The organism is Alcaligenes sp. RM2, from assembly GCF_052931795.1.
In genome coordinates this window covers 689,831-747,501 of the sequence record NZ_JBRFIO010000001.1, presented here as the reverse complement: position 1 = coordinate 747,501, position 57,671 = coordinate 689,831, and the positions used below count along the sequence as shown (strand labels likewise).

Annotated in this window: 52 protein-coding genes and 1 tRNA gene (2 of these 53 running past the window's edge); 20 read left to right on the top strand and 33 right to left on the bottom strand. The window is 56.5% G+C overall.

What is annotated here, in order from left to right:
* The 7 genes from hemC to metE form a co-directional block, all read right to left on the bottom strand.
* Positions 1 to 272, bottom strand: partial view of a hydroxymethylbilane synthase gene (gene hemC / locus ACU6HM_RS03405; RefSeq protein WP_446763343.1) — the start only. It extends 691 nt beyond the left edge of the window; 272 of the gene's 963 nt are visible here — the first part of the coding sequence; the start codon lies at positions 270 to 272; its stop codon lies beyond the left edge, outside the window.
* A complete protein-coding gene (locus ACU6HM_RS03400; protein ID WP_003799533.1) occupies positions 269 to 394 on the bottom strand; it encodes a hypothetical protein in 126 nt (41 codons plus the stop codon). Before ACU6HM_RS03400 ends, hemC begins: the two co-directional genes overlap by 4 nt.
* A 4-nt stretch (positions 395 to 398) precedes the next feature.
* Positions 399 to 1,103 carry a TerC family protein gene (locus ACU6HM_RS03395; protein ID WP_009461786.1) on the bottom strand — a complete coding sequence of 235 codons (705 nt, stop codon included), beginning with the start codon at positions 1,101 to 1,103 and terminating at the stop codon, positions 399 to 401.
* Between the two features lie 301 nt (positions 1,104 to 1,404).
* Complete coding sequence (sucD, locus tag ACU6HM_RS03390) at positions 1,405 to 2,286, bottom strand: succinate--CoA ligase subunit alpha (RefSeq protein ID WP_009461784.1); 882 nt, start codon at positions 2,284 to 2,286, stop codon at positions 1,405 to 1,407.
* A 21-nt stretch (positions 2,287 to 2,307) separates the two neighbouring features.
* Positions 2,308 to 3,468: an ADP-forming succinate--CoA ligase subunit beta gene (gene sucC / locus ACU6HM_RS03385; protein ID WP_009461782.1), complete on the bottom strand. Its 1,161-nt coding sequence runs from the start codon at positions 3,466 to 3,468 to the stop codon at positions 2,308 to 2,310.
* Positions 3,469 to 3,552: 84 nt separating this feature from the next.
* Positions 3,553 to 4,131, bottom strand: coding sequence for a DUF2889 domain-containing protein (locus ACU6HM_RS03380; RefSeq protein ID WP_035272843.1), 579 nt, complete (start codon positions 4,129 to 4,131; stop codon positions 3,553 to 3,555).
* A 272-nt stretch (positions 4,132 to 4,403) separates the two neighbouring features.
* The gene (metE, locus tag ACU6HM_RS03375; protein ID WP_446763342.1) at positions 4,404 to 6,698 is read right to left on the bottom strand and encodes a 5-methyltetrahydropteroyltriglutamate--homocysteine S-methyltransferase; all 2,295 of its coding nucleotides are present in this window, start codon (positions 6,696 to 6,698) and stop codon (positions 4,404 to 4,406) included.
* Positions 6,699 to 6,815: 117 nt separating this feature from the next.
* On the opposite strand from metE, the gene ACU6HM_RS03370 reads away from it, so the two are divergent.
* On the top strand, positions 6,816 to 7,736 hold the full coding sequence (locus ACU6HM_RS03370) for a LysR family transcriptional regulator (protein ID WP_026483398.1): 921 nt from the start codon (positions 6,816 to 6,818) through the stop codon (positions 7,734 to 7,736).
* A 163-nt stretch (positions 7,737 to 7,899) separates the two neighbouring features.
* Here the strand turns inward: ACU6HM_RS03370 and recX are convergent, their stop codons facing one another.
* Positions 7,900 to 8,394, bottom strand: a complete 495-nt coding sequence (gene recX, locus ACU6HM_RS03365; protein WP_274984778.1) for a recombination regulator RecX — start codon at positions 8,392 to 8,394, stop codon at positions 7,900 to 7,902.
* A gap of 137 nt (positions 8,395 to 8,531) precedes the next feature.
* On the bottom strand, positions 8,532 to 9,614 hold the full coding sequence (gene recA / locus ACU6HM_RS03360) for a recombinase RecA (protein WP_021446515.1): 1,083 nt from the start codon (positions 9,612 to 9,614) through the stop codon (positions 8,532 to 8,534).
* Positions 9,615 to 9,820: 206 nt separating this feature from the next.
* Between recA and ACU6HM_RS03355 the strand changes: the two genes are divergently transcribed.
* The 4 genes from ACU6HM_RS03355 (at position 9,821) to ACU6HM_RS03340 (ending at position 14,720) form a co-directional block, all read left to right on the top strand.
* Positions 9,821 to 10,510 (top strand): response regulator transcription factor, encoded by a 690-nt coding sequence (locus ACU6HM_RS03355; RefSeq protein ID WP_003799515.1) that lies wholly within the window; start codon positions 9,821 to 9,823, stop codon positions 10,508 to 10,510.
* Positions 10,511 to 10,520: 10 nt separating this feature from the next.
* On the top strand, positions 10,521 to 11,978 hold the full coding sequence (locus ACU6HM_RS03350) for a sensor histidine kinase N-terminal domain-containing protein (RefSeq protein ID WP_446763341.1): 1,458 nt from the start codon (positions 10,521 to 10,523) through the stop codon (positions 11,976 to 11,978).
* A gap of 4 nt (positions 11,979 to 11,982) precedes the next feature.
* Entirely contained in the window at positions 11,983 to 13,656 is a 1,674-nt protein-coding gene (locus tag ACU6HM_RS03345; protein ID WP_035272847.1) for an MFS transporter, read from the top strand.
* Positions 13,657 to 13,823: 167 nt separating this feature from the next.
* A complete protein-coding gene (locus tag ACU6HM_RS03340; RefSeq protein ID WP_009461768.1) occupies positions 13,824 to 14,720 on the top strand; it encodes a recombination-associated protein RdgC in 897 nt (298 codons plus the stop codon).
* 36 nt (positions 14,721 to 14,756) lie between these two features.
* Here the strand turns inward: ACU6HM_RS03340 and ACU6HM_RS03335 are convergent, their stop codons facing one another.
* Entirely contained in the window at positions 14,757 to 15,809 is a 1,053-nt protein-coding gene (locus ACU6HM_RS03335) for an AraC family transcriptional regulator (RefSeq protein WP_009461767.1), read from the bottom strand.
* 114 nt (positions 15,810 to 15,923) lie between these two features.
* Between ACU6HM_RS03335 and ACU6HM_RS03330 the strand changes: the two genes are divergently transcribed.
* From ACU6HM_RS03330 to ACU6HM_RS03310, 5 genes are all read left to right on the top strand, one after another.
* Positions 15,924 to 17,531, top strand: a complete 1,608-nt coding sequence (locus ACU6HM_RS03330; protein ID WP_250755817.1) for a long-chain-fatty-acid--CoA ligase — start codon at positions 15,924 to 15,926, stop codon at positions 17,529 to 17,531.
* Between the two features lie 44 nt (positions 17,532 to 17,575).
* Entirely contained in the window at positions 17,576 to 18,370 is a 795-nt protein-coding gene (locus tag ACU6HM_RS03325; RefSeq protein WP_009461766.1) for a crotonase/enoyl-CoA hydratase family protein, read from the top strand.
* A gap of 51 nt (positions 18,371 to 18,421) precedes the next feature.
* On the top strand, positions 18,422 to 18,739 hold the full coding sequence (locus ACU6HM_RS03320; protein WP_009461765.1) for a DUF485 domain-containing protein: 318 nt from the start codon (positions 18,422 to 18,424) through the stop codon (positions 18,737 to 18,739).
* Positions 18,736 to 20,304, top strand: coding sequence for a cation/acetate symporter ActP (actP, locus tag ACU6HM_RS03315; RefSeq protein WP_009461764.1), 1,569 nt, complete (start codon positions 18,736 to 18,738; stop codon positions 20,302 to 20,304). The genes ACU6HM_RS03320 and actP overlap by 4 nt, the downstream gene beginning before the upstream one ends.
* A 79-nt stretch (positions 20,305 to 20,383) precedes the next feature.
* Positions 20,384 to 21,904, top strand: a complete 1,521-nt coding sequence (locus ACU6HM_RS03310) for a CoA-acylating methylmalonate-semialdehyde dehydrogenase (protein WP_060185191.1) — start codon at positions 20,384 to 20,386, stop codon at positions 21,902 to 21,904.
* An 84-nt stretch (positions 21,905 to 21,988) separates the two neighbouring features.
* Here the strand turns inward: ACU6HM_RS03310 and ACU6HM_RS03305 are convergent, their stop codons facing one another.
* From ACU6HM_RS03305 to ACU6HM_RS03285, 5 genes are all read right to left on the bottom strand, one after another.
* Positions 21,989 to 23,284, bottom strand: a complete 1,296-nt coding sequence (locus ACU6HM_RS03305) for an aspartate carbamoyltransferase (protein WP_026483408.1) — start codon at positions 23,282 to 23,284, stop codon at positions 21,989 to 21,991.
* A 161-nt stretch (positions 23,285 to 23,445) separates the two neighbouring features.
* A complete protein-coding gene (locus ACU6HM_RS03300; protein ID WP_181900162.1) occupies positions 23,446 to 23,901 on the bottom strand; it encodes a hypothetical protein in 456 nt (151 codons plus the stop codon).
* Positions 23,902 to 24,014: 113 nt separating this feature from the next.
* Positions 24,015 to 24,602: a hypothetical protein gene (locus ACU6HM_RS03295; RefSeq protein WP_009461761.1), complete on the bottom strand. Its 588-nt coding sequence runs from the start codon at positions 24,600 to 24,602 to the stop codon at positions 24,015 to 24,017.
* A 74-nt stretch (positions 24,603 to 24,676) separates the two neighbouring features.
* On the bottom strand, positions 24,677 to 26,839 hold the full coding sequence (pbpC, locus tag ACU6HM_RS03290) for a penicillin-binding protein 1C (protein WP_247966722.1): 2,163 nt from the start codon (positions 26,837 to 26,839) through the stop codon (positions 24,677 to 24,679).
* A complete protein-coding gene (locus ACU6HM_RS03285; protein ID WP_446763340.1) occupies positions 26,823 to 32,732 on the bottom strand; it encodes an alpha-2-macroglobulin family protein in 5,910 nt (1,969 codons plus the stop codon). Before ACU6HM_RS03285 ends, pbpC begins: the two co-directional genes overlap by 17 nt.
* Before the next feature lie 343 nt (positions 32,733 to 33,075).
* Here ACU6HM_RS03285 and ACU6HM_RS03280 point away from each other — a divergent pair, with 343 nt between their 5' ends.
* Positions 33,076 to 33,612, top strand: a complete 537-nt coding sequence (locus ACU6HM_RS03280; protein ID WP_009461759.1) for a hypothetical protein — start codon at positions 33,076 to 33,078, stop codon at positions 33,610 to 33,612.
* A gap of 14 nt (positions 33,613 to 33,626) precedes the next feature.
* On the opposite strand, the gene ACU6HM_RS03275 is transcribed toward ACU6HM_RS03280, so the two are convergent.
* Together ACU6HM_RS03275 and hemN are read right to left on the bottom strand one after the other, a co-directional pair.
* Positions 33,627 to 34,775 carry an NAD(P)H-dependent flavin oxidoreductase gene (locus ACU6HM_RS03275; RefSeq protein ID WP_021446508.1) on the bottom strand — a complete coding sequence of 383 codons (1,149 nt, stop codon included), beginning with the start codon at positions 34,773 to 34,775 and terminating at the stop codon, positions 33,627 to 33,629.
* 122 nt (positions 34,776 to 34,897) lie between these two features.
* Positions 34,898 to 36,319 carry an oxygen-independent coproporphyrinogen III oxidase gene (gene hemN / locus ACU6HM_RS03270; RefSeq protein WP_021446507.1) on the bottom strand — a complete coding sequence of 474 codons (1,422 nt, stop codon included), beginning with the start codon at positions 36,317 to 36,319 and terminating at the stop codon, positions 34,898 to 34,900.
* Between the two features lie 196 nt (positions 36,320 to 36,515).
* On the opposite strand from hemN, the gene ACU6HM_RS03265 reads away from it, so the two are divergent.
* From ACU6HM_RS03265 to ACU6HM_RS03235, 7 genes are all read left to right on the top strand, one after another.
* Positions 36,516 to 39,443 (top strand): monovalent cation/H+ antiporter subunit A, encoded by a 2,928-nt coding sequence (locus tag ACU6HM_RS03265; RefSeq protein ID WP_446763339.1) that lies wholly within the window; start codon positions 36,516 to 36,518, stop codon positions 39,441 to 39,443.
* Positions 39,443 to 39,784 (top strand): Na+/H+ antiporter subunit C, encoded by a 342-nt coding sequence (locus tag ACU6HM_RS03260; protein WP_009461754.1) that lies wholly within the window; start codon positions 39,443 to 39,445, stop codon positions 39,782 to 39,784. Before ACU6HM_RS03265 ends, ACU6HM_RS03260 begins: the two co-directional genes overlap by 1 nt.
* A gap of 44 nt (positions 39,785 to 39,828) precedes the next feature.
* On the top strand, positions 39,829 to 41,409 hold the full coding sequence (locus ACU6HM_RS03255) for a monovalent cation/H+ antiporter subunit D (protein WP_446763560.1): 1,581 nt from the start codon (positions 39,829 to 39,831) through the stop codon (positions 41,407 to 41,409).
* 5 nt (positions 41,410 to 41,414) lie between these two features.
* Positions 41,415 to 41,900, top strand: coding sequence for a Na+/H+ antiporter subunit E (locus tag ACU6HM_RS03250; RefSeq protein ID WP_052159474.1), 486 nt, complete (start codon positions 41,415 to 41,417; stop codon positions 41,898 to 41,900).
* Positions 41,897 to 42,178, top strand: coding sequence for a K+/H+ antiporter subunit F (locus ACU6HM_RS03245; RefSeq protein WP_009461751.1), 282 nt, complete (start codon positions 41,897 to 41,899; stop codon positions 42,176 to 42,178). Before ACU6HM_RS03250 ends, ACU6HM_RS03245 begins: the two co-directional genes overlap by 4 nt.
* Positions 42,175 to 42,591, top strand: coding sequence for a monovalent cation/H(+) antiporter subunit G (gene mnhG / locus ACU6HM_RS03240; protein ID WP_021446503.1), 417 nt, complete (start codon positions 42,175 to 42,177; stop codon positions 42,589 to 42,591). The genes ACU6HM_RS03245 and mnhG overlap by 4 nt, the downstream gene beginning before the upstream one ends.
* Positions 42,592 to 42,788: 197 nt before the next feature.
* The gene (locus tag ACU6HM_RS03235; RefSeq protein WP_257722687.1) at positions 42,789 to 43,166 is read left to right on the top strand and encodes a hypothetical protein; all 378 of its coding nucleotides are present in this window, start codon (positions 42,789 to 42,791) and stop codon (positions 43,164 to 43,166) included.
* Between the two features lie 117 nt (positions 43,167 to 43,283).
* Here ACU6HM_RS03235 and ACU6HM_RS03230 read toward each other — a convergent pair whose 3' ends face one another.
* The 16 genes from ACU6HM_RS03230 to ACU6HM_RS03155 form a co-directional block, all read right to left on the bottom strand.
* Complete coding sequence (locus ACU6HM_RS03230; RefSeq protein WP_446763559.1) at positions 43,284 to 45,119, bottom strand: potassium transporter Kup; 1,836 nt, start codon at positions 45,117 to 45,119, stop codon at positions 43,284 to 43,286.
* Between the two features lie 54 nt (positions 45,120 to 45,173).
* Entirely contained in the window at positions 45,174 to 46,313 is a 1,140-nt protein-coding gene (locus ACU6HM_RS03225) for a sensor histidine kinase (RefSeq protein ID WP_009461745.1), read from the bottom strand.
* 39 nt (positions 46,314 to 46,352) lie between these two features.
* Positions 46,353 to 47,033: a response regulator gene (locus tag ACU6HM_RS03220; RefSeq protein ID WP_009461744.1), complete on the bottom strand. Its 681-nt coding sequence runs from the start codon at positions 47,031 to 47,033 to the stop codon at positions 46,353 to 46,355.
* 87 nt (positions 47,034 to 47,120) lie between these two features.
* Positions 47,121 to 47,621, bottom strand: coding sequence for an ExbD/TolR family protein (locus ACU6HM_RS03215; RefSeq protein WP_250755824.1), 501 nt, complete (start codon positions 47,619 to 47,621; stop codon positions 47,121 to 47,123).
* 2 nt (positions 47,622 to 47,623) lie between these two features.
* Entirely contained in the window at positions 47,624 to 48,481 is an 858-nt protein-coding gene (locus tag ACU6HM_RS03210; RefSeq protein WP_009461741.1) for a MotA/TolQ/ExbB proton channel family protein, read from the bottom strand.
* A gap of 9 nt (positions 48,482 to 48,490) precedes the next feature.
* Positions 48,491 to 49,294, bottom strand: coding sequence for an energy transducer TonB (locus ACU6HM_RS03205; RefSeq protein ID WP_446763558.1), 804 nt, complete (start codon positions 49,292 to 49,294; stop codon positions 48,491 to 48,493).
* 221 nt (positions 49,295 to 49,515) lie between these two features.
* On the bottom strand, positions 49,516 to 50,613 hold the full coding sequence (locus ACU6HM_RS03200) for a sulfate/molybdate ABC transporter ATP-binding protein (protein ID WP_009461727.1): 1,098 nt from the start codon (positions 50,611 to 50,613) through the stop codon (positions 49,516 to 49,518).
* A gap of 18 nt (positions 50,614 to 50,631) precedes the next feature.
* A complete protein-coding gene (gene cysW / locus ACU6HM_RS03195) occupies positions 50,632 to 51,519 on the bottom strand; it encodes a sulfate ABC transporter permease subunit CysW (RefSeq protein WP_250755825.1) in 888 nt (295 codons plus the stop codon).
* On the bottom strand, positions 51,516 to 52,430 hold the full coding sequence (cysT, locus tag ACU6HM_RS03190) for a sulfate ABC transporter permease subunit CysT (protein WP_009461725.1): 915 nt from the start codon (positions 52,428 to 52,430) through the stop codon (positions 51,516 to 51,518). The genes cysW and cysT overlap by 4 nt, the downstream gene beginning before the upstream one ends.
* 25 nt (positions 52,431 to 52,455) lie before the next feature.
* Positions 52,456 to 53,475, bottom strand: a complete 1,020-nt coding sequence (locus tag ACU6HM_RS03185) for a sulfate ABC transporter substrate-binding protein (RefSeq protein WP_021446499.1) — start codon at positions 53,473 to 53,475, stop codon at positions 52,456 to 52,458.
* 151 nt (positions 53,476 to 53,626) lie between these two features.
* Positions 53,627 to 54,214 carry a class I SAM-dependent methyltransferase gene (locus ACU6HM_RS03180; RefSeq protein WP_446763338.1) on the bottom strand — a complete coding sequence of 196 codons (588 nt, stop codon included), beginning with the start codon at positions 54,212 to 54,214 and terminating at the stop codon, positions 53,627 to 53,629.
* A gap of 31 nt (positions 54,215 to 54,245) precedes the next feature.
* Positions 54,246 to 54,518, bottom strand: a complete 273-nt coding sequence (locus ACU6HM_RS03175; protein ID WP_254499054.1) for a hypothetical protein — start codon at positions 54,516 to 54,518, stop codon at positions 54,246 to 54,248.
* A 244-nt stretch (positions 54,519 to 54,762) separates the two neighbouring features.
* A complete protein-coding gene (locus ACU6HM_RS03170; protein WP_022983143.1) occupies positions 54,763 to 54,930 on the bottom strand; it encodes a hypothetical protein in 168 nt (55 codons plus the stop codon).
* Positions 54,931 to 55,117: 187 nt separating this feature from the next.
* Positions 55,118 to 55,327 carry a cold-shock protein gene (locus ACU6HM_RS03165; RefSeq protein ID WP_009461560.1) on the bottom strand — a complete coding sequence of 70 codons (210 nt, stop codon included), beginning with the start codon at positions 55,325 to 55,327 and terminating at the stop codon, positions 55,118 to 55,120.
* 342 nt (positions 55,328 to 55,669) lie between these two features.
* Positions 55,670 to 55,745, bottom strand: a tRNA-Val gene (locus ACU6HM_RS03160).
* A gap of 91 nt (positions 55,746 to 55,836) precedes the next feature.
* Positions 55,837 to 56,109, bottom strand: coding sequence for an HU family DNA-binding protein (locus ACU6HM_RS03155; protein ID WP_003799450.1), 273 nt, complete (start codon positions 56,107 to 56,109; stop codon positions 55,837 to 55,839).
* A 574-nt stretch (positions 56,110 to 56,683) separates the two neighbouring features.
* Between ACU6HM_RS03155 and cobA the strand changes: the two genes are divergently transcribed.
* Both cobA and ACU6HM_RS03145 read left to right on the top strand, forming a co-directional pair.
* Positions 56,684 to 57,466 (top strand): uroporphyrinogen-III C-methyltransferase, encoded by a 783-nt coding sequence (cobA, locus tag ACU6HM_RS03150; protein ID WP_446763337.1) that lies wholly within the window; start codon positions 56,684 to 56,686, stop codon positions 57,464 to 57,466.
* 50 nt (positions 57,467 to 57,516) lie between these two features.
* Positions 57,517 to 57,671: the 5' end (the start) of a c-type cytochrome gene (locus ACU6HM_RS03145; RefSeq protein ID WP_035272739.1), read on the top strand. The gene runs 169 nt beyond the window's last position; only the first 155 of its 324 coding nucleotides appear in the window; the start codon lies at positions 57,517 to 57,519; the stop codon falls past the right edge of the window.

Sequence of the window (57,671 nt, the reverse complement as noted above, 5' to 3'; positions counted from 1 at the left end):
GGCACGTCTTTCAGGGAGTGCACCGCCAGATGGGCGCGGCCATCCAGCAAGGCGGTTTCCAGCTCTTTGACAAACAGGCCCTTGCCACCCACTTTGGACAGCGTACGATCCAGAATCTGGTCACCACGGGTTGTCATTTCCAGCAAGGATACCTTGCACTGCGGGTACAGCTGCTGCAAAAGGTCGCGAACATGCTTGGCTTGCCACAAGGCCAGTTGACTGGCACGAGTGGCAATAACCAATTCCTGAGGAGTAGAAGCCACAGCGGTCATGCAGCAAAATAGCGCACGATGGCGGCAGCAACAATACCGATAATGGCCAGGATCCCTAAGCCTTGCAGCAGGGACAAACCGCTTTCCTGACCTTTGGCGTCGGAGGATTTAAAAATTGCCATAGAACTAAGCTTCCTTGGTAGAACCTTTACGGTGCGCCAGCCATTTGCCCAGCGCCACCACTAATAAGGCACAAACAATCTCGACCCCGAGTTTAACAGGCTGGGGCTGCACGCCAAATTGATTTTCCACAATCTTGTCCGTGACCAGCATGCCGCCTGCAATCCAGCCCAGCAAGGCACCGCCCAGGGTGACGACAATAGGGAAACGGTCGATCAGTTTCAAAACCAGGGTGCTACCCCAGACAATAATGGGGACACTTAGCAATAAACCAAAGATCACGTAGCCCAGTTGATGATCCAGGTGCGCGTTTTGTGCTGCACCGGCAATGGCAATCACGTTATCCAGGCTCATCACGAAATCGGCAATGATGATGGTTTTGACGGCAGCCCAGACGGTTCCGCCCCCTTGAATATTGCCGTGTGCGTCGTCGTCCGGCATCAGCAGCTTGATCCCGATCCACAAGAGCAAAAGACCGCCCACCACTTTCAAAAACGGCAGATCCAATAAGGTCAGAGCAAAGAAAATCAGGACTACACGCAGGATAATTGCGCCTGCTGTCCCCCACAAAATGCCTTGCATGCGCTGCTGCTTGGGCAAGTTGCGACAGGCAAGTGCGATCACGACGGCATTGTCGCCACCGAGCAAAATATCAATCAGTACAATTTGAAACAGTGAACCCCAATGCAGGGTTTGGAGGAATTCAATCATTTCGTTCCCGTATAGCTAAACGTGAGTTCTCTTCCCAGCCGCGGGACAAACGTTCTTTTTCTGTCGCCAGGCTGTCCCAAGACAACAACGCCCCTTAAAGCAGCAAACTAATCATAGCCTGTGCAACATCGGGGCTTCTTTTTCTTACTTGATTCGTTTGAGCATGATCAGGCTGGCCAGATTCGGGAAGGAATGCGCCGGGTTGTGGTGTTTTTCTTGACGAAACCGGCTGGCCAATTTTGCCCGGCTGCACAGGGCAGCCAGACAAAGAGCCCGCCAAAGCGGGCCCCGGTACTACTATTTACAGCACTTCTTTGAGCAGCTTGCCCATTTCGGACGGGTTGCGAGTGGTACGAATACCGCAAGCTTCCATCACTTCCAGCTTGGCGTCGGCCGTGTCGGCACCACCGGAGATCAGGGCACCAGCGTGACCCATGCGTTTTCCGGGAGGCGCTGTCACACCAGCGATAAAGCCAACAACAGGCTTGGTCATATTGTCTTTAGCCCACAAAGCCGCGTTGACTTCGTCTGGACCGCCGATCTCGCCAATCATGATAACGGCATCGGTATCAGGATCGTCGTTGAACATCTTGAGCACATCGATGTGCTTCAGACCGTTGATTGGGTCGCCACCGATACCGACAGCCGAGGATTGACCCAGGCCCAGTTCGGTTACTTGAGCAACGGCTTCGTATGTCAGCGTGCCGGAGCGGCTGACCACACCGATGCGGCCCTTGCGGTGAATGTGGCCGGGCATGATACCGATCTTCAGCTCGTCAGGAGTGATCAGACCGGGGCAGTTCGGGCCCAACAGCAAGGTTTTGCGGTTTTCTGCGCGCATGCGGTTGCGAACTTCCAGCATGTCGCGAACAGGGATGCCTTCGGTAATGCAGATAACCAGGTCCAGGTCAGCTTCAACCGCTTCCCAGATGGCAGCCGCAGCACCTGCGGGCGGAACGTAGATAACCGACACAGTTGCGCCAGTTTCAGCCTTGGCGTCGGACACGGAGGCGTAAATAGGTACACCTTCGAAATCCTCACCAGCACGCTTGGGGTTCACGCCAGCCACAAAGGCTTCCATGCCGTTACCGTATTCACGGCACATGCGGGTGTGGAACTGGCCGGTCTTGCCGGTGATCCCTTGCGTGATGACTTTGGTGTCTTTATTGATCAGAATCGACATTTGCTAATCCTCAACCTTTTCTTACTTGGCGGCAGCGACAACAGCAGTCGCCGCTTCGGCCATGGTGTCAGCACTGATGATGGGCAGACCGGAATCGGCCAGCATTTTCTTGCCCAGCTCTTCGTTGGTACCCTTCATGCGTACCACCAGAGGCACGTTCAGGTTGACGGCCTTGCACGCAGCGATCACGCCTTCAGCGATCACGTCGCAGCGCATGATGCCGCCGAAGATGTTAACCAGAATGGCTTTGACGCCCTTGTTGGCCAACATGATCTTGAAGGCTTCAGTAACTTTTTCGGCCGTAGCGCCACCGCCCACGTCCAGGAAGTTGGCAGGCTCGCCGCCAAACAGCTTGATGGTGTCCATGGTCGCCATGGCCAGACCTGCACCGTTCACCAGGCAGCCAATGTTGCCGTCCAGCTGGATGTAGGCCAGGTCGTACTTGCTGGCTTCAACTTCAGCAGGATCTTCTTCAGCCAGGTCACGGAAAGCCACGATATCGGGGTGACGGAACAAAGCGTTGCCGTCGAAGTTGAACTTGGCGTCCAGAGCGATGATGTCGCCCGAGCCGGTCAGGATCAGAGGGTTGATCTCGGCCAGTTCAGCGTCGGTTTCGGTGTAGCACTTGTACAGCTTCTGGAATTCAGCAACGGCTTTTTCGATAGAAGCGTCAGGAACGCCGATACCGCGAGCCAGCTTGGTGGCTTGCTCGTTGGTCAGGCCAACAGCAGGGTCCACGAATTCTTTCAAAATGGCGTCGGGGTCGCGCTCGGCCACTTCTTCAATTTCCATGCCGCCTTCGCTGGAAGCCATCACGGCCACGCGCTGGGTAGCACGGTCGGTAACGATACCGACGTAGTATTCCTTCTTGATGTCCGCGCCTTCCTCGATCAGCAGGCGACCCACTTTCTGGCCTTCAGGGCCAGTTTGGTGAGTGATCAGCTGCATGCCCAGGATTTCCGAGGCCAGTTGACGCACTTCGTCCATCGAGCGAGCCAGCTTGACGCCACCGCCCTTGCCACGGCCACCGGCGTGAATCTGGGCTTTGACAACCCACACAGAGCCACCCAGCTCCTGCGCAGCTGCAACCGCTTCATCGACGGAGAAGGCAGGAATTCCGCGTGGCACGGCAACGCCAAACTGCTTAAGCAGTGCTTTGCCCTGATATTCGTGAATTTTCATGTGATACCTGTCAGTCTAAAAACACAATAAAAAAAGAAGGCAGGAACTCCAGGCCTGAGCCCGAGACCTGACTAAAACAAAAAACTAATCCACCCCGTCTGTGACTTTAGGTCGATACCAGACGGGATAAAACTCCTCAACCACGGGACCGCTCAAACGCAAGGCATGGCAGCCATCCAGATGGAAAGGCTGCTTGTCGGTGCGATAAATCTCTGATTCCCCGCTGCTGCGACGACGCCCGGCCATGGTTTGTACGGCGGCGGTTGGCAACACTTGTGCCAGCTCGCTCATGTGCGTACAGCCAGCCGAACGCCCAAAGCGCTCTTTGACACCCTGACGAAACTGCTTGAGCAAATTCAGGCCCACCAACTTCTGGTAGGCGTCCGCAATGGACGAACAGTTGTCCTGGTAAGGGGCTGCATCGTAGACCGCCACGGCATCCACAATGGCAAAGCTGCTATCGATAGTGATACGCAGATGCATCAGGTGGACAGGATCACCTGCCTTATGGGTTTGGCCGTTGCGTATGGGAAAGTCGTAGGACTTCACATCCAGCAGCGAGGCCTCCAGGTCCCAGAGGCCATCTTCCCGTGCAAACGACTCTACCGTGATGGTACGCGTATGCAATGGTTCACGGGCGACGGACGGCGGGGGCAAAGGCATTGATATGAACGGGGCGGCAAGATTGAAACTGATCAAGTATAACGCACCTCGTATGTTCCGTATCAGCCACTTACATAATCTGTAAGCGCATCCCAAGCGGGCCAAACACAGGATCTACGCGGTGTCGATCCTACGGTATACCAAATTTGCATAAAAAAAACGACCACCTGACGGGCGGTCGTTTTCATCCAGCCTGGGAAATCGAGTGGCAGGACGAAAAGCGCCCTGCCCTGTCAATCTATTCAAGCGGCTTATTTCAAGCCTGCACCAAATCAGGCTGCCGCCCGCAATGCTTTGGCCGCATCCACCATGGCCAGCAAGGCAGCCTCAGTTTCAGACCACGCTCGCGTCTTCAAACCGCAGTCGGGATTCACCCACAAACGGTCGGCGGGCAAGCGCTTGGCCGCCTCGCCCATCAAGCGCACTATCCAGTCCTTATCAGGCACATTGGGCGAGTGAATGTCATAAACGCCTGGGCCTATATGATTGGGATACTCAAAATTCTCGAAGGCATTCAGCAAGAGCATATTGGAACGCGAGGTTTCAATCGTGATCACATCCGCGTCCATCTCGGCAATGGATTGCATGATGTCGTTGAACTCCGAATAGCACATATGCGTGTGAATCTGGGTTTCATCGGACACCGCGCTGGTGGACAGGCGAAAGCAATCCACCGCCCAATCCAGGTAGGCCTGCCAATCACCCTGACGGAGCGGCAAGCCTTCGCGGAAAGCGGGTTCATCCAGCTGGATGACACGAATGCCGGCCTGTTCCAGATCAGAAACTTCATCCCGCAAGGCCAAAGCCAGCTGGCGGCAAGTATCGGCACGGGGCTGGTCGTCACGAACAAAAGACCACTGCAACATCGTCACTGGCCCCGTCAACATGCCTTTGACGGGCCGATCAGTCAGTGATTGGGCGTAGGAGGACCAGGCCACACTCATGGGCGTGATGCGCAGCACATCCCCAAAGATAATAGGCGGCTTTACGCAACGCGACCCGTAGCTTTGTACCCAACCGTTTTGTGTAAAGGCAAAACCACCCAGCAGTTCACCAAAGTACTCCACCATATCGTTGCGCTCGGCCTCGCCATGCACCAGCACGTCCAGACCGATCCGCTCCTGAAAACGAATAACTTGCTCGATTTCTGCCTGCATGGCTTTTTCATAAGCCGCGTCACTCAGGGCTCCCCCACGCCAGTCGCGGCGAGCAGTACGAATTTCCGTGGTCTGAGGAAACGAACCGATCGTGGTGGTGGGATAGGCGGGTAACTTCAGCTTGTTGCGCTGGGCCTGGATACGCTGCGCGAAGGGCGTACGTTGACGCTTGAGCTGGTCAATCTTGGCCATCTGGGCTTGCACGGCAGGATTATGCGTACGCTTGGACTCACGGCGCGTTTGCAAAGCAGCTTGCTGAGCTCGAACCGCTTGCTGACCCGCTTCGTCCAAAGTGCCGTCCAGCAATCCTTGCAACAGTCTCAGCTCATCCAGTTTTTGCACCGCAAAGGACAACCAGCTCTTCAATTCAGCGTCCAGGCCGGTTTCACTTTGCACATCCACAGGGACATGCAGCAGCGAGCAGGATGGCGCAATCCACAGGCGCTCGCCCAAAACCGCTTTCAAGGGCTTCAAGGTTTGAACCGTTTTTTGCAGATCGGTGCGCCAAATATCCCGACCCGAAATCACACCGGCAGACAGCACCTGGTATTGCGCCAATACCGCTTGTACGGCCTGCAAAGCAGCCGGAGCACGCACCGCATCCACATGCACACCCGCCACGGGCAAATCCTTCAATACCGCGACGTTCTCATGCAGATCATCAAAATAAGTCGCCAGCAGCAGCTTCAAGCCGGATTGATTCAGACCTTGATAGACGCGACGGAAGGCGTCTTGCCACGCTTGAGGCAAATCCAGAACCAGAACAGGTTCGTCAATCTGTACCCATTCCACACCTTGAGCTTTGAAACGGGCCAGCACTTGTTCATACACAGGCAGCAAAGTATCCAGCAAGGCCAGCTTGCCCGCGTCTGCCGAGCCCTCATAGGCATCGCCCTTGCCCAGCCACAACCAGGTCAAGGGTCCGGGAATCACGGGCTTGACCTTGTGCCCCAGAGCCTTGGCCTCTTCAATCTGCTCAAACAAGAATTCACGGGCAATCCGGAAGCTTTGACCTGGTGTGAATTCGGGCACGATGTAGTGGTAGTTTGTATCGAACCACTTGGTCATTTCACAAGCAGCGGCAGGGGTGCCGCTGGGCGCACGGCCACGCGCCATGCGAAACAAGGTATCCAATGACACGGGTGCATTTTCAGCCTGGCCGAAACGGGCGGGAACCGCTCCCAGCAAGGTGCTCCACTCCAGAATCTGGTCATACCAGGCAAAATCGCCCACAGGCACCGTATCCAGCCCAGCCTTGCCTTGCAAACCCCAATGCTGGGCGCGCAAGGCTTTGCCTGTTTCCAAAAGCTCTTGCTGGCTTACCTGACCGGCCCAATAGGCTTCCAAAGAGCGCTTCAATTCGCGCTGCGCGCCCATGCGAGGAAAACCCAGATTATGAATAATAGTCATAGTAAGCCCATAAATTAGAAATAAAAGGCCCGTATCAGGCGCCTGAAATCTATTGTGCCTGTATACTTACTTGAAAAAAAATCAAATACACCATGCTAATTATGAATTTTCCTCAACATGCTTGAAATCCGCCATCTCGAAACCCTGAGCGCCATCCGCGACAGCGGCAGCTTGCAAGAAGCCGCCGAGCGCCTGCATGTTACGCAGTCCGCCCTCTCGCACCAGCTCCGCGACCTGGAAGTGCGGCTTCAAGTGCAATTGCTGAACCGCCGCACCCGCCCTGCCCGCCTGACCACCGCCGCTCTGCGTATCCTGACGCTGGCCGATGACATCCTGCCGCGTGTACGCGCCACCGAGCGCGATTTGCAAAGACTGGCCGCCGGACGCACGGGACGCCTGCATGTGGCCATTGATTGCCACTCCTGCTTTCAATGGCTGATGCCAGCACTGGACGCATTCAGGCAGCAATGGCCTGACGTCACGCTGGACTTGAGCGCGGCTTTTTCCTTTGCGCCCTTGCCCGCCTTGATGCGCGGGGATCTGGATGTGGTGATCACCTCGGACCCGCAGGACAATCCGGCTGTCCATTACGAACCCCTGTTTCGCTACGAGCTGGTGCTGGCTGTCTCCAACCAGCACCCCTTGTCGCAGTACCGCTATGTAGAACCTTTCCAATTGACCGATCAGGTTCTGATTACCTACCCGGTAGAACGCAATCGTCTGGATATTTTTACGCAGTTCCTAACGCCAGCCGATGTGGAGCCCGCTGCGATTCGGCAGGCCGAGCTAACGCCCATGATCGTGCAACTGGTTGCCAGCCAGCGTGGTGTGACGGCGTTGCCAAACTGGGCCTTGACGGAGTTCCTGAACCCGGCCTCGATTCGCACTTGCCGTTTGGGAGAGCACGGTATCTGGCGCACGCTATACGCCACGGTACGTAGTGAGGATTTACAAGCGGACTATGTGCAGGCCTTTTTGGCACAGGCACGAGAGACCTGCTTCAAAAGCCTGCAAGGAATCGTGGCGGCGCAGTCTTGAGCCATTTAGCAATGGCATGGCAAAACTCTGTTGCAAGCACTATGTAAATAGAGGAAAAGTACAGGCGGGCGGGCTCATGCCAACTTGAACGAGGCCACGTTTTTTGATGGCGGCAGCAGACAAGCAAGAAACACAGCAAAACGAAGCATTGCAGATGGCTTATTCAAGCCGGATCGTCTTCCCAATCACCCAGAATCTGCTGCAAGATACGGCCCGAGAAGCCTCGGCTGGCCATGAAGCGATATTGCTTGGCGTAACTGCGGGGGTCATCGGGCGGCGCACTGAATTTCTTGCCCCATACTTGCTTGGCCCGTTCCAGCTCGGTCGCCATCAACTCTTCTTTGATAATTTCGGTCTGTTCCACATCCACGCCATGCTGGCGCAGTTCTTGCAGAATGACTCGGGTGCCCACACGCGAGGCACGGCGATTGACGACACTATGTGCGAAGCGCTCGTTGGACAGCCATTTCTGTTCGACCAGGGCGTCGAGCAAGGCCTCCACTTCTTCAGCACTTTCTGCATGGGGCGCCAGACGGCGGCCCAACTCCAGGCGCGAGTATTCGCGTCGGGATAAAAAATTCAACGCTCTGGCTTTAAGAGACAGCCCCGGCCGTTTGGACGGGGCTTTCTTTTCAGCAGCAGGAGCATTGTCGCCCAAGCTATCTTCTACGTTTCTGCCCGCCCGAGTGGGCCGGGCAGAAAGCGCAGCAACGCGCTCCCTTTGAGCTTGTTTACGTTCCCGGATTTCCTCCGGGTCTGTCTCAAAGGGTTCGTCATCGAACTCTGGGGGAAAAATCAGACTTCTCCCTCGGCCGGATCAACCACAGGAGCAGCGGCTGGACGGCTGACAGCAGCGCTCATCAGGGCAACGCCCAGCTTTTCACGCACTTTGTTTTCGATTTCGCGGGCCAACTCGGGGCGCTCTTTCAGGAATTCGCGCACATTGTCCTTACCCTGACCAATGCGGTTGCCGTCGTAGCTATACCAGGCACCTGCCTTGTCGACCACGCCAGTTTGTACGCCCAGATCGATAATCTCGCCTTCACGGGAAATACCGCTGCCATACATGATGTCGAATTCGGTTTGCTTGAAAGGAGGCGCAACCTTGTTCTTGACCACTTTAACGCGGGTCTCGTTACCCACCATTTCGTCGCCACGCTTGATGGAACCGATACGGCGAATATCCAGACGCACGGAGGAGTAAAACTTCAGCGCGTTACCACCCGTGGTGGTTTCAGGGTTGCCGAACATGACGCCAATCTTCATACGGATCTGGTTAATGAAGATGACCATGCAGTTAGCGCGTTTGATGGTAGCCGTCAATTTACGCAGGGCCTGGCTCATCAGACGGGCCTGCAGACCAGGCAAGGAATCGCCCATATCGCCTTCGATTTCAGCCTTGGGAGTCAAGGCGGCCACCGAGTCGATAACAATCAGGTCTACCGAACCCGAACGCACCAGGGCTTCGGTAATTTCCAGAGCCTGCTCGCCGGTATCAGGCTGGGAGATCAACAGATCACCCAGATTCACGCCCAGTTTTTGAGCGTATTGCACGTCCAGCGCGTGTTCGGCGTCAATAAAGGCACATGTGCCTTTGAGCTTTTGCATCTCTGCAATCACTTGCAGGGTCAGCGTGGTTTTACCCGAAGATTCCGGACCGTAAATTTCAATAACGCGACCACGTGGCAGACCACCGACGCCCAAAGCAATGTCCAGACCCAAGGAACCCGTGGAGACCACCTGGATGTCATGCTCGACGTTGTCGTCGCCATAACGCATGATCGAGCCCTTGCCGAACTGCTTTTCGATTTGCGACAGAGCGGCGGCCAACGCTTTGGAACGTTCCGAGGCCACTGCTTTGCTGTTTTTATCGTCCATGAAAAATCCTTGACTGTGGAATGGCGCCCCAACGGACGGGCACGGCAATTAAAAATCAAACCTAATTATTGCATCAAATTATACTGTATATATACACAGATATTCAAATAAATTAACTAGCCGGCATCGTTATCCCCTACTGACCAGCCTTACAGCCTTGTGCAACAATGCCGAACAGCCACTCAATCATCTGTTTGTGTAGGGTCATGCGCATACTAATAGCTGAAGACGACAGTATTCTCGCGGATGGACTTTCTCGCTCCTTACGCTACGAAGGCTATGCGGTTGATGTCGTGCACGATGGCGATAGCGCCGACTCGGCCTTGCAGCTGCAAAGCTTTGACCTTCTGATCCTGGACCTGGACCTGCCCAAAAAGCCCGGCCTGTCGGTGCTGCAGTCAATCCGCCAACGCCAGGATACCCTCCCCGTTCTGATCCTGACTGCCAGCGATACGGTCGAACAGCGTGTGCGCGGTCTGGACCTGGGCGCGGACGACTATATGTCCAAACCCTTTGCCCTGACCGAACTGGAAGCCCGTGTACGCGCCCTGACGCGTCGCAGCACCGGCACCAGCAGCGCCTTGCTGCATCACAAACGACTAAGCTTCGACCTGAAAGGTCGCATGGCTTATATAGACAATCAGCCCCTGGAGCTGTCGGCGCGTGAAACCAGCTTGCTGGAGATTTTCCTGTCACGCAGCGGCCGCATGATCAGCAAGAACCAGTTTGTGGATCTGCTCTGTGAGTGGGGTGAGGAAGTCACCCCTAACGCCATCGAGGTCTATATCCACCGCCTGCGCAAAAAACTGGAGCCTAGCGGCGTACGCATCCTGACCGTGCGTGGTCTGGGATACTGTCTGGAACCGGAAAAATTGCGAGAAGACGCTCCAGCCTAAAGGATCGTCCATGCAGCACGCTACGCCCCCAACCAGCAACAAGGCTGCGCCTGCCAAAGGCAAGCGTGTCGCACCACGCCCGCTCATTCACAAGATCATGATCTGGATTTTCGGGCCTTTGTTTTTGCTGTGGACGGTAGGCATTGTCATTACCTACTTCATCGCCCAGCACATTGCGAACTCCCCTTACGACCGCACCTTGCGCGATCACCTGGACTTGTTGCGAGTGGAAATCAGCCATCAGGATCTGAGCCAGCCCATCCATTTATCGCACGGGGCACAGACAATTTTGCGTCAGGAAAGCCCGACCCCTACGCTATGGCAAATCCGCGATGCCAATGGCGAGCCACTGGCTGGCAACGCGAATTTGCCGGTTCCCGACAGTTGGGGGTATGACACCGACCTGCTGCGCTACCGGGACGTTATTCTGGACGATCAAAGCCTGCGGCTGGCCTATGTCTGGGGGGGCAAGGACAAAAACGACACGCCCTTTCTGGCGGTTGCTGCCGAAACCAATGAACATAGAGCGGTGCTACACAGAGAAATTCTGATCGGGATGCTGACACCACAATTCATTCTGGTACCGCTGGCGGCCATGCTGGCGGGCCTGGGGCTGACACATGGCCTGGAGCCGCTGAACCTGCTGCAAGCGCGCTTGCGTGCTCGTGCTCCCGGTGATTTATCGCCGGTAGATCAAGAGCAGGCACCTGCCGAAATTGTGCCGCTGATTGATGCCATGAATGGACTCCTGGCCCAGCAGGCACAATTTTCAGCCACCCAAAGGCAGTTTGTGGCCAATGCGGCCCACCAGTTGAAAACGCCGCTGGCGGGGATACGCACCCAAGCCGAACTGGCCCTGCGCGAGCGCGACCCCAAGCAGACCGAAGCCAGCTTGCAACAACTGGTACGCGGCATCGACCGGGCCACGCGCCTGGTCACCCAAATGTTGGCCTTGGCCCGTGCCGAAAGCAGCGATGTCCTGTACGCCCCTACCAAACAAACCCTGGACCTGAATACGCTGACTGAATTGCATGTAGGCCAGCGTGTGCCAGATGCCTTGAAACTGGGGCTGGATCTGGGGCTGGAAAACACTGCCAAGGCTATCCTCTTGCAAGCGGATCCGGTCCTGCTCGATGAGCTGATCAACAATTTGCTGGATAACGCCCTGATCTACACCCCTGCTGGCGGCTGGATCACCATGCGTACCGGCCAGACTCAAGGCAAGGGCTGGTTGGAAATCGAGGACAACGGCCCCGGCATTCCCACGGAACATAAAGCACGAATTTTTGATCGTTTTTATCGCATCATGGGCAACCAGGCAGACGGTAGTGGCCTGGGGCTGGCCATTGTGCGGGAGATTGCCGACATTCACGGCGCCTCCATCGACTTCATGCCACTGACTGGGGGCCAGGAAAGCGGCCTGCGCTTACGCGTCAGTTTCCCACTGTCTTTGCCTTGGAGAGCCTGAGCACATGCCCCAGACAATCACCAGTGCAACCTTCCCGAAAGCCAAGAATAAGCTGGACACCCAGGGTCGCAAAGTTATTTTTGCCTCCGCCCTGGGCACCATGTTCGAGTGGTACGACTTCTATCTGTACGGCTCCATGGCCGCCATTCTGGCGCAACACTTCTTTTCCGCCGTTAATCCGACAGCCGGCTTTATCTTTGCCTTGTTGGCCTTTGCCGCCGGTTTTGCCGTACGCCCCTTTGGAGCCTTGCTCTTTGGTCGTATTGGCGACCGCGTGGGCCGCAAGTACACCTTTCTGATCACCATCTTGCTGATGGGACTGTCCACCTTTTTGGTCGGCGTACTACCGAGCTATGAAGCCATCGGGATTGCCGCCCCCATCATGCTGATCGTCCTGCGTCTGCTGCAAGGCCTGGCTATGGGTGGCGAATACGGCGGTGCCGCCACCTATGTGGCTGAGTACGCGCCCCAGCACCGTCGCGGTTTTTACACCAGCTGGATTCAGACCACCGCATCCGTGGGTTTGCTGCTGTCCCTGCTGGTCATCATGGGCATACGCAGTCTGGTCGGGGAAGAAGCATTTGTGGTTTGGGGCTGGCGCATTCCCTTTCTGATTTCCGTGCTGCTGCTGGCGATTTCCGTCTGGATACGGATGAACCTGAAAGAGTCACCTGCCTTCCAGCACATCAAGGAAGAAGGCACGCTGTCGACCTCGCCCATTACCGAATCCTTCGGGCGCTGGGCGAATCTGCGCATCGCCTTGCTGGCACTGTTCGGCCTGACGGCCGGCCAAGGCGTGGTCTGGTACACGGGGCAGTTCTACGCCTTGTTCTTCATCACCCAAATGCTGGGTTTGCATGCCACCTTGGCGCAAACCTTGATGGTAATTTCACTGCTACTGGCCACCCCGCTATTTATCTTTTTTGGCTGGCTGTCGGATCAAATCGGGCGCAAGCCCATCATCCTGACGGGCTGTTTGCTGGCCGCCCTGACCTACTACCCGGTCTTCCAGGGCCTGGCCTATTTTGCCAACCCCGCTTTGGTCCAGGCGCAGCGCAACGCGCCCGTCACTGTCATTACCGACCCGGCCAGTTGCTCCTTCCAGTTCAATCCGGTGGGCAGCCACACCTTCACCAGCTCTTGCGATATCGTGAAGTCCTACATGGCCAGCCACGCGGTCAGCTACAACAACGTCAAGGGTTCACCCGGTCAGGTGGCCCAGGTACGCATTGGCGATCATGTGATCGATGGTTTTGAAGGCGGACATCTGAGCCGCGCCGATTTTGCCCGTCACTCGCAAGAGTTGCGCAATGAGTTGACTCAGACCATGCGCCAGTACGGCTACCCGGACGGCGCAGACCCGGAGCAGATCAATAAAGTGATGCTGGTGGTTCTGCTGACCTATCTGGTGGGGCTGGTAACCGCGGTCTACGGCCCCATTGCGGCCATGCTGGTGGAGATGTTCCCGATCCGCATCCGCTACACCTCCATGAGCCTGCCTTATCACATTGGCAATGGCTGGTTCGGGGGTTTTTTGCCCACCCTGTCCTTTGCCATGATTGCCGTCACTGGCAATATTTACGATGGTTTGTGGTACCCGATTCTGATCTGTCTGGTGACGGTTGCGATTGGTGCGCCCTTTGTGCGGGAAACCCGCCATAACGACATCAATCGTTAGCCAGTCCAGGCAAAAAACGCGTTGCACCGGCCATTTCCCGCGCTCTGTCAAGCAAATGCAAGGGTCCGTAAATGGCGGGGCGGCACAGGAAGATCTGCGCGTACAATCGAACATTGCCTCGGGCTTTACGCCCGCCCTTTTTCTTCTGTTTATTTATCTTCGTATCCATGTGGTTTAAGAATCTACGCATCTATCGCCTCTCCCCCGACTGGGTATGTTCCGCCGAAGAGCTGGAAGAAGCTCTTTCCAAACACAGCTTCACCCCTGGTTCCAGCCAGGAACCGCTAAGCCTGGGCTGGGTCAGCCCACGCGAGAACAGTGCTCTGGTGCACGAAGTTAACGGTCAGTACCTGATCGCTCTGCGCGCCGAAAAGAAGCTGCTGCCCACCACAGTGATCAACCAAGTCGCTCGTGAGAAGGCTCGTGATATCGAAGAGCAGCAAGGCTACAAACCTGGCCGCAAGCAAATGAAGGAAATCAAGGAACAAGTCATTGTGGACTTGATGCCTCGTGCCTTCGCCGTCTCGCGCGACACCCGCGTCTGGCTGGATACCCGCAACCACTGGCTGGCTATTGATGCCGCGGCTACCGCCAAGAGCGACGAAGTTCTGGGCCTGCTGGCCAAGAGCGTGGAACCTTTCCCCGTGCAGCCTCTGTATACCGAGCAATCACCCGGTGCCGCCATGACCTCCTGGCTGGTGGACGAAGAGCAACTGGCCAACTTTACTGTGGACCAGGACACTGAACTGCGCTCCACCGGCGATAGCGGTGCTGCCGTGCGCTACGTGAAGCAAAGCGCCGACATTGACGAAGTGCGCAAGCACGTTGAAGCCGGCAAGCAATGCACCCGTTTGGCCATGACCTGGGCGGATCGCATCAGCTTTGTGCTGACCGATGCGCTGGACGTCAAACGCGTGGCCCCACTGGACATCCTGACTGAAAAACAAGATGTGACGGCCGTCAACGATGACGAAATCTTTGACGCTGACATGACCTTGATGACCTCCGAGCTGGCCAAGATGATCAGCGATCTGGTCGAAGTCCTGGGCGGCGAACGCAAGTAAGCCCGGACCACACAGCCCGCTTGGCTGAACCGCCCTTCAGGCCAGCTCCTGCTGGGCGGCGCGATACACACCGGGCGTCATGCCCGTCCAATGGCGGAAAGCCCGGTGAAATGTCGCTGGCGAACTGAACTTCAATGCGTAAGCAATTTCAGCCAGCGACATATCTTTGCGCAGCAATTTGAAAATCGCCAAATCTCGGCGCAGCTCATCCTTGATCCCCTGAAACGACAGGCCTTCATCTTGCAGCCTGCGTATCAGCGTGCGCGCCGACATATGCAATTTGCCGGACACATCCTGCAAGGTGTAGCCTAGGTCGGTATGCAAGATTTCCCGCACTTTGAGGCGCAAGGCATGCTCGTGATAGGAGGTAAAAATCCAGTCACGCGGCGCACGCTCCAGAAAGGCTCTGGCCTCAACCTGAGTGCGTTGTGGCCGTACCTGCCCCAACTCCACGCCAAACAAGATATGCGAGCACGGCGCATCAAAACTGACTGAAGCGGGAAACAGCACCGAATAGTCCGCCGCAAAAGCCGGTCTGGGAAATGCAAAGGCCACTTGCTGCACCGGCACCTCGCGCCCCATCAGCCAGGACACAATTCCGTGCGTCAGCTTCAGCATCAGTGCATGGCCAAAACGATGCACATAGGCGGTGGGATAGCGCGGCACCAGCTCAATGCCCAACTCTTTATCCGTGCGTATCAGATTCAGGCTGAAATCATCCAGCAGCAGATTCCAGAACTGGGTGAAACGGTACAAGGCCACATTGATGGATGGCGCGTCCCGCACGGTGCGCACAATGTATTTCAAGGCCCCGGCGCGTATGGGCCGAGTCCAGAAACCCATCATCTCATCGCCCGTTTTCCTGGCGCTTTCCTGATACAGGCGCACCAGTTGATCACGCGTCAAACGAGCGCCGGGCCGATCAATAAAATCTTTCACGATGCCCGCCTGCTTCAGGCAATGATCCAGCACATGTTCGGAATAGCTGGTGCGCAGGCTATGAAACCAGTCCTGAACCAGATCCAGCGCCACGGTGGCCGTATGGGCTGCATCAACGGGCACCGGGAGCGTGCCGGGCAAAGCATTCATTTCCTATGACCTCTCAAAGATTGTCACTTTTTGCATATTCGACGTCAGTATTCGCTATTGGGTAAGGTGCTAAACCATCCTATGCTGACACACATAATACAAGGAGACATCACCATGTTAGGCACTGGAAATATGATGCATATGCCCTTGCTCATCAGTTCAATTCTCACCCACGCCGTAGAGAATAACCCTGAGCAGGAGATTGTTACCGCTTTGGATAATGGCGAGCTTCATCGCTACAGCTATCTTGAATTTGCCCACCGGGTTCAGGATCTGGCTCTGGGACTGCGCCGAGAAGGCCTGCAGCCCGGCGAACGCGTGGCAACTTTGGCATGGAACACCTACCGCCATCTGGAAATTTACTACGCCACTTCGGGCATCGGTCTGATCTGTCACACCGTGAACCCGCGTCTGACGCGCGAGCAAATTGCCTTCATCATCAATGATGCTCAAGACACGGTGATGTTCTACGACGAACATTTTGAAGAAATGGTCAGCTATCTGCGCGGCCAATGCCCCACCGTCAAGCAGTGGGTACGCATGGGCAGCCAGGCTCAGGGCCCCTTGGCCGATGAATACGAAAGCTGGCTGGGCAATGACAGCACGGGCTTTGAGTGGCCTGTGTTTGATGAAAATACTGCCAGCGGCCTGTGCTACACCTCCGGCACAACGGGCGATCCCAAAGGTGCCCTGTACACCCATCGCTCCACCCTCTTGCATGCCTACGCCTCGGCCCACCCGAACGCACTGTGCATTGCCAGCGCTGACGCCGTCATGCCTTTGGTCCCCATGTTTCACGTCAATGCCTGGGGCCTGCCTTACTCCGGCCTGATGTCCGGAGCCAAAATTGTTCTGCCCGGTGCAAATTTGCAGGGAGAGCGCATTTACTCCCTCTGCGAACGCGCTGGCGTCACCTTGTCCGCCGGTGTACCCACCATCTGGAAAACCGTGCTGGACTATGCCAAAGCCAATGGCAAGCAATTCACTACCCTGAGCCGCATCCTGATCGGCGGTTCCGCTTGCCCACCCAATATGATTGCCGCCTGGGCGGGCTACGGCATTACCGTGCGCCACGCCTGGGGCATGACGGAGACCTCGCCGCTGGGCACTGTTTGCCAATTGCTACCCAAACACAGCGATCTGCCCGAAGCCCAGAAGCAGCACGTGCTGGCCTCGCAAGGCCGTGCCCTGTTCGGCGCACGCCTGAAAACTGTTGACGACGAAGGCAATACCTTGCCACGCGACGGCAAGAGCAGTGGCCACCTGCTGATCCAGGGCAACTGGATCTTGGATCGCTATTACGGCAAACCCGATCTGGCCAGTGAAAACGGCTGGTTCCGCACGGGCGACGTAGGCTCCATCGACGCCGATGGCTACGTCTACATTACCGACCGCAGCAAGGATGTAATCAAGTCCGGTGGCGAATGGATCTCCTCGATCGAGATTGAGAACATCGCCATGGAAGAGCCTTTGGTTGAGCTGGCTGCCTGCATCGCCCAGGCCGACGACAAATGGGGCGAACGCCCCGTGCTGTTCGTGGTGCCACGCGAAGGCGCTGAGCTGGACGAGGCCCACATGCTGGAGCGCTATCAGGATCGCGTCACCCGCTGGTCCGTACCCGACAAAGTAATTTTCATCGACCAGATGCCGATGACGGCAACTGGAAAGATTCAAAAAATGGCACTGCGCAAAATGCTGGCGGATCAAACCGACCCCAGCTGATTTGCACCACTGCCCTCGCATTTACGTAACACAAGGAGTTTTTTATGGCCGCCCCTTTCCTGCTCACCACCGAGTTGGACAACATCGGAATTGTCACGCTGAACAAGGCGCACAAGCGCAACGCCCTGGATGAAGATGCCATTGCTGAAATTGATGCGTACTTCTCCAATATTCCCGAGCACATCCGGGTCATTCTGATGAAGGCAGAAGGCGACCATTTCTGCGCGGGCCTGGATCTGAAAGAACACCATGACAAGGAACGCGGCGCCGTGGATTTTCTGCGCGTCTGCCAAAGCTGGCACCGTGCTTTTGACAAGATCGAACACGGCGGCATCCCCGTCATTGCCTGCCTGCAAGGCGCGGTCGTGGGTGGGGGCCTGGAACTGGCTAGCGCAGCGCACATTCGCGTGGCCGACAGCAGCACCTTCTTTGCCCTGCCTGAAGGTACACGCGGCATCTTTACCGGCGGTGGCGCGACCGTTCGCACCGCAAAAATCATTTCTCCCAACCGCATGATCGAACTGATGCTGACAGGCCGCGTGCTCGATGCCGTGGAAGGAGAGCGACTGGGGCTGGCGCACTACGTGTGCAACAACGAAGCCAACCCCAAAACAGCCTATGAGCTGAGCCTGGAACTGGCCCAGCGCATTGCAGGCAATGCCATCTTGTCGAACTACGCCATTGTCAGCTCGATCAGCCGCATTGCCGATATGTCTGCCACCGATGGCCTCTTTGCCGAGGGCTTGATGGCAGCAGTAGTTCAAACCGGGCGGGATGTGCAGGAACGCTTGGGGGAGTTTGTTAATAAGAAAGCTCATAAAGTGAAGCCGACCAAATAATATCGGCCAGGCGGACATGGGCAGTAATCACAACAATACGGAGACAAAACCATGCTGTCGCATCAAGAGTTAAGCCGGCAACTAGCCGGACTACAGGAATATGAGCAACTCAAGTCGCAGCGTCGGCGTCTGGCATTTGCCTGCGCCGGCATCTGCCTGGGGCTGACCGGCCTGTTTATCGTGACGGCCATTTTTTGGCCCGGCGTTCTAACCCATGACCTGGGCAGTGGAGGAGCTGTCAACAGTGGCATGGTGTACGGGGTAGGACTGATTCTTGTGTCCTGGTTATTAACAGGCGTGTACATCCACGTCGCCAACACGCGCTTTGATCCGCTTTGCGAACGTGTACTGGCAAAGGTGCGCCCATGAATACACAAGCGATTCTGATTTTTGCCGCCTTTGTGGTCGTGACCCTGGGCATCACCTACTGGGCCTCGTCGCGCACTCGTTCCAGCTCGGACTTTTACACCGCCGGGGGTGGCATTACCGGCACGCAAAATGGGCTGGCCATTGTGGGTGACTACATGTCCGCCGCCACCTTGCTGGGGATTTCGTCCCTGGCCTTTACCAACGGCTTTGACTCGCTGTTGTATGCGGTCTGCGCCTTCATGGGCTGGCCGGTCATCATGTTTCTGATTGCCGAGCGCTTGCGCAATCTGGGTCGCTACACCCTGAGCGACATCGTCTCATACCGCCTGGATGAACGCAGCACTCGCATCTTTACCGCGATCAGCTCGCTGACCGTGGTGCTGTTCTACCTGATCGTGCAAATGGTCGGCGCAGGACAACTGGTGCAACTGCTGTTTGGCATCGACTACACCTATGCCGTGGTGGCCGTGGGCTTGCTCATGATGGTGTACGTCGTGGTGGGTGGCATGGTGGCAACCACCTGGGTACAAATCATCAAGGCTATCTTGATGATGGGTAATGGCTTCTTGATGGCTGGCCTGGCCTTGTACTACTTCAACTTCGACTTTTCCGCCCTGGTCAGTGCGGCGGCCGAACATCACCAGGCTGGCGCGGCCATGAAGGGTCCCTGGAAGCTGATGGCTGATCCATTCTCGGGCCTGTCTCTGGCAGTGTCACTGGTGTTTGGTATTGCCGGTCTGCCTCACATCATGATGCGTTTCTTCACGGTGCCTGATGCACGCGCTGCCCGTAAATCGGTCTTCGTGGCAACGGGTTTGATGGGCGTCTTCTTTGTGGTGATCTGCTTCCTGGGTCTGGCTGCCATGGCCATCCTGCCCAACTACCCCGAGTTCTATGTGGACGGCAAGGTAGGCGGCATGGTGCTGGGCGGCTCGAACATGCCCATCATGCACCTGGCAACGGCTTTGGGTGGCAACCTGCTGTTTGGTTTGCTGGCCGCCGTATCCTTTGCCACGATTCTGGCCGTGGTCAGTGGTTTGACCCTGGCCGGTGCCTCGGCAGTTGCACATGATCTGTACGCCAAAGTCATCCGCCGCGACGATGTCACACCCTCGCAAGCCATGCGCGTCAACCGTCTGGCTTCGATCGGCATTGGCATTGTCGCCATTTTCCTGGGCCTGCTGTTCCGTGACCAGAACGTGGCGTTCCTGGTTGCCCTGGCCTTCAGTATTGCCGCCTCGGCCAACTTCCCGGTCTTGCTGATGTCCATGTACTGGCGCGGCATGACCACTCGTGGTGCCATTTATGGCGGTTTGAGCGGCCTGCTTGTGGCCCTGGGCCTGGTGATTCTGTCGCCAGCCGTCTGGGTCCGCATTCTGGGCTTTTCCGAAGCTGTATTCCCTTACGACTTCCCCACCCTGATTTCCATGCCTTTGGCATTCTTCATGATTTACTTTGTATCGAAACTGGACAGCAGCCGCCGCGCCAGCGAAGACCGGGATGGCTTTGACGCCCAACAGGTCCGCGCTGAAACTGCAGTCGGTATTGCCGCTGTCTCTCACTAGATACTTGGTACTCTGGCGGTAGCCCAGCCCGATCGGGTTACCGCCCCTTGTTTTAATTCATCCCAGCAGGAGCATCACCATGACAGAGTTAAACACCCCCGAAATTGCTCACTACATCGGAGGTGGCCAGCAGGCTGGCGCCGGTACACGTACTCAACCGGTGTACAACCCGGCCACCGGCCAGGTCAGCGCCAAAGTCAAACTGGGTAGCCAGCAAGATATTGACGCCGCTGTGGCCAGCGCCCAGGCCGCTTTCCCCGCCTGGGCCGACACCCCACCGCTACGCCGCGCCCGTGTGCTGTTCAACTTTTTGTCCTTGCTCAACGAGAACAAGGAAAAGCTGGCAGCCATGATTACGGCCGAGCATGGCAAGGTTCTGTCCGATGCAATGGGCGAAGTCACCCGCGGTATTGAAATTGTGGAATTTGCTTGCGGCATTCCTCAACTGCTCAAAGGCGATTTCACCGAACAGGTCAGCACCAATATCGACAACTGGACCATGCGCCAGCCCTTGGGTGTGGTGGCCGGTATCACCCCGTTCAACTTTCCTGTCATGGTGCCCATGTGGATGTTCCCCGTTGCCATCGCCGCGGGTAACACCTTTGTGCTGAAACCCAGCCCTATCGACCCCAGCCCCAGCCTGTTCATTGCCGAACTGCTGAAAAAAGCCGGTCTGCCCGATGGCGTGTTCAACGTGGTGCAAGGTGATAAAGACGCGGTTGAGGCACTGGTCAATCACCAGGACGTGCAAGCCGTCTCCTTCGTGGGCTCCACCCCGATTGCCAACCGCATTTATGAAATGGGCGCCATCGGCGGCAAACGCGTGCAAGCCCTGGGCGGTGCCAAGAACCATCTGGTCGTCATGCCGGATGCCGACATCGACCTGACCGTGGACGCCCTGATCGGTGCCGCCTACGGCTCGGCTGGCGAGCGTTGCATGGCCATTTCGGTAGCCGTGCTGGTGGGTGACTCTGCCGAGCGCATCCTGCCCAAGCTGGAAGAACGTACTCGCAGCCTGAAGATTCTGAATGGCACCAATGCCGCCGCCGAAATGGGCCCCATCGTGACACAGCAAGCGCGCGAGCGCATCAGCAGCTGCATCGACAAAGGTGTACAGGAAGGCGCCAAACTGTTGGTCGACGGTCGCGAATTTGACGGCGCCAAAGCCGGTGAAGGTTGCGAGAACGGCTTCTGGATGGGCGGCACCCTGTTCGATCACGTCACCCCTGACATGAGTGTGTATCAGGAAGAAATTTTTGGCCCTGTGCTGTGCTGCGTACGCGTACCGGATCTGGCCAGTGCCATTGAACTGATCAACAAGCACCAGTTCGGCAACGGCGTAGCGTGCTTTACCAGCGACGGTAACGTGGCCCGTGAATTTGGCCGCCGCATCCACGTGGGTATGGTTGGCATCAACGTGCCAATTCCAGTGCCAATGGCCTGGCACGGTTTTGGTGGCTGGAAGAAGAGCCTGTTTGGCGATATGCACGCTTACGGTGAAGAAGGCGTTCGCTTTTACACCCGCCAGAAATCCATCATGCAGCGCTGGCCTGAAAGCATCTCCAAGGGTGCGGAATTTGCCATGCCTACGTCCAAGTAAATCACGAACAAAAAACCGGGGCTCTGAATCAGAGCCCCGGTTTTTTTAATGCTTGCGTGTACTTAGCGCTGACACCTGCTCAACTTAGTACATGCCGTGGAAAACCGCATCATCAGGACCGATGTGCGAAGGAGGATTCCAGGTCACATCGCGCATGGAATGCTGCACCAGCGTTTCCACACCCAGCAGCACAGCAAAGATGGCCATACGCACGGGAATACCATTGTCAGCCTGACGGAAGATGGCCAGTCGAGGGTCGTGGTTCAGATCCACGCTCAAATCGTGGGCACCTTCACGGCTATCGCGTGGCAGTGGATGCATCACAATTACATCGGGGCCGCAGCAGCGGTCGATAATGGCTTTATTGACCTGGAAGTCCGCCGTGAAGCTGCCGTCCTGCCCTTCTTCGAAACGCTCTTTCTGCACACGCGTGGCGTAAATCACGTCCACACCGGGCAAACCTTTTTCCAGGGAAGTCGTTTGCTCGATGACGTGCTTACCTTGCTTGGCCACCTGCTCCACAATGTGCTCGGGCATTTCCAGGCCGGGGGGCGAAATCAGGGTGAATTTCAGGCCACGGTACATGCCCAGCAACTTGATCAGGGAGTGCACGGTACGGCCATACTTCAAGTCACCCACCAGAGCGATATGTGCACCATCCAGCAATTTGCCCAGACGGGAAAATTCAGTGCTGATGGTGTACAAATCCAGCAGCGCCTGGCTGGGGTGTTCACCCGCACCATCACCACCGTTCACCACAGGAATGTTGGTGGCACGCGCAAATTCCGCAACCGAACCTTGCTCAGGGTGACGAATCACCATGGCATCCACATAGCCGCTCATGACGCGGCTGGTGTCGTAAATGGATTCGCCTTTGGCCATGGAAGAAAAGGTAAAGCCAGTGGTATCGCACACCGAGCCACCCAGGCGGCAGAAGGCCGAGCCGAAGCTGACGCGAGTACGGGTAGAGGCTTCGAAAAACAGGTTACCCAGCACCGCCCCTTCCAGCACGCGCGACACTTTTTGACGGCGGGCGATGGGCTGCATGATATCGGCCAGGCTGCACAGTTCTTCCACGGTTTCGCGGGTGAACTGGTCTACGGACAAGAGCTGATGCTTGCCGCCGGTGGCAATACGGTCACGCAAAGGACCGGACTGTGCGCTTTGCGCATACTTGCTCAGCAAGGCTTCGTTTTCCACGATTTCCGTGACAAAACGCTGCACCACTTCGGGCATGGCCCGCGACTCCAAAGAGCCTTCAGGCAGCAGCCAGGTATCCAGTGCGCGACGCTTCACCCCAATACGTGCCGCAAAAACGTCACGAGTCAGGTTCAGGCGACGCATTGCATCACGCAAAAAAACTTGTTGGGAGACGGCCATATCAGCTCTCGCTTATGAAATATACGCAATGCGCACATTTTAAGACTGCGGCTGATAAAAAAGCGAGCAAGAATTGAGACTATTGCAGAAAATACAACGACACTCTACGCAGCAGGCTGGAATCGCTGCTGTCTGAACGTAGCGTTCAAGTAGAAGGCAAGCTAAGGATGTTGCCGATAAGGCGTCGTGTAGGGCTGGGCTTCGTCATTATTGGGAACGACAAAACCGTCATAGTCTTGCTGGCCGGAGGTAAGCCACTCGCTATGCTGGTAGGCAAAATCGGCCAGGCCCAAGGTACCCCATACGCCAATTACAAAAAGAGCCAGACTCAAGGCCAGAAAAAAGGCCGAACAGAAACCGGGTATCCAGGCCCAGCGTCGCCCTACTTTAGAGCTGTGCCACGCCAAGGTCCAGTGACTCCAGCACAAGGCCAGAAACGCCGAAACCAGCCCCATCAGAAAAACGAACAAGGGCAGACGCAAAAAAGCGGGGACGAAAACGGATCCAATTGCTCCGGTGCCCATCAACATGACGAACAGCAGCGCGGCCCCATGCAGGCCGACCAGAACCCGAAAAGAAAGAATATAAAAAGCGAGACTGCCTGGCGGGGTCACCATACCGACTTTCCTGTTAGTAACAAGAGCGGCGGGTTTGCACCCACCGCGTTTTTCAAAAAGCCGGGCATGGGTGAACCCAGGACCAGGACAGCATTCAGACGAGCCAGCAGCGCTTACTTCTTACCGTTGGTCTGGGTAGCCTGTGGACCGGCAATCGCACGGGCAGCAGCCAAAGCGTTAGCTTCCGTACCGACCATGAAGATCAGGCGACCATCTTTAACGGGCGAACCGTAAGCAGGGGCAGCCAGCATGGTGTCACCCACGACCAAAGCCAGACGCTTTTTGGGGAACTGAGTGGTAACTTGCAACAGACGCTGAGCAGCCTCCGGGGTCAGATCCAAAGCCAGCAAACCTTCTTTGCTGTCGTTGGTGCCGGCTTGCACGCCAACCAGATCCTCACGCACCACCACGGCACGCGGATTCACAAACAAGACACCATTAGGTTGCACGTCGACACGTGCCCAACCCGCTTGTTCCTGAGTATCAGCCAGGAAGATCTGTACAGGCGCAGCTTGCTGCTCGGCACCAGCTTGAGCCTGAGGCTGCTGAGCACCCGTCGCAGGCGTGGAGGGAGTGGTTTGCGTTGCGGCGCTGGAGGTGCCAGCTTTGTCGCTCGGCTTTTCTTGAACGGTTTGACAAGCGGCCAATGCGACCAGGCCAACAGGAGCCAAAATTCGAGCGAGTGTGCGTAAAGTCATCATAGTGAAGTTCCCCCCTCTCTTTACGAAGAATCAATAAGGATAGCAGTGTATCAGTCATGTAAAAGCGCAAGCGGTTAATCTTTGTTAAAGCTTGTCATTTGCGCACCCCTAATTTGTACGCTGACTTGATCCATTAAGCGACCTTGTTCAGTTTTCAATTCAATGCGCAGCGTTCCGGGTACCAATGGAATTCGCAGCTGCGCCCCCTTCCCTGCTTCTACTCCCTGCACCCACCATACCAAGGGCTCGGTAATCTGCCCTTGGGCCAACAAACGCAATTGCTGGTTTTGCGGTGGAATATCCGGGTCCAGCGCGAAAATGGTGCCATTGACCGGCTCGCGGATACGGGCCGGGCCGGCATAGGCCAGATTCACATCACTTAATTCCACACGATCGGTCTGTGTGCCTTCAACAAAAAACTCTTCCCGGCCAGGCTCCATGGCGGGTACAAACTCAATCTGCCGCACCTGCACCTGGGCAGGCATGGCCGTTTGACGACCGGGGCGACGCTGGTTCAAGAGCGAAATCACCTCGTGCCAGATCGGGGCTGCCCCGCTGACACCTGATACATCTTGCATACTTTGACCAGCACTATTTCCCACCCAAACGCCAACGGTATAGTGCTCTGTCCAACCCAGGGCCCAGTTGTCACGCATGTCTTTACTGGTCCCGGTTTTAACCGCACTCCAAAATGGTGTACTCAAGGCACTGTCCAATCCAAAGGTCAGCACCCGAGCCTGACGGTCCGACAACATATCACCCACAATCCAGCTGGCCCCCTCATCCATCACAGAATGAAAGGGAGCGGATTGCTGATCCATACGTGTTTGCACGGCTTGCGTCTGGCCCAAATTGGCCAGTGCACGGTAAGCATTGGTCAGTTCCAGCAAGGTGACATCGGCGCTGCCCAAAGCCAGGCTATAACCATAGAAATCGCCATCCTGGCGCAGATTCAGGCCCAGTGCACGCAGGCGATCCACCAAGTTGGCAGGCCCCAGCATGGTCAGCACACGCACAGCAGGAATGTTCAGGGAAGAAGCCAGAGCATTGCGCGCACTGACCCAGCCCACAAACTGCTTATCGTAGTTTTGCGGGATATACAGGCCATTGCCGGTGGACAGATTCAGCGGCGAATCCTCCAGCAAGGATGCGGCGGTCAACAGGCGCTTTTCAATCGCCATCTCATACAAAAAGGGCTTGAGCGTGGAACCGGCTTGCCGCAAGGAACGGGCATGGTCTACCTCGGCCGCCTCGGACAGATCGCCACTGGAACCCACATAGGCCAGGACCTGTCCGCTATGGTTATCCAGCACCACCACCGCAGAATCCTGAACACGTGCGGTGCGCAGATCCAGCAAGTGGCGCCGCATACTGGCTTGCACTTGAGTTTGCAGGCGCGTATCCAAGGTCGTACGAATACTGTCACCGGCCTTGATTTCAGGATTCTGATCCAGAACCCAACGGGCAAAATGAGGGGCCAGTTGGGCTTGCCCCAAAGGGGCCTGTCCGGCCCGGCGCAAAGCCACCGGCACCAGATTACTTAATTCTCGACATAGTTCGGCGCGTCCCATCTCTTGCAGGGTCGTACACGCCCGGCGCTCGACCATCAAGGCCGAGGCATTGGGGCCGCGCAGCAAAACTGCGGCAATGGCAGATTCGCGTGCATCCAGCGCAGCGGCCTGCTTTTGAAACAAGGTACGCGCCATCGCGTCCACCCCGACCAGCTCACCCCGAAAAGCCACCTGATTCAGATAGGCTTCCAGAATTTCCGGCTTGGTCCAGGTGTCTTCCAGCGACTGGGCGGCCACCACCTGATCCAGCTTTTGCCAGACCGAGCGTCCACCTCGACCACCAATCAGATCCTGATCCATCAGGCCGGCCAGCTGCATGGTAATCGTAGAAGCACCGCGACTGCGTCCGGCAAACAGGCCATCCCACGCGGCGGAGCCCACTGATAACCAGTCCACCCCACCGTGAGATTCAAAACGGCGGTCTTCAGACACCAAGACCGCCATTTGCAAGGCCGGAGAAATTTGCTCCAGCGCGACCCAATCGCCGCGCCGTTGACGAAAGTCCAGACGGACTCGCTGGACAAGCTGGCCCTGACGATCCAGGACCTGCACATCGGACGATCGGTAAGCTTGCCGAACTTCCTTGTAGCTGGGCATGGCCTGCCCGGGACTGGCCCACAGGGCCAGTCCCAACACCAGCAGTCCTGCTTTAATTTGCTGGTGCATCCACAACTTCCAGAACTTGCTCGTTAGGCCAGACAGCAAACACGTCGGGCTCGTACAGGGCTTCAGCACGGCTGGCTGGCAGCACGAACTGACCCACTGTATTCAGACGCACCGTGTAGCTGACTTCGGTCGTGCCTTCTTCAAAGCGCTCGTAGTAAGCACGGTAGCCATCAAAGCGGCGTTCGACAAAGCTGGGCCAATGACCGGACTGTTCTTCACCGGCCGTTGCCATGGCAGAGTCGCGACCCAGGCCGCTGCCCAGGATAGTGGCACCGGCAGGAATCGGATCCGACACCACCACCCAGCTTGCCTGACCTTGAGCCTTGACCTTGATCTTCACGCGCATGATGTCACCACGACTCCATACACCGGGTTTGGCCTGCTCAACGGCTTCGATGTGACGCTCCATGCTCAAACCAGCCGCAACAGGCTTGGTCACGGGCACCGCAGCCAGGGAGCGAACTTCGATCCAGGCCTTGCCCTCACCCATTTGCTCAACGCTCAGGTTATCGGCCTGATCGCCGCGCCAAGGCACATCAATCCTGGAAGAGCGCACACCCTGACCGTCAGGTTTGAGCATGTCCCAATCCACCACCTGGGCACTTTCCGAGCCCAGAATCACCATGGACTGACCGCTAGGGTTCTGTTCGTGATGACGGCTGAACTGTTCAATAGCCAAACTACCCAAGAGGTTTTCAGTGGTCATGCGCCATGCACCACGTTGCTGCTCCGCCAACAGACCTTGGGCCAGACGAGGCATGTCCTCGGTCCAGTCCGACATTTCATTGGCCAGCAGCATCAGGCGAGCCTGGTTGGTCACGCGGCTGGTCATGGCCCATGGGCTGCCGTTAAGCGCGTCCTCACCAAAGACCAGACGGGTACCACGGCTGACCAGACGTGCCTGAATCAGATTCATGGCTTCTTTACGTGTCTGCTCGGCTTTCTTGATGCCCGGCAAACGCTGAGTCAGATCCACCCAGGCCAGCAGGATTTCAGTAGGCCAGCTTTGCAGGTTCAGTTCCACCGAATCCAGCATGTTGACGCGAGCAAGGCCGTACTTGGCCAGCACGGCCGTCGCACGAATCACTTCGAGATCCCGCTCTTGGCGAGAGACCGTTTGCATGCTCGGGATACGACCATTCACCACGTTTTCCAGCGCTTGCAGCATCTCGTTGCGGAAGCCGTCCGGGATGGGATAGTTCAAGCCCATGGATTCCGCAATGTAGCTGATATCCAGGATGTAGCTGGTCAACACGCGGCTACCCCACCCATAGCTACTGGGGAAGTAACGCAACAAACCACTCTCGTCCATATAAGACGGCATGCGCTGCATCAGGCCAGCCCACGCCTCTTCGGAACGCAGGCCCATGAAACGCGAGGCTTGCTGTTCAAAGCAGCTGTAAGGATAGCGTTCAAACCAGGCACGCACCCCTTCCATACCGCCACCCAAGGAGGAACGGAACAACATTTGCAGACCACCTTGAACCACGCCTTGTTCGTTCTTCAAGGCACCGGCCGGTGCCTGCACCGACATGTTCAATGGCTCATCCATACCCACGGCAACCAATGTTCCCTGCTGAACCGTAACGGGGGTCGCGGTAAAGACTTCCTGCTTGATTGCAAGGCTGTCTTTGGCAGCCTTGCCCGTGGCGCCGGACTGCTGAACTTCCTGTGCATCCACCGTCCACTCCATCTGGTGCGAATCGGCCGAACCACTGGACAGTGGAACCGATATGGGCCAGGAAACCACTTTAGCCGAGCCCGAAGCCAGCTCAACGGTTTGCTCTGGCAAGGCCGCCGAGGGCAAGCCTTTACCACGGTACTGCGCCTGCACCTTCACGGTCATGGCACGTGGGCTGCTGTTACGCAGCGTCACTTGGGCCTGGTAATCATCACCCTCACGAGCAATGGCTGGCAAACCGGAAATGATTTGCAGGTCTTGCGTTGTGACGATCTGAGCCGAACCACTACCAAAGCGGTCGCCCGCCAGATCGGCGACGGCCACAATCCGGTATTGGGTCAGGGAGTCTTTCAGCGGCACGGTCACCGTTGCGCGACCTTGTGCGTCCAGCTCCACATTGCCTTTCCACAGCAGCAAAGTATCCAGCAATTCACGAGTGGGGCTCTTGCCACCGCCACCACCCGCTGCGACAGCCTTGCGACCATAGTGACGACGACCCACGATTTCAGACTGCGCCGTGGCGGTCTGCACGTTGTAGCCGCGCAAGGCACGCATGGCGTTGAGCAGGTTCCAGCTATTGTTCGGGCTCAGTTCCAGCAAGGCTTGATCCACAGCCGCCAAGGCCACGGACGCACCGGCTGCCGGTGTGCCATCGGACTTGAGGACCTGAATATCAACCTTGGCCTGCTCACGAATCGCGTACTGGCTGCGATCCGTCGTTACCTTCACATCCAGCGCATCTTGCTGGCTGCTGACTTCAATGCTGGCCAGACCAAAACGATAGCTAGGCTTGGACAAGTCCACGGTAGTTGTCGGGGCAACAAATTCACCACCGCCTTCCGAGTAGGCTTTGTACCAAGTCAGAGGCTGACTCCAGCCCCAGCTAAAGAAAGAGTACCAAGGCACTTCACGCAGACGGCCACGCAGAACCAGCACGGACACGTAAACGTTCGGCCCCCATTCGGGCTTGATCTCCACGCTGACGTTAGGGCTGTCGCCTTCCAGCTGAACCACTTGAGCCTGCAAGACACCTTCACGCTCCACCGACACCAGGGCCGTGGCCTCGCGGAACGGCATGCGCACCTGGAACTCGGCTGTCTCGCCAGGAGCCCAAACTTTCTTCGCAGGTATCACGTCGATACGGTCATCGTTCTGACCACCGAACCACAGGTAACCGGAGCCACTGACCCAGACGGTGCTGGCAGCAACGGACTCGCGGCCTTCGCCATCACGTGCAATGGCACGCAGCTCGACCTGACCGCCCTTCTCCAGTTTCACATCACACTGCACCAGACCCTGATCGTCGCTGCGACCTTCGCAGATCGTGCCCAGGTCTTCGCGCTGCTCCTGATTGTCGTAGCTGTAGAAGCCACCCACCATACGCTTGCGGATCGAGAAACGCTGCACATTGGCCGCCTCAATACGCACAGGCACGTTTTTCAGTGGCTTGCCGTCCGGGCTCACCGCGATAGCCGAGAGCTTGGTGGACGAACCGGCTGCCAACCAGCTACCTGCACGCAGACCCACCACTACATCGGCCGGCCATACGGACACGGTTTGGGTCAAGGTTTGAATTTCACCGTTCGGATCGGCAAAAGTGGCTTCTACCAGAAATTCGGAAGGACGATCCACCGCAGGCAACTCATCCAGCGTGGCACGCAAACCACCCTGTGCATCCAGCTGAAAGCGCTTCTTGTTCAGGAAAACACGGGAGTCCGAGACATCAGACTGTTCAACTTTCTCGGGAGGGACAAAGCTGAAATCGTCATAGGCGCTGAAGGACGTTCCTGCCGAGCGGACAACCGCCGACAACTGAACCGGCAAGTAATCAGCCGGGCCACCAGACAGATACTGCAACTGCAGGTCGGCCTGCAGTTCTTTGGGTTTGACCAGATAAGGACGATCCTGACCGTCACCCAGCTTGATACTGCCGCCCAACACAGGCAGCTTGAACTGCTCTACGCGGAACTCGCCGAAGTTGAAGTACTGATCCTCGCCTTCGGTTCGCAAGCGATACACACCCAGCTCGGCGTCCTTGGGGATTTTCCAGTCGGTCAGAGCAAATACGCTGCCTGCCGCTGTCTTTTGCCACTTCAAGGGCAGCTCAATTCGCTTGCCGCTGCCATCGTGCTCGACAATCATGGTGTCGGGATAGCGAGCTGGAGCCTTGAAACCGTCACGCACGCGTTCGCGTACATAGTGTTTCATATGGGCCACTTCACCCGCACGGAACAGATTGCGATCCATCACAGTGTGAGCAATGGCCTCATCGCGACCGCCCCAGTTGTAAGGCACATTGAAGCGCCAAGGCTCGATACCCGAATTCCACTCGCTCAAGGCAAAGCTGAAATCATCTTTACCACGAGCCATGGGGTTGTTCTTGTCGATTCGCGCCGTCACGAACAAACCGGACAAGCTGGTTTCCTGGCAGTAATCCGGGCTGGACACCGCCTGCGGGTGATGGAACATCCCATTCTCGTCTGTTTCACCTTGCAGCAGCTCTTCACCACGGCAGTTCATCACGCGAATTTTCGCGCCGGGCACGACTTTGGCATCATCCAGTGTCGTGACCCAGACCAGCAAATCGTCACCACCTTTCTTGATATGCACACCCAGGTTGGTCACCAGCACAGAGCTACGCACGTACATGGTACCGGCCGCCTCCAGCAAGGAAGCACCCAGACGTGGAGAAGCGACTTCCAGAACATGGAAACCAGGCTCTTTCAGCGGCACGCCAATCAATTCAAAAGGACGCTCGCCTTTTTGATCCATGCCGGGCAAGTCCAGCTTCTTCAGATCCTTGCCTTGCAACAGGGGCTGAGCACGCAGATCCAGGTAGCCGTTCTCATTCAAAGGAGCGGTGACATGGAAGTCACTACCCATCATGGTCTTCAGATAGTCGGGGGTGACCGACCAGGAATAGTTCAGCTGGCGCAGACGGGAGAACCAGGTCAGAACTTCCTTGTCGTCCTTCACGGCAAGAGCCCCCACCTGACCGGCGGACACCAGCATTTGCTGAGTTGTCAGATTGGCTTCGACATTACGCAGGCTCAAGCCAATGGCTGGCGGATCGGAATCGTCCGATCCGTCACGATCCGCATGGCCGAAACGCTCCACAATCCCGAAAGGCTCCACCGCAAACTTCACCAGCGGCGGATAGGTCGTGGTGCTCATGCCGTTGCTCAGTACTTGCGGGTTCTTCAGGCGGCGACCTGCGTCGTCCGTCAGGCTGTCCGGAATCTTGACCGTCAGCTTGGCGTTTTCAGGGAAAGGACCCTCGAAACGCACGTACTGGCCAGGCCCACGATCCTGCCATGCCTCGTCGCTATCAGACTTGGGTTCCCAAACCTGCTTGCCGGCTTCCAAACGAATCTGGCTCAAGTACTCGTAAGCGACGGGCGCAGAGAACTGAACACCGAAGCTGCCAACCGGCGTGCAAGGCGCTTCTGCGCGCTCACGCATGCAAGTGAGCGAGGCGGTAAACTCGGGGCGCACGTTGTAATCGTAGGTATAGCGGTCCGTATTAGGGACGCCCTTGCGATTCTCAATCTGGGTCATGATGCCCGGCTCCAGCACCACCGACACGCTGGCATCCGCTGGCAGGGGACGCGCACACTGGACGGCCTGGTATCGGTCGTCTACCTCGTCCACATAGAACTCGGCGCGAACCATGGCGTCGCGCTCGGCACCCTCAATGGCTTTCAAGCCAATACGCTCGCCAATACCCTCTACCCGGCAATAGCCGTTCTTGACTAAAGAGGCGCTATTAACCGGCGCATTGAAGCTGAATAGAAAGACCTGGTCTTCATCAATAATGTTGTAATACGGGCGGTTGCTTTCCAGAATGGCGCCGCCTGAATTAAAACGATATTGAGCCGGTCCGCTAATCGCTTCATTATTGATGCTGCGAAAACTTTTGGACACGACGGCCGTACAACTCAAGCCTGGTCCTGGACGCTCGTCGAATTCATAAATCCAGCGGCGCGAATCAAGCCAACGGCCCTGACCGACTACCGAAGGATCATCACACTGCACCTGAACGGGTGCAGGCAATTGCGAATCCCCAAAATGAACTGCGGGTGTGGCAAAGGTGACTTTGACATCCCGCAAATCCGATGTCGCCCCTTGGGGCGAGAAACTGCTTATCGTAATGGCTTGGGCGCTACTGACACCCAGCAAGAACATCAAACCCAGCAAAGACTGGCGATGCATCGTTCTTCCCCTATGGAATGTGCTATTTTCGGCGCCAGTTTAATAGAAATCAGACCCTCTGAGCGTGTCTGACTAGCCCCGAAAGCGCATAAAGAATGCCACCAAGTGCAACAGAAAAAGACACCGGGCTTTAATTGTTCACGACACCCGTTTGTAGAAGCATTCATGGCATTTGAAAGAAAAAATTTCAAATGCGACCAATACCCTGCTTTTTTCCCAAAACTGGCGGCATCCACTACGATAAGAAACATAATTGCCCAGGCAGTCACTGGAAAAGCACGGTACTCGCCCCATATGGGTTAAGGCTTGCACGATCAATCCGCTTAGATTTCAGGATAGACACATGAGCACGATGACACTGCAGGAACTGGATAAAACCCGCGAGGAATGTCGCAAACTGATCAGTCGGCGCGCTCTGCTGTCAGCAGCGGCAGCCGTGGTGCCCATCCCTGGTGTGGATGTGGGTACGGATGTGGCGATTCTGATGAAAGTCATCCCCATCATCAATGCGCGCTTCGGCTTGACGGCCAACGATGTGGACGCCCTGAGCCCGGAGCTGAAAAAGCTGGTGGTCGTGGGGGGAACCAGTATGGGCCTGGGCATGGTGGGACGCGTGCTGACTACAGATCGCGTGGTCAATATTCTGGTGCGTCTGGGAGCGAAGAAACTGGCCGGGAAATACGGCGCCAAATATGTGCCTTTGATAGGCAGCGCCATTTCCGCTTCCATCAGCTTTGTAGTGCTGCGCAAAGTCGGCAACCAGCATATTGAAGAATGCTATGAAATTGCCCGCCGCCTGGCACTGGAGACACAAAGGAAGGAAGCCGTCCACACCATTGATGGCGGTGAGGAAGGCTTGATCCGCGAAATCAAGGGCTAAGCCCTTGATCCCGTTTAGGCCGCAGGAACCACGCCCGGCGTTTTGCTGCGGCCATTCAACATATAGTCCATCAGCTCGCGCACCGATTTCATGGCTTTGCCAAAAGGCAAGGCTTCGGAACTACGGAAGAACAGACCGCGCTGTACATCACCTTTCAGGGCATAGGCCAACTGACGATCAATGCAAAACTGACCATGACGCTGCACGCCATCGCGCAAGCCACAATGTGCCAGGCAATCAAAGCCTTCCGTGCAAGCACGCTCTCGCGCCACCGATTGCAGCTTTTGCTCTTTGTGCAGGTAAGCATCCAGCCAGGGCGTACGCACGGCACGGGCAGGCAGTCCGGCCACGCTCATAAAGGTCACGATGTCCTTGGGCTCGGCATCCAGCAACACGCGCTTGAAGTTCTCATGCGCATCACCTTCTTCAGTGACGGCAAAGGCAGTGCCCATTTGCACCCCATCTGCCCCCCAATCCATTAATTGACGCAGTTGTTCAGGACGGTGAATCCCGCCTGCAGCGATCAAGGGAATACGCTCGGCCTCCAGGCCCAACTCGCGAAACAAGGCGCGGCAGCCTTCCAGAACGCGCTGGAAAGCATATTCAGGCTTGTTCAAGGATTGGTCGTCGGCGGCCCCCAGGTGGCCTGCGGCAAAACGGGGATTTTCCAGAACGACTGCATCCGGCAAACGCTTGCGGCGCAGCCATTTCTTCACCAGTAAAGTGACGCCGCGCACATCCGACAAGATTGGAATCAAGGCAACTTTGGGATGATCCTGAACCAGCTCAGGCAAGTCCAGCGGCAGGCCAGCGCCCACCACCACGGCATCTGCCCCGCTTTCGCAAGATTGACGCACATACTCGGGATACTGCGAGACAGCCTTCATGATATTGACGGCGATGCCACCGTTGCCACCCGAGCGCTCTCGGGCACGATTGATCTCGCGGTCCAGAGCCTGCAAATTGGCTGCATCGACCACGCCTTTTTCGACATCACCCTGGGTGCTGTCCATCAGGTCTTCGTGATGACGCCGTAAATCCACGCTGGAGATCGTCCCCAGCCCGCCCAATGCGGCCACAGTACCGGCCAGCCGGGACGCCGAAATACCGACTCCCATGCCGCCTTGAACAATAGGCAAAAGCAGTTTTCCCTTCAGGGACATGAGACGTAAATCCGTCTTTAGCACGATGTTGATACCTTAGGTTGATGCAAGAACCTGCCGGTCACGTCGGGACCAGAAACAGGGCAATAGAATCGTGGCCGTCTGCAAGGACGGCCACTGTGTTAAATCAGGCGGGAATAGCGGGCACCGCTTTCCTGGCTCAAGTACTTGTCGAACACCATGCTGTAGGCGCGCACAAACAAACGGCCTTTGGGCAGAACCTGGATGGATTGGGCATCGACTGTCAGCAAGCCAGCGTCGGCATAGCTGTTGAGCTCTTGCAGCTCGGCAGAGAAATAGCTGGCAAAATCAATGCCGTAACGCGCTTCCAGACGCAAGATAGGCACTGGCATGCTGCACATCAAATGCATGATGACTTCCGCCCGCAGGCGATCGTCCTGCTGCATCACAATACCCCGCTCGATGGGCAAACGCCCCCGGTCTATATCGGCGTAATAATTGCGCAGGCTGCGGGCATTTTGCACATGCATGGTGCCCACCTGACCAATAGACGACACGCCAAAAGAAACCAGATCGCAGGCTGCGCGGGTGGTGTAGCCCTGGAAGTTGCGGTGCAGGCTACCGTCCAGGCGGGCCAGATTCAGCTCGTCGGTCGGCAAGGCAAAGTGGTCCAGACCGATATAGACATAGCCTGCATCCAGCAGACGCTGCGAAGACATCAGGAACAGTTGCAGACGCTGGTCGGCATCGGGCAGTTCTTCTTCATTGATTAAACGCTGCGCCTTGAATCGCGTTGGCAAGTGCGCGTAGTTATACAGAGCGATGCGATCTGGTCGCAGTTGCACCAAGGAGTCAATGGTGATGGCAAAGCTTTCCAGGGTCTGCAAAGGCAGACCGTAGATCAGGTCCGTGTTGATGGACTGGAAACCGGCAGCCCGGCTTTCTTCAATGGCGCGTTTGACCATTTCGAAGGGCTGAATACGGTTGATCGCTTTTTGCACATTGGGGTCAAAATCCTGCACCCCGAAGCTGGTACGGTTAAAACCCAGAGCCGCCAAGTTCTGGAGCGTGCCTTCCGCCAAGGTACGCGGGTCGATCTCGATGCCCAGTTCGGCATCGTCCGTGAACGCGAACTGCTCCTTGAGCTTGGCCATCAAGCGGGCCAACTGTTCATTGTCCAGGAAAGTGGGCGAGCCGCCGCCCAAATGCAGTTGTTCGGTGCGCCGGTCTTCACCCATATATTGGGTGACCATATCAATTTCGCGCAGCAGGTAATCCAGGTACTGCTCGCTCTTGCTACGATCCTGCGTGATGATCTTGTTGCAGGCACAGAAATAGCAAAGCGACTGACAAAACGGGATGTGCAGGTAAACCGACAGAGGCGGATTACTGCTGCTCAAGGCGCGCCGCGATAATTCGTGAATATAAGGCTGAGCAGGAAAGTCCTGAAAAAAACGATCTGCAGTGGGATAGGAGGTATAGCGAGGCCCGGAACGATCAAAACGCCGGATCAGGGCTTCAGAGATTTCGATATCCGGCGCGGTGGGGGCGCTGGCATCCGATGCTTCCAGTGTTTGCGGCATAAAGGGTCCTCCTGCACGAGACCTGTTTCTTCTAGTCAAGCATTTATTGTGAGAGAAAACCTCAAGCATGCGCTTGACCTGCATCAAGGCCGCAATAACTAAAAAAACGCTTTTTTTATGGCTGTTGGACTGAATTTAGCTTCATATATCGTATTATTAAGCGCTAGCCGCCTAAATTACCGCCTGTTGGAGTCAGATGTATTTGCTCGTGATCCTAGCTCTACCGTTTATCGGTAGCTTGCTATCTTCCCTGATGCCCGCGAACTCTCGCAAACTCCAGGCATCTCTTGCAGGCGCTGTCGCCGTTACGTGCGCCTTACTCACTCTCTACGCCTATCCGGACATTGCTCGCGGAGAGGTGCTGGAGTCGTCACGCTCCTGGATACCCGCCCATGGCTTGACCTTCAAGCTGCGCATGGACGGCTATGCCTGGCTTTTCAGTATCATCATTACCGCCATGGGGGCCTTGATCGCCCTTTATGCGCACTATTACCTGTCCGCTCAGGATCCGGTCCGACGTTTTTTCTCCTTTCTGCAAGCCTTTATGGGCTCGATGCTGGGGGTGGTGCTGTCGGGCAATCTGATCCAGCTGGTCGTGTTCTGGGAGCTGACCAGTCTGTCCTCCTTCATGCTGATTGCCTACTGGTATCACCGCATGGATGCGCGACGGGGTGCGCGGATGTCGCTGATCATTACGGGAACCGGCGGTTTCTGCTTGTTGGCGGGCGTGCTCATGCTGGGCCAGGCTGCCGGCAGTTACGACCTGAGTGTGGTACTGGAGTCGGGCGAGCAGATTCGCAATCACCCCTGGTATACCGGGATGCTGATCCTGATTGCCTTGGGTGCACTCACTAAAAGCGCGCAGTTTCCCTTCCATATCTGGCTGCCTCACGCCATGGCCGCCCCCACACCTGTGTCCGCCTATTTGCACTCGGCCACCATGGTCAAGGCCGGGGTATTCCTGCTGGCGCGCCTGTGGCCTGCCCTGTCGGGCACCACGGAATGGGCTGTCATTATTGGCGGCGCTGGCCTGTGTTCCCTGACGCTGGGGGCTTATGTGGCCATGTTCCAGCGCGACATGAAAGGCGTACTGGCCTATTCCACCATCAGCCACCTGGGTCTGATTACCTTGCTGTTGGGCCTGAACAGCCCACTGGCTCTGGTCGCGGCGCTGTTTCACATGATGAATCACGCGACGTTCAAGGCCTCCCTGTTCATGGCTGCCGGTATCGTGGACCACGAGACCGGTACCCGTAACCTGAACCGGCTTTCCGGTTTGCGCCACGCCATGCCCTTGACTGCCACCTTGGCTACCGTTGCGGCGGCTGCCATGGCCGGTGTGCCGCTATTGAATGGCTTCATCTCCAAAGAAATGTTCTTTGCCGAGACCATTCTGGCCAGCAATGGCAACACCTGGGAATATGCTCTGCCCGTGGTGGCCGTAATTGCGGGCTCCTTCAGCGTGGCCTACTCCTTGCGCTTTATCGCACAGGTGTTTTTTGGCCCCGTCGCCAAGGACTTGCCCCGCGAGCCACACGAGCCGCCTCGCCGCATGTTGATCCCCAGCGCGATTCTGGTACTGACCTGTCTCTTGGTCGGCATTATTCCCAGCCTGACTTTTGGCCCCTTCTTGCATACTGCGGCCAGCGCCATTCTGGGTGCAGAAATGCCTCAGTACGACCTGGCCGTCTGGCATGGTTTCAACCTGCCCCTGATCATGAGTCTGGTCGCCACAGGCATGGGCGTGATCTTCGTTCTGATCATCAACCGCTTCTACAGGAACCGCCAAGGCCGTACGCCTTTGCTGACCCGTGCTGATGGCCGACGCTTCTTTGAGCTGGCCATGGAGTATCTGGAAGTGGCAGCCAACTGGGCCGTGGGCAAGCTTTACTCGCCACGCCTGCAGCGTCAGACCTTGCTGATTATTGTGGCCACAATCTGTGTTGCTGCCCTGCCTCTGATTCGCGGCAACTGGTTCAAGTCCACTATTTCCACCCCCATCGACCCCTTCTTCGCCCTGATGTGGGCCGTCGGAATTGCCTGCGCGATTGGTGCGGCTCGTCAAGCCAAGTTCCACCGCCCGGCCTCCTTGCTGCTATCTGGTGGCGCTGGACTAGTTACCAGCCTGACCTTTGCCTGGCTTTCCGCCCCTGACCTGGCACTGACCCAGTTGGCGGTGGAAGTGGTCACCGTTGTGCTGATTTTGCTGGGCCTGCGCTGGCTGCCGCAACGCGTCAGTGATATGCCTGGCGGCCAGGACAATAGTGGTCGTGCCCTGTTCCGCCGTAGCCGCGACTTGATTATTGCCATTCTGGCCGGTTGCGGTATTGCCGCTCTGGCCTACGCCATGATGACACGCCCCCACCCCAGCGGCATCTCGCCCTTCTTTGTCGAGAAGGCCCTGCCCCTGGGCGGTGGCGCGAACGTGGTGAACGTGATTCTGGTGGACTTCCGCGGCTTTGATACCTTTGGTGAAATCGTGGTGCTGGGCATTGTGGCCCTGACGGTCTTTGCGCTGCTGCGACGCTTCCGTCCACCCATCGAAGCCATCGCCCAGCCTCTGGCCCGTCGCCAGAACGTCAAGGACAGCCGCGAAGCCGTCTTTGTGGAACCGGACCCCAAGACACCGTTACCAGAAGGCATCATGCAGATTCCAGCTGTCTTGCTGCGCCTGCTGCTGCCTATCTCCACGCTGATCGCCCTGTACTTCCTGCTGCGTGGGCACAACCTGCCCGGTGGCGGTTTTGTGGGCGGCCTGATCATGGCAACCGGCATTATCCTGCAATACATGGTTAGCGGCGTGGTCTGGATGGAGTCCCGCCCACTGATTCAGCCTCAAACCTGGATTGGCTTGGGTCTGCTGACAGCCGGTGTGGCTGCCATGCTGGTTTGGGCCTTCAACAAGCCCTTCCTGTCTGCCCAAAGCTGGGATCTGCATCTGCCCCTGGTGGGCGACGTCCATACCTCCAGCGCGCTGATCTTTGACATTGGCGTATTCATGCTGGTGATTGGTTCCACCATCCTGATTCTGGTCGCGCTGGCCCACCAGTCCCTACGTTTTTATCGCAAACTGCCGTCGCTGCAATCCGCCTCGAACGCTGCATCCGGGATGGAGAATAAATAATGGAAATCGTGCTTTCAATTGCGATTGGTGTGCTGGCGGGCTCGGGCGTCTGGCTCCTGCTGCGCCCGCGTACCTTTCAGGTCATCATGGGGCTGGCTTTAGTGTCCTATGCCGTGAACCTGTTCATTTTCAGCATGGGCAGGCTCAAAATCAGCGCCGCTCCCGTTATTAACGCCGGCAAGCTGGGGGCCGACTATGCCGACCCCCTCCCCCAAGCGCTGGTCTTGACCGCTATTGTGATTGGCTTTGCTACCACCGCCCTGTTTCTGGTCGTCATTCTGGCCAATCGTGGCCTGAGCGGTACCGACCACGTTGATGGCCGCGAGGAAGACGATCTGTGAGTCTACTCAACCAACACTTGCCCGTATTGCCCGTTGCCATCCCCATGGTGGCCGCGGCCCTGATGGTGATGCTGCGCGACAAGCGCCGTCACTACAAGCTGCTGATCGCTTTCAGCTCCTTATTGGCCCAGTTGTTCTGCGCGGTCTATCTGCTCTTGCTGGCCGATGGCACGCTGGACCCGATCTGGCCCCAGTCCGTCGGTGTGTACCTGCTCGGTGACTGGCCCGCTCCCTTCGGGATTGTGCTGGTCGTGGACCGGCTGGCCGCCTTCTTGCTGGTGCTGACCAATGTGCTGGCCTTTTGCTGCTGGTTCTATTCGCTAGCACGCTGGGATCGCGTGGGGGTACATTTCCACTCCTTGTTCCAGCTGCTCTTGATGGGCCTGAACGGCGCCTTCCTGACAGGTGACCTGTTCAACCTGTTTGTGTTCTTCGAGGTTCTGCTGGCCGCATCCTATGGTCTGATGCTGCACGGTTCGGGCGCGGCCCGCGTCAGTGCCGGTCTGCACTACATTGCCGTCAACCTGATCTCCTCCTTCTTGCTGCTGATCGCCATTGCCCTGGTTTACGGTGTCACCGGCACCCTGAACATGGCTGATCTGGCTCTGCGCGCCGGTTCCATGCCGGACTCGGACCGTCTGGTTTTTGAAGCGGCCATGGCCATCCTGGGTATTGCCTTCCTGATCAAGGCCGCCGCCTGGCCCCTGAACTTGTGGCTACCCAATGCTTATGGCAATGCCAGTGCGCCGGTCGCTGCCATGTTTGCGATCATGACCAAAGTAGGTATTTACGCACTGCTGCGTATCGGCTCCTTGCTGCTGCCTACGGGAGCGCCTGCCGCCTTTGGCGTGGCCTGGATGTTCCCCGCCGGGATCGCCACGCTGGCCTTCGGCGCTATTGGTGTCATGGCCGCACAGCAACCCGAACGACTGGCCAGTTATTGCATCATCGTGTCCTCCGGCACCTTGCTGGCCGCCTTGGGCATGCCCGGCGTCATCCTGACCGGCCCTGCCCTGTACTACATGCTCAGCAGCGTTCTGGCCTTGGGTGCTTTCTTCCTGCTGCTGGAACTGGTTAGCCGTACCAAACCTTTTGGTGCCGACCTGCTGGCCGTCAGTCAGGAGGTCTTTGACCTGGACGACCCGGAGTCCGAAGACAATAGCGATGACGTGGTAGGTGTGGCTATCCCTGGCGTGATGGTGTTCCTGGGCATGTCCTTTATTGCCTGCGCCTTGCTGATTGTGGGCCTGCCACCGCTGTCCGGTTTTGTGGCCAAGCTGTCCTTGCTGACAGCCGCGCTGAAAGCCTCGGGCCAATCGCCAGAGCCTCTAAACGCCTGGATTCTGACCGCTGCCGTGCTGATTTCCGGCGTAGCCGGTTTGATCGCCATGGTACGTGTGGGCATTCGTCTGTTCTGGAGCAATAGTTCCCTGACGATTCCCCGCCTGAAGCTGATCGAAGCTGCTCCCATTGCCAGCATTATTGTGGCTTGCGGGATCTTGAGCTGGTATGCCGGCCCGATCACCACCTACCTGGAACAAACAGCCCAGCAACTGGACGAACCCCGTATTTATATAGGGTCCGTCCTGCGGCAGAACCCGCTACGTTCTGTTCAAGCGGAGTGATTCTGATGCGACGCTATACCAAACATCTTTTCCTGCCCTTGCTGCTGCTTGGCCTGTGGCTGCTGCTGAACGACTCGCTCTCGGCCGGTTACGTGGTGCTGGGCCTGTTCCTGGCTATCGCCCTGAGCTTGGCAGCCATTCCATTTCGTCCGGTTAAGGCCAGCATCCGCCACCCCTTTCTGGCCTTGAAACTGATTTGCCAAGTGGCCTGGGACATTGTGCTGTCCAATATTGCCGTTGGCCATCTGGTTCTGAAAGGCAGCAAAGCACCTCGTCCGGGCTTTCTGGCCATTCCGTTGCAACTGACTGACCCACATGGTCTGGCAGCCTTGGCGTGCATCATTACCTACACCCCAGGTACTGTCTGGTCCGGCTTCGATTACGAGACCCGTGTCCTGACTTTGCACATTCTGGATCTGCAAGACGAACAGGTCTGGTTAGACACTATTCAGAAGCGCTACCAAGGACCGCTACTGGAGATTTTCCAATGATAGACATTGTTTACTGGGCCTGTCAGTTTGCCCTGGGCTGCTTTGTCCTGGGCATGGGCTGCGCCGTCATCCGCCTGCTTAAAGGCCCCTCTGCCGCCGACCGCGTGCTGGCGCTGGACACCATGTACATCAACGGTATGCTGGCCTTGCTGGCCCTGGGCATCCGTTTTGACTCTACCTTGTACTTTGATATCGCCTTGCTGATTGCCCTGTTTGGTTTTGTAGGCTCGGCAGCCATGGCGAAATTCCTGCTGCGTGCCGAGGTGATCGAGCCATGAATACGCCTTTACTACCTTGGTGGCTGGCTGTCCCGGTTGCCCTTTTGCTGGTTCTTAGCGGCATCGTGGCCCTGGTGGGTTCGGCTGGCTTGCTGCGCTTCAAACACTTTTATTCACGCATCCATGCCCCCACCATGGGGAACACGCTGGGTACGTTTTTCATGGTGCTGGCCGTCGCCATCAGCGCCAGCCACTTGATGAGCCGTCCCATTCTGCATCCGCTCATCCTGAGTGTGCTCTTGATCATTACCTCGCCGGTCACCGCCATCTTTCTGATGCGCGCTGCCATCAAACGCGAGCATCGCCAACGTCTGGCCGAATATGGCCCGGACGAGCCAGGCTATCTGGACATGCCACATAAAGCGCCTCTGCCCAAAGATTTGGCTCAACCACCAGCCAGCGATAAGACCTAAGTCAAGCAGTAAGGGTTTAGACAAGTTTTATTACCCTCACTTGCAACTGCTCCACTTATACTAGTAAGTGTTTACTGCGTATCGGGAATTGCCCCATACGCAGTCGCTTTTGGGGCTTTGCGGCCTGCTACTCATACCTGCTCGTAACAGTGCTCGCCAAGCCGGTGATTCCCTTAGCAAGTAAAGGAGTGAGATCGATGAGTCTACTTACACGCCCATCCCGAATTCTGAGTGCCGGCCTGCTCAGCCTGGGTTTGCTGTCCTCTGCTGCCTGGGCTCAAACCCCGTCCCAAGACTACCGACACGACATCCAGCGCTGTGAGCAATTCAAAGGCGACCAGCGCACCACTTGCCGTCGCGAAGCCGGTGCCGCGCTGCAAGCCGAACGTCAGCACAAGCTGGACAAGCGCGATCACAATCTGGATGCCAACCGGCAAGCGCGCTGCCATCGCTTACCCGCTGATCGCCAGCAAGACTGCCTGAAATCCATGACCGGCCAGGACACAACGGTACGCGGTAGCGTGGAAGGCGGCGGTATCCTTCGCGAAACCACGACTGTGGTGCCTGCTCAGTAAACGCAGAAAACACGGCTATTCATAATAGCTAGCCAGATAAAAAGAATGGGCCTTGAAAAGGCCCATTCTTTGTTTCTACTGGCTGCAATAGCTAGCTGCAGCTGCAAATGTCTCCACCTACAGCTCCACCTGTATCCCCATCTCCACCACGCGATTAGGCGGGATTTTGAAAAAGCGCGTGCTACGGCTGGCATTGCGCGCCATGAAAGCAAACAAGCGACGACGCCAGCCCAAGTACCAGGGCTGACGGGATTGGATCATCACCGTCTGGCGCGACAGGAAGTAGGACGTCTGCATAGGCTCCAGATTCAGCTCCGGGTGCTCCAGAGCAATCTGCTCCAGCAACTGCGGCACATTGGGCTCTTGCTTGAAGCCCCAGGAAGCCACCGCCTGCCAGCTGCCTCGGCTTAGACGTTGCAGGCTATAGCGCTCCCCAAAAGGAACGTAAGGCACACCAGCACTGGTTACGGTCAAAAACAGGACCTGTTCATGCAGGACTTTATTGTGTTTCAGGTTATGCAATAAGGCCGGAGGAACCGAGTCGGGAATGGTGCTCATGAACACCGCCGTCCCTGGTACACGGGTCGGAGCGTACTCCTCCAGGCTCAGCAAGAACTCTTTTATCGGCTGCTTGTTTTCAAGCAGACGTTCGTGCAAGGCGGCTCGTCCCTGACGCCAGGTCAGCATCAAGCCCAGCAGCACAGCACCCACCAGCAAAGGCAGCCAACCGCCTTCCAGAATCTTGAGCGCATTGGCCGAGAACAGCAATATGTCCAGAATCAGGAAAACACCCAGGAGCCCCAGCCAGGCCCAGCGCTTGATTCCGCTAGCGCGGCGCGGCAGCAGTACCAGAGCCAGCAAACTGGTCATCAGCATGGTACCCGTGACTGCAAAGCCATAAGCATGGGCCAGGCGATCCGAGGAGCCAAAGCTCAGGACCAGAATCATCACCGCCACGCATAGCAGCAAATTCACACGCGGCAAGTAGATCTGCCCTTCTTCTTTGGCTGAAGTATGTTGAATCACCATGCGCGGCCAAAAACCAAGCTGCACCGCCTGACGAGTTACAGAAAACGCACCGGATATCACGGACTGGGAGGCGATCACCGTTGCAACCGTTGCCAACATCACCATGGGCACCAAGGCCCAGTTGGGAGCCAGGAAGAAGAACGGATTACGAATGGCGGCTGGGTCGGAAATCAACAATGCGCCTTGGCCGAAATAACACAGGACCAGGCAGGGCATGACAATCATGAACCAGGCTTTACGAATTAAAGGACGGCCAAAATGGCCCATATCGGCGTACAAGGCCTCGGCCCCCGTCAAGGCCAGGACCAAGGCCCCCAAAAGCAAAAAGGTTTGCCAGGGAGCCTCAGCAATAAAAGCCACGGCCCACCGTGGGTCCAGGGCCATCAAAACTTGGGGATGCTCAATAACACGCCATAGACCCAAGCCACCCAGCACCAGAAACCAGGTCAACATAATGGGGCCGAACAACTTACCCATGGTGCCCGTGCCATGGGACTGGATCAGAAACAAGGCCAGCAAGACGCCCAGAGCCAAAGGTACGACCCAAGGGTCCAGCACGTGAGACACCATCCCTATGCCTTCCAGCGCCGACATCACGGAGATGGCCGGGGTAATGATGCTGTCCCCATAAAACAAGGCAGCACCAATCAGCCCCAGCACCACAATAATCTGCCGACGTGGCCCCTGAATGCCGCGTGCCGCCAATTCCATCAGGGCCAGCGTGCCGCCCTCACCTTTATTGTCCAGACGCAACACCACCGTGACGTACTTGATGGAGACCACCAGGGTCAGCAGCCAGAACAGCAAGGACAGCACTCCATAGACCTGTTCGGCACCAGGCTGTCCGTAAGCACTCAAGGCCACTTTCATGGTGTAGAGCGGGCTGGTTCCTATATCGCCATGCACCACGCCTAAAGCGCCCATTAACAAGGCGGCCTGAGCCGCTTTTTTGGGGTTTTCTGTTGCTGTGTTCAAGGCTTAGTTTCCAATCAAAGTATCGTGCCGGGTCAGACGCGCACCAATACGCGGACCGGGAAAAACAATGGTGATGCGAGTGCCTGGAAAATCAGGACGGCTCATCAGGCTCCACCAGGCGCCATGCGCACGGGCAATCTCCTGCACAATGGCCAAGCCCAAGCCAGAACCTCCTGCTTGGGTACCGGGGGAGCGGTAAAAGGCTTCAAATACGCGCTGCTGCTCGCTGGACTCAATACCCGGCCCGTGATCTTCCACCGACAAGGAGGGTGGATTACTGGCCACCCGCAAGACAATGCGGTCTGTCCCTTGTCCGTAACGCAAGGCGTTATCCATCAGATTGGACAATAACTCCCGCAAGAGCACGGGGGCAGCATCAATCCAGACCGGCTTTTCAGGTGCCAGCAAATGGATTTCCACACCATGCTGACGAGCCTGCAAGAACCAGTCACCGCCCTCCTCGCGCGCCCATTCACACAAGTCCAGGCGCACAAAGCTGTCTTTAATATTAGTGTCCGCATCGGTACGTGCCAGCACCAACAACTGTTGGCCCAGACGAATCATGCGATCCGAAACACTTTTGATGCGCTCGGCCCGTTGGCGGATATCTTCTGGCAAAGGCCTTGCCAGCATCAGCTCGGACTCCAGCTGCAAACCCGTCAGGGGTGTGCGCAACTGATGCGCTGCGTGACCAATAAAGCGCTTTTGCGCCTGCAGGGTATCACGCTGACGTTCCAGCAACTCGTTGAAGTGCTCCACCAGCGGCACAATCTCGGCGGGCAAGGCACTGGCATCCAGACGCTCGAAGTCATCATCAGCACGGTTACGGATTTGCTGCGATAAATCATCAATGGACGCCAACTGCGAGCGAATCCCCGACAGCAATACCCAGGCAATCAGACTGACCAACAGCACCTGGCTCAGTGCCATGGTCCAGAAAATGTCGCGCAGCAGCCAGTCTTCCAGGCTCATGCGACGCGTCAGTATCCAGGTAACGCTCAAATCGAGCACCACCAGAATGGAGATCGGGGGAAACAAACGGCCCATCAGTTTGCGGGCCAAAGAACCGGGAGCAAGAAAGCGCTCCAGCCAGCCTCGCAACAAGGAGGTTTTTACCGCTGGAGAAAGATGCTGATCGGGCATGGTTGACCTAAGGTTTCAGGCAGCGGGCACGGGCTGCCGTTATGCTCCGGCCACGCTCTCCACATCGAGCAAATAGCCAAAGCCGCGCACAGTCTGTATGACAGCCCCGGTGCCTTCCAGGCGCTTGCGCAAACGATACACGTAGACTTCGACTGCATTGTCGCTGAAATCGGCATCCCAGGCAGACAAGGAGTTGATAATTTGCTGCTTGGTGACCACACGGCCCGCGCGCATCATCAGCATTTCCAGTACGGACAGCTCGCGCACCGACAAGGTCACACGTTGACCGGCACAGCGCAGCTCGCGGCCAATGGTATCAAAGCTCAAGGGGCCCACATCAATAATGGGCTGTACCTGACCACTGCGGCGGCGGCCAAAAACACGCACGCGGGCGGCCAGCTCGGACAGGTCAAAAGGTTTGATCAGGTAGTCGTCAGCACCGGCATCCAGGCCGCCGACACGATCATCCACGCCATCACGCGCAGTCAGAATCAGGACGGGAATAGCGTTGCCCTGCTGACGCAATTGGCGCAGCACGTCCAGGCCACTGATGCCGGGCAAGTTCAAGTCCAGGAGCAGAAGATCGTAGACCTGGGCGGCCAACTCCTTCAAGGCACTTTCGCCTTCCTGGAGCCAGTCAACAGCGTAGCCCTGATCGTTGAGAAATTCCTGCAGTGCGGCGCCCAGTATGGCGTCGTCTTCGATAACTAGTACACGCATTCGGGGGATTTTATTACGAAACTGGCCCCTCGCGTTGCAGATGCAAAGCGAGGGGCCAGAAAAAACAACACGAAGAAGAACCTGGAATTACAGAGCGGGTTTAGGCTCAACGGCCTTCTGGTCGGCGACGGTGCCTTCCTTGGCCTCGCCCTCATCACCCGCGGCCTTGGTCGTTGGACCTGGACGCGTAATGAAACCCAGACGGGTCAGGCCGGAAGCTTTGGAGCGGCTCATGACCTGGGCCAGTGTTTCGTAGCGAGTATCGGTATCGGCACGGATACGCAATTCAGGCTGAGGCTGATCCTTGGAGTAAGGGGCCAGCGTGGCGGTCAGGTCTTCCAGCGCCACCGGCTGCTCGTTCACGAAGATCTGCCCTTCTGCGTCAATCGCCAGATCAATCGTCTTGGGATCTTGCTGGACTGGTTCAGACGTCGCCTGGGGCAGCTGAATCTTGATGGAGTGCGACAGCAGCGGAGCAGTGATCAGAAAGATCACCAGCAACACCAGCATGACGTCGATCAGCGGCACCATATTGATTTCGGACAGCGCGGAGCCCGAGTTGCGATTATCAAAGCTGCCAAAAGCCATGATTAGTGCTCCCGCTTGGCAGCCGCTGCCGAGCTCGATGCTGCACCACCGCCCGAGCTAGGGACACGACGCAGAACAGGTTGGTTATCTTGCACAGGCTGGCCTGTGGTCAGGAAAGTGAACAGGTCGTGAGCAAACGCGTCCAGCTGGGACAGGTAAACGCGGTTGGTACGCACAAACGCGTTGTAAGCCAACACGGCAGGAATAGCCACGGCCAGACCCAGACCGGTCATCACCAGGGCTTCACCCACAGGACCGGCGATCTTGTTCAGGGTTACGCCATCGGACAGACCGATATTGATCAGTGCGTGGTACACACCCCAAACCGTACCGAACAGCCCCACAAACGGAGCGGTAGAACCCACCGAAGCCAGCAGCGTCAGGCCGTTTTCCAGCTTGGCGGTTTCTTCATCCATGACTTTACGCATGATGCGCGAGACAAAGGCATCGGTGGAGCCTTTCTCTTCCAGACGCATGGCGCCGTATTTCACATGGTGTTTTTGAGCGTGAATAGCGTGACTGGCCAGGTGGCTGAACGGATCGCGGGCACCGTGGGTGGCAATTTCGTTTTCAACCTGCTCCAGGGAACTGGCGGACCAGAACTCGCGCATGAAACCTTGCGAGCGGCGCTTCAGGCGGAAGGACAACACGCCTTTGACGATGATCAGGTACCAGCTGGCAACCGACATCAAGGCCAGAATCACGAACAAGGTCTTGCCGACCACATCACTTTGCTGGATAAAGTGCAGCACCCCGGTCGCTTCCTCAGCGGCAGCAACACTGGCGGCAGCCTGATCTGCAACAGGCCCTGCAACTTGTGCCAGGCTTACCCATACGCTTTGAAATAGTTCCTGCATCATTGATATATCCTAGTAAACAAAGTCGAAAGGAATATCGGCCATGGCACGATAGGCCACACCATTTTCCGTATACGGTTTAAAACGCGCTGTGCGTACTGCTTTCAGTGCCGACTCATCCAGACGTTCATAGCCTGAGGAGCTTTGCACTTTGGCTTCCAGCACGGTTCCTTGGGTTGAAATCACTACACGAACCACCACGCGGCCCTGCTCACGACGGCGCTCGGAAGCCCGGGGGTACACCGGCACAGGACGACGTCCCAAATAATCTACACGACCAATCAGCTTGGGCCGATCACCATCCGTAGAACGGGCGGCAGTTTGGGAGGACGTATTGTCCGTAGCTGGACCTGCTTGAGCGGCAGGAGCGGCTGGTTGAGCAGGCTGCGGTGTTTCTGCCGGTGGGACCTCGGGCTTGGGCTGTGGCTTGGGCTTAGGTTTCGGCTTGGGTTTTGGTTTGGGCTTGGGCGGCTCGGGAATCGGAGGTTTTTCCACGATAAGCTCTGGCTCGGGTTCCGGCTCAACAACCGGTTCTGGCTCGGGCTCGGGGTCCGGTTCCACCTCGGGTTCGGGCTCAGGTTCCGGCTCGGCCACCACTTCCTCAGGAGGGGCACTGACCTGCTCTTGTTGAACCGGGGACTCCGACACTTCCACCAACGTCACCCCAACAACATCCATGGGGGCAGGTTCACCCACAATCTTGGGGGTTTCCGTCCACAAGATGGTAGCCACGACACCCACGTGCAATCCCAGTGCCAATGCCAAACCAGTTGCCTTCAAGGCCAGCATCGAGCGATTATTCTTTTGAGAAGCAATTCCGGTCATAATCCGTTCTACACATTCTGCAACCCGCATGGACCATGACGGGACCGGACAGGATGCCCAGTGAAGTATCGAATCTTAACAGAAACAGGAATGATTCTCAATACTAAATTCCTGTAATATTTCCTGCTCCAATCCGCCCTGCAAAAAACCTCCAGATACTAACGCAGACAGGCTGACCTAGGGTCAGCCTGTTGCGAATAATTTGCAAGAAATCAGGACAATCGCGCTTCGGTTTGAGATTCGATAGGGAAAGCGCTGAACTTGCGTGGCAAGGCTAAAGCCCGCTCACCAGGCCGCAAGCCCAGCTGCGACCAACGCTGATGATCGAACTCGGCTTCCCAAGCACGCTCGCCCTCGTTCAAGGCCAGTTCAACCCGTACTGTCGCCCCCAAGGGAATAATGCGCTGCACGGCCACGACGATGCCCTGGCCATCCAATTGACGCTGTAAATCGAGGTCATGCGGGCGCACATAGCCTACTGCTTCCCCCTGACCCGCATCCTGAGCATTCAAGGCCTGATTGGACTCGAATTGTCCCAACTGAGGATCAGCCACAAAGCGTCCGTGCTGGAACTGACCCGGCAAGCGATTCGCCGCCCCCAGGAACTCATACACAAAAGGACTGGCAGGGTGGTTATAGACATCCTGCGGGGCGCCTTCCTGCTCAACCCGGCCTTTATTGAGCACCACAATACGATCAGCCACTTCAATGGCCTCTTCCTGGTCGTGCGTCACAAACAAGGTACTGATATGGAGGTCATCATGCAGACGACGCAGCCAGGAACGCAGTTCCTTGCGCACCTTGGCATCCAAGGCACCAAACGGCTCGTCCAGCAACAAGACACCCGGTTCCACCGCCAAGGCACGTGCCAGAGCAATACGCTGCCGCTGGCCACCCGACAAGGCCGCTGGGTAGCGATCGGCCAGCCAATCCAGCTGCACCAGCTCCAACAGCTCGTGCACACGCTGACGAATCTGGGCTTCGGGCAAGCGCTGCTTGCGTGGCTTAATGCGCAGACCAAAGGCGACGTTTTCAAATACCGTCATGTGGCGGAACAGGGCATAGTGCTGGAACACAAAACCCACCTGGCGATCACGCGTGCCCACAGCAGCCACATCCTTGCCGTTGATCAGCACCTGACCCGCATCCGCATGTTCCAGGCCAGCCACGATACGCAGCAAGGTCGTCTTGCCGCAGCCCGACGGCCCCAGCAAAGCCACCAGCTCGCCCGCTGGGAAATCCAATGTCACATCACCCAGTGCCGTAAACGCACCAAACTGTTTAGATAGATGACGAACTTCGATACTCATAATGAACTCCGAATGCGATCATCCACGATGACCGTCTTGAACCATTTTGCGCTCGGCCCACAATTTAAGCGCCAACGTCAGTAAAGCCAAGACCGCCAGCACCGAAGCCGCCGCAAAAGCGCCCACCGTGTGATAGTCGTTGTACTCAATCTCTACATGCAAGGGCAGCGTGTTGGTCTGGCCCCGTATATGGCCCGAGAGCACCGACACCGCCCCAAATTCACCCATGGCACGGGCATTGCACAGAATCACACCATACAGCAGGCCCCACTTGATCTTGGGCAGAGTCACCCGCCAGAACATTTGCCTGCCATTGGCCCCCAGCACCCGCGCAGCCTGCTCTTCCTCGCTGCCCTGCATTTGCATCAGCGGAATCAACTCACGCGCCACGAAAGGGAAAGTGACAAACAAAGTCGCCAAAACCAAACCGGGCAAGGCAAATACGATACGAATGTTATTAGCGTCCAGCCAATCCCAAAATGGGCCTTGGCGACCAAAAATCAGTAAAAACATCAAACCGGCAATGACAGGTGATACCGAGAACGGCAGGTCGATCAGCGTCGTCAGAATGCTTTTGCCACGGAACTCAAAACGCGCAATCGCCCAGGAGGCGGCCAGACCAAACGCGATATTCAAAGGCACGGCAATCACGGCAACCAGAACTGTCAGGCTGGCGGCATGCAAGGTATCGCTCTCGCTCAAGGCGGACAGATACGGCATGATGCCCCGGCTAAAAGCCGTCATGAAGACCAGGATCAAAGGCAGGAGCAAGAACAGCACAAAGAACAGCAAGGCAATGCCAATCAATAAGGCTTTGACGGCCAGACCTTCATCCTGCGCCGCCCGCAAGCGCGCCGTATGTACCGGCACCGCCTGCACAGATGAATCCATCGTCAGGCTGCTCATCGTGCGCCCTCCAAAGTCAAAGGCGCTGCCACCTTGGCTGCCTTGCCACTAGCCTGGCCCGAATGACGCGACTGCAAGTACCACTGCAAGCGATTGATCGCCAGCAAGATAATGAAGGACAGCACCATCATCAAAACGGCCAGCGCCGAGGCTCCGGCATAGTCAAACTGCTCCAGCTTGATCACGATCAGCAAGGGTGTAATTTCCGAAACCATAGGGACATTACCGGCAATGAAAATCACGGAACCGTACTCACCCACCGCACGGGCAAAAGCCAGCGCTACGCCCGTCAAGCAGGCGGGCAAGATAGCGGGCAGAATCACCTTGGTGACCGTCTGGAAGCGATCGGCCCCCAGGCAAGCACTGACCTCCTCTTGCTCCTGTTCCAGCTCTTCCAGAACCGGCTGCACGGTACGCACAACAAAGGGCAGTCCAATAAAAATCAGGGCGATCAGCACACCCCAAGGGGTAAATGCAATCTGCCCAACATAAGGTTCAGCCCAGGAACCGATCCAGCCCGTAGGCGCATAAATCGCTGCCAAGGAAATCCCGGCTACCGACGTTGGCAAGGCAAAGGGCAGATCAATCAAGGCATCCACAATTCGACGACCCGGAAAGCGGTAACGCACCAGGACCCAGGCCAGAATCAAGCCAAATACACCATTGATCAACGCCGCCAAAGCGGCCATCCCAAAGGTCAGTTTCAAGGAAGCCAAGACGCGCGCAGCACTGATGGTTTCCCAAAAGGCCGACCAACCCATAGAGGTGGTCTTGAGCAAAACAGCAGACAAGGGGATCAGAACAATCAGGCTCAAATAGCTGATGGACAAACCCATGGTCAAGCCAAAGCCTGGCAGAGCCCGCTGCTTGCGAGCAGCGGGCAGAAATCCCCAAAGACGAGCCTGTGACATCGAACGGTCCTCGGTGATAGTGGGGTTACTTGCTCAAGTAGATGCTGTCGAACACGCCACCATCCGCAAAGTGCTTGGCCTGAACCTGAGTCCAACCGCCCAGCTCATCGTCAACCTTGTACAGTTTCAACGCCGGGAACTGATCGCGGTACTTGGCGGCCACCGACTCCAGGCGAGGACGGTAAAAATGACGGGCGGCGATTTCCTGACCTTCCGGGCTATACAGATATTCCAGATAGGCCTGAGCCACTTTTTCCGTGCCATGCTTGGCGGCATTGGCATCTACCAGCGCCACGGGCGGCTCGGCCAGAATACTGCTGGAAGGCACCACAATATCGAAGCGATCGGGCCCCAGATCCTTGACGGACAAGAGCGCCTCGTTCTCCCAGGCAATCAATACATCGCCAATGCCCCGTTCCACAAAGGTTGTGGTCGATCCACGCGCACCGGAATCCAGCACGCTGACGTTGCGATACAGCTTGGCCACAAAGTCACGGGCCTGCGCTTCATCCCCATTGCCTTGCTTCAGGGCGTACAACCAGGCCGCCAGATAGTTCCAACGTGCCCCCGCCGAAGTTTTAGGATTGGGCGTAACTACCTTTACATCAGAGCGAATCAAGTCGTTCCAGTCGTGAATCCCCTTGGGATTACCCTTGCGCACCAGCAAGACAATCGTGGAGGTGTAAGGCGTACTGTTGTCTGGCAGGCGAGCCTGCCAGCCTTTGTCCAGCAAACCGGACTGAGCGATCTGATCAATATCGGAAGAAATACCTAGCGTCACCACATCAGCGGGCACGCCATCAATCACGGTACGGGCCTGCTTGCTGGAACCACCGTGGGAACTACGGATGACTACACTGTCACCGGTTTGCTCTTTGTAATGCGCCTGGAAAGCCTTATTGAATTCAGCATACAGTTCACGCGTTGGGTCGTACGAAACATTCAGAATACTGACCTCGGCTGCAACAGCGGTTGCCGCCGCCAGCACCAACGCCAGCAAAGCCCCTGCCCGAACGCCGTTCCACTTCTGTTGAATCCGCTTCATTTCCCACCCCCTAGAAACCATTTCCAAGCAATGAGAACGAGTCTAGCAAGGGTGTTACACCCGGCTAAATACCGATTCTTTGGTTAGATATAGCGGGGAGATGGAGGGGACCGAAACGGCTGCCAGATCCAGAGTGCTAAGGGTCCGGGAATCAGCCTGACAACTGCCCTTTTTCCAACACCAGCTCCCACATCGTTTTTTGCTTTATATATTTGTGCGATGTCATGTGCTGGACAGAAATCCGGCGCCATTCGGCCCCAAATAACTGCTCTACGCTGGCCTGATCACAGAAACGCTTGCAATTGCCTTGGTCGCGATAGAAGTTGGCTTCAATCAACTCGCCCTGCCCGGCACCGAAATTCACATCTTCGGTGGAGTTCAGGCGACATAAAAACAAGGCACCGGGCCGCAAGCTATTCCAGATTCTGCGCACAATGGCCCGGGTTTCATCCCAGGGGAAATAATGCAGGGACAAGCTGGCCAGGACCAGCTCAAGATTATTCGCCACCTGCGGCCAGGGACCTCGCGTATCCCTGCACTCAATCAAAGCCTCGGGAGCGCGCTGCTGTGCGATTGCCACACCTTCGGGTGAGAGGTCAAAAGCCATCACCTTCAATCCTGCCTGGGTCAAGGTCAACGTATCGTCGCCAAAACCACAGCCTATCTCCAGTACCGGCGAAGAAATTTCACGTTGAGCGATCAAGGGTAACCAGCGATCAAGCCAAGGGTCCGAATACATAAACACGTTTCTCGTACAACAAGGGTAAAAATCAGGTCGCTGGGACGTCAAGGTCACGGACCAGTAAAGTCAGGACAATCACCGCCAACAGGCACTCGCCTACATTGAACCAAAGGTGCCAGGGCTTGGACTTGTCACTATTACCCAATGCGTAACGTATCCCTCTGTAATTGATCCAGCCCAGGCTCACGACCAGCAAAGGCCACAAGATCCATAGCGGCGGGAAAAACAAAAGAAACATAAAGGCCAGCCATGCCAGAATCAAGGTGGCAAGAGGGGACAGGCAAGAAAGTAGTTTGCTCATGAAGGCCCGAGGAGCGCATATGGACAAGGTGTAGTGTTGCTTGAATAGCCACTACGCTCAAGGCCGGGCAGCTGTTGCTAGTATCGCTGCCTTGCCTGTGCTTTGCCTTTGCCTTTGCCTTTGCCTTTGCCTTTGCCTTTGCCTGGCAGCAGTTCAAACGGGAGAGGCATGACAAGTTGCAGGAATAAGCCTTTGTCGCCACTCCCCGTATTTCAGCTTCTCACGCAGAACGCTCGAATCAAGATCATCGGCGTGGCACCTGCATCAGTTCCTTGCCCGCCTCGTCATAGACAAGGACCGCCTTGTCTTCAACCGTAAACTCCATCAAGTCACGACCAGCCACAACCGGACCTTGATCCTCAACACGGATACGAATATCTTCGTCGTAGGCTTTGGGCAGGTAATCCATCATGGCCTTGCTTCCCTTGGGGCCATAGTCCCCAATAGAGTCACCCTCATACGACACATGTGAGCAGTGGACAGAAGCACAATATGTCCACATGGAGGGGGAAACATAAATGAAAAAGCCGAACCCAATATTTCAAAGGGTTCGGCTTTATCGACCGACGCTACACTTGCCTATGCAGGCAAGCAGGGGGTCAAACGATCTGGATCTGGGTAGCGCAAGGGCCTTTTTGGCCAACGCCAGCAACGAAGGAAACGCGTTGGTTCTCCTCCAGAGATTTAAACCCAGAACCCTGAATTTCACTGTGGTGCGCGAAGAGGTCTTTACCGCCACTCTCCGGCATGATGAAGCCGAAGCCTTTTTCGTTATTGAACCACTTCACAATACCAATTTCTGTTTTCAATGTATGTCCTAATTAATCAGGGGAAAAATGTCCCTGGACACACTATGGACGCTATCCGCATATATTGATAGCACCGTTACAAACTAAGCGGTTGGAGCACCCTGCCGGTTTCGCCACTTGCGACCCAACACAAGGGTGATTATTGACACGCAACACGACTAGTCCTTGTTAGCGGGTGAATGCCTTACCAATGCTTACATGGTTTCAGTAGGCATATCTGGCGACAAAGGGCACGGGTCTGGTAGAGCAGCGTTAGTATGAATTGACCTGAAATACAAACCAAACAGGCACAAAAAAAGCACTTAGTTTTACCTAAGTGCTTGATTCGACTAGCAAAAGAAATGGTGGGTGCTGAGGGGTTCGAACCCCCGACCTACGCCTTGTAAGGGCGCCGCTCTACCAGCTGAGCTAAGCACCCATTTCTGTGATGCCGTTCTTCTTGTGAAGAAAAAGAATTATAGGACCAAAGAATTTTTTTTGCAAGTCTTTTGCGTAAATTAATTTAAAAATTAATTCACAGCGTCTTTCAGAGCCTTACCGGGACGGAACTTGGGCACGTTTGCGCCTTCGATCTCGATGGTTTCACCGGTACGTGGGTTACGACCCGAACGGGCAGCGCGTTCCGACACAGCGAAGGTGCCAAAACCAACCAGAGTAACCGTATCTTTTTCTTTCAGCGTGGTGGTCACGGCATCGATAAACGCATCCAGTGCACGACCAGCGTCAGCTTTGGACAGATCGGCTTTGGTGGAAATGAATTCGATAAGCTCGGTTTTATTCATTGAGAAAATACCCCTGAAAATTATTTTACGGGCCCCCAGCGGGAACCAGTTTGTGGCGGTCAGACTTAATAGTGACAAACGACAGGGCAAGCAAGCACTACCGTCTGCCATGGCTACCGGGCGCACAAGTGCCCCGGTTGGCTACCGCGTATTAAGCCTTCGTTTAATACCCGTGTCAAGCAAAAAAACCCCTGTAACCCGCATCATTGCTCACTGTTGATACAAGTTGCAGGACTTTCCCTATTTTGCATCGAGAAACTTAACAGGCTGCCTCAAATATGTTATTTGGACTTTGAAACCCCAAAAAATTAGCTGGCTGATACTACGTTTTTGAACATTTTTTCAAGCGCTTGCGCACATCCAGCAGCGACTCTGCAAGCCGTCGCTCGCATAAATTTCCTTTTATGCCTCGCACTTAGCCTCACCCTACCTTCTTGTCTGAGGGCGAGAAGCTTCATTTCTGCACCCCTCTCCTGAACACCAACCATGCCCATATCGAAGCGGCCTGCCCTCCTACAATTTTCTGCATTGTTTGACTGTATTTCGGTACTTGCTACCGTCAAGGAGCGCAGCGATGCACGGCAAGGTTTATTTGGTTGGGGCGGGGCCTGGCGACCCTGAACTTCTCACACTACGCGCTTTATACCTGCTGCAACATGCAGATGCGGTGGTATATGACCGTCTGGTCAGCCGCGCCATCATGAGCTGCATCAATCCTGAGGCCACCTTGCATGACGTCGGTAAAGTTGCCGCCTGCAAGCCCAGCATGCAGGACGACATCAACGGCACGCTCTTGTCCTTGAGCAGAACACATCAGCACGTTGTTCGCCTGAAAGGCGGTGACCCCTTTATTTTTGGCCGTGGAGGCGAAGAGCAACTGTATCTGCAACAACATGGAGTCCAGGTTGAAGTCGTGCCCGGGATTACGGCAGCGACAGGTTGTGCGGCTTCTCTAGGCATTCCCTTGACCCATCGCGGGCTGGCCAGCAGTGTGCGCTTTATCACCGGGCACCTGCGCGACAACCAAGGGCTGGAACTGAACTGGGCCTCCTTGTCTGATCCCACCTGTACGCTGGTGTTCTACATGGCCATGGCCAATTGCAGCCATATTGCCCAGGCCTTGATTCAACATGGGCGCAGCCCGCATACGCCTATCGCCTTGGCACAAGATGCCACGCTTAAAAGCCAGCGCTGGGGCTTGGGTACTTTGCAAACACTTCCACAGCTTGCGCAAACCTTCAGTCCCCCAGCCTTGTTGATTATCGGCCAGGTGGTGCAGTTGCATCCGGATTACCCGCAACCTGCCTCAAACACGCAAAATGCCCTCGCCTGCGAACCCTCCTGGGCCTTGATGTGAAAGGTTTGCACCTCCCTTTCAAGCTCAGTGGCAGGCAGTTTCTGGCCAACATGTGGCTAGCCGTGCTGCTCTCCCTTCTTTGGCCACAACAAGCCGCTGCTGATGAAACCGCTTTGACACCGGAGCGGCAAGCCTCTTTACGGACGCTGCTTCATCAAGAATGCGGCTCATGTCATGGCTTGCTCCTGAAAGGAGGCCTGGGGCC

Coding starts and splice junctions, on each gene's coding strand:
- ACU6HM_RS03400 (WP_003799533.1), bottom strand. CDS start 394: ATGGCAATTTTTAAATCCTCCGACGCCAAAGGTCAGGAAAGCGGTTTG.
- ACU6HM_RS03395 (WP_009461786.1), bottom strand. CDS start 1,103: ATGATTGAATTCCTCCAAACCCTGCATTGGGGTTCACTGTTTCAAATT.
- sucD (WP_009461784.1), bottom strand. CDS start 2,286: ATGTCGATTCTGATCAATAAAGACACCAAAGTCATCACGCAAGGGATC.
- sucC (WP_009461782.1), bottom strand. CDS start 3,468: ATGAAAATTCACGAATATCAGGGCAAAGCACTGCTTAAGCAGTTTGGC.
- ACU6HM_RS03380 (WP_035272843.1), bottom strand. CDS start 4,131: ATGCCTTTGCCCCCGCCGTCCGTCGCCCGTGAACCATTGCATACGCGT.
- metE (WP_446763342.1), bottom strand. CDS start 6,698: ATGACTATTATTCATAATCTGGGTTTTCCTCGCATGGGCGCGCAGCGC.
- ACU6HM_RS03370 (WP_026483398.1), top strand. CDS start 6,816: ATGCTTGAAATCCGCCATCTCGAAACCCTGAGCGCCATCCGCGACAGC.
- recA (WP_021446515.1), bottom strand. CDS start 9,614: ATGGACGATAAAAACAGCAAAGCAGTGGCCTCGGAACGTTCCAAAGCG.
- ACU6HM_RS03355 (WP_003799515.1), top strand. CDS start 9,821: ATGCGCATACTAATAGCTGAAGACGACAGTATTCTCGCGGATGGACTT.
- ACU6HM_RS03350 (WP_446763341.1), top strand. CDS start 10,521: ATGCAGCACGCTACGCCCCCAACCAGCAACAAGGCTGCGCCTGCCAAA.
- ACU6HM_RS03345 (WP_035272847.1), top strand. CDS start 11,983: ATGCCCCAGACAATCACCAGTGCAACCTTCCCGAAAGCCAAGAATAAG.
- ACU6HM_RS03340 (WP_009461768.1), top strand. CDS start 13,824: ATGTGGTTTAAGAATCTACGCATCTATCGCCTCTCCCCCGACTGGGTA.
- ACU6HM_RS03335 (WP_009461767.1), bottom strand. CDS start 15,809: ATGAATGCTTTGCCCGGCACGCTCCCGGTGCCCGTTGATGCAGCCCAT.
- ACU6HM_RS03330 (WP_250755817.1), top strand. CDS start 15,924: ATGTTAGGCACTGGAAATATGATGCATATGCCCTTGCTCATCAGTTCA.
- ACU6HM_RS03325 (WP_009461766.1), top strand. CDS start 17,576: ATGGCCGCCCCTTTCCTGCTCACCACCGAGTTGGACAACATCGGAATT.
- ACU6HM_RS03320 (WP_009461765.1), top strand. CDS start 18,422: ATGCTGTCGCATCAAGAGTTAAGCCGGCAACTAGCCGGACTACAGGAA.
- actP (WP_009461764.1), top strand. CDS start 18,736: ATGAATACACAAGCGATTCTGATTTTTGCCGCCTTTGTGGTCGTGACC.
- ACU6HM_RS03310 (WP_060185191.1), top strand. CDS start 20,384: ATGACAGAGTTAAACACCCCCGAAATTGCTCACTACATCGGAGGTGGC.
- ACU6HM_RS03305 (WP_026483408.1), bottom strand. CDS start 23,284: ATGGCCGTCTCCCAACAAGTTTTTTTGCGTGATGCAATGCGTCGCCTG.
- ACU6HM_RS03300 (WP_181900162.1), bottom strand. CDS start 23,901: ATGGTGACCCCGCCAGGCAGTCTCGCTTTTTATATTCTTTCTTTTCGG.
- ACU6HM_RS03295 (WP_009461761.1), bottom strand. CDS start 24,602: ATGATGACTTTACGCACACTCGCTCGAATTTTGGCTCCTGTTGGCCTG.
- pbpC (WP_247966722.1), bottom strand. CDS start 26,839: ATGCACCAGCAAATTAAAGCAGGACTGCTGGTGTTGGGACTGGCCCTG.
- ACU6HM_RS03285 (WP_446763340.1), bottom strand. CDS start 32,732: ATGCATCGCCAGTCTTTGCTGGGTTTGATGTTCTTGCTGGGTGTCAGT.
- ACU6HM_RS03280 (WP_009461759.1), top strand. CDS start 33,076: ATGAGCACGATGACACTGCAGGAACTGGATAAAACCCGCGAGGAATGT.
- ACU6HM_RS03275 (WP_021446508.1), bottom strand. CDS start 34,775: ATGTCCCTGAAGGGAAAACTGCTTTTGCCTATTGTTCAAGGCGGCATG.
- hemN (WP_021446507.1), bottom strand. CDS start 36,319: ATGCCGCAAACACTGGAAGCATCGGATGCCAGCGCCCCCACCGCGCCG.
- ACU6HM_RS03265 (WP_446763339.1), top strand. CDS start 36,516: ATGTATTTGCTCGTGATCCTAGCTCTACCGTTTATCGGTAGCTTGCTA.
- ACU6HM_RS03260 (WP_009461754.1), top strand. CDS start 39,443: ATGGAAATCGTGCTTTCAATTGCGATTGGTGTGCTGGCGGGCTCGGGC.
- ACU6HM_RS03255 (WP_446763560.1), top strand. CDS start 39,829: ATGGTGGCCGCGGCCCTGATGGTGATGCTGCGCGACAAGCGCCGTCAC.
- ACU6HM_RS03250 (WP_052159474.1), top strand. CDS start 41,415: ATGCGACGCTATACCAAACATCTTTTCCTGCCCTTGCTGCTGCTTGGC.
- ACU6HM_RS03245 (WP_009461751.1), top strand. CDS start 41,897: ATGATAGACATTGTTTACTGGGCCTGTCAGTTTGCCCTGGGCTGCTTT.
- mnhG (WP_021446503.1), top strand. CDS start 42,175: ATGAATACGCCTTTACTACCTTGGTGGCTGGCTGTCCCGGTTGCCCTT.
- ACU6HM_RS03235 (WP_257722687.1), top strand. CDS start 42,789: ATGAGTCTACTTACACGCCCATCCCGAATTCTGAGTGCCGGCCTGCTC.
- ACU6HM_RS03230 (WP_446763559.1), bottom strand. CDS start 45,119: ATGGGCGCTTTAGGCGTGGTGCATGGCGATATAGGAACCAGCCCGCTC.
- ACU6HM_RS03225 (WP_009461745.1), bottom strand. CDS start 46,313: ATGCCCGATCAGCATCTTTCTCCAGCGGTAAAAACCTCCTTGTTGCGA.
- ACU6HM_RS03220 (WP_009461744.1), bottom strand. CDS start 47,033: ATGCGTGTACTAGTTATCGAAGACGACGCCATACTGGGCGCCGCACTG.
- ACU6HM_RS03215 (WP_250755824.1), bottom strand. CDS start 47,621: ATGGCTTTTGGCAGCTTTGATAATCGCAACTCGGGCTCCGCGCTGTCC.
- ACU6HM_RS03210 (WP_009461741.1), bottom strand. CDS start 48,481: ATGATGCAGGAACTATTTCAAAGCGTATGGGTAAGCCTGGCACAAGTT.
- ACU6HM_RS03200 (WP_009461727.1), bottom strand. CDS start 50,613: ATGAGTATCGAAGTTCGTCATCTATCTAAACAGTTTGGTGCGTTTACG.
- cysW (WP_250755825.1), bottom strand. CDS start 51,519: ATGAGCAGCCTGACGATGGATTCATCTGTGCAGGCGGTGCCGGTACAT.
- cysT (WP_009461725.1), bottom strand. CDS start 52,430: ATGTCACAGGCTCGTCTTTGGGGATTTCTGCCCGCTGCTCGCAAGCAG.
- ACU6HM_RS03185 (WP_021446499.1), bottom strand. CDS start 53,475: ATGAAGCGGATTCAACAGAAGTGGAACGGCGTTCGGGCAGGGGCTTTG.
- ACU6HM_RS03180 (WP_446763338.1), bottom strand. CDS start 54,214: ATGTATTCGGACCCTTGGCTTGATCGCTGGTTACCCTTGATCGCTCAA.
- ACU6HM_RS03175 (WP_254499054.1), bottom strand. CDS start 54,518: ATGAGCAAACTACTTTCTTGCCTGTCCCCTCTTGCCACCTTGATTCTG.
- ACU6HM_RS03170 (WP_022983143.1), bottom strand. CDS start 54,930: ATGATGGATTACCTGCCCAAAGCCTACGACGAAGATATTCGTATCCGT.
- ACU6HM_RS03155 (WP_003799450.1), bottom strand. CDS start 56,109: ATGAATAAAACCGAGCTTATCGAATTCATTTCCACCAAAGCCGATCTG.
- cobA (WP_446763337.1), top strand. CDS start 56,684: ATGCACGGCAAGGTTTATTTGGTTGGGGCGGGGCCTGGCGACCCTGAA.